This is a genomic window from Streptomyces himalayensis subsp. himalayensis (assembly GCF_013778455.1).
GTDB lineage: Bacteria > Actinomycetota > Actinomycetes > Streptomycetales > Streptomycetaceae > Streptomyces > Streptomyces himalayensis.
In genome coordinates this window covers 1-57,671 of record NZ_JACEHE010000005.1, presented here as the reverse complement: position 1 = coordinate 57,671, position 57,671 = coordinate 1, and the positions used below count along the sequence as shown (strand labels likewise).

Sequence of the window (57,671 nt, the reverse complement as noted above, 5' to 3'; positions counted from 1 at the left end):
ACGTCGTTCCTGGTGCCCGGGGACGCCGAGGGCCTGAGCGCCGCGGCACCCGAGAAGAAGATGGGCATGAAGGGCTCGCCCACCGCTCAGCTGCACTTCGACGGCGTCCGCGTGCCGGACACCCGCCGCATCGGCGAGGAGGGTCAGGGCTTCGCGATCGCCCTGTCCGCACTCGACTCGGGGCGGCTCGGCATCGCGGCCTGCGCGATCGGTGTGGCTCAGGCGGCACTGGACGCAGCGCTGGCCTACGCCACCGAGCGCCGGCAGTTCGGCCGCCCCATCGCCGACTTCCAGGGGCTGCGGTTCATGCTGGCCGACATGGCCACGCACATCGAGGCGGGCCGGGCCCTCTACCTCGCGGCGGCCCGCCTGCGCGATGCGGGCAAGCCCTTCTCCAAGCAGGCCGCCATGGCGAAGCTGCTGTGCACCGACACCGCGATGAAGGTCACCACGGACGCCGTTCAGGTGCTCGGCGGCTACGGCTACACCGCCGACTTCCCCGTCGAGCGCTACATGCGCGAGGCGAAGGTGCTGCAGATCGTCGAGGGCACCAACCAGATCCAGCGCATGGTCATCGCGCGTCACCTCGCGGGACCCGAGTCCCGCTGAACTGTCCGGCCCTGACCAGGGGCGCCGCGAGCCGTACCCACTCCGGGTCGTGGCGCCCCGGCAGCGTCTTGCCCCGGTTGGCCCAGGACGTCAGCAGGGCGCGATAGATGGGCGGGTCCTGCGGCTGGGGCGGCCGGGGAACCGATTCTGCGAGCGCGGGGACCACAAGGCGGCGACGGCGGCCTGTCGCGGAATGGGGAGGGGTCATACCGGGTCAACGCCCGGACGGGCGGACAGGTCACCGGCGGGAGGAATCGACTCTCCGTTCAGGTCCTGCCCGCGTCGGGCCGGCCGAGCTGTGGCACTGGACCCTCATCGTTCGTGATGCTGAGCGTCGCCTACCGCCACATGCAGCCATGGCGAAGTGGCCGTGCCAGGGGATCTCCGGTACGTCGCCACGGCGAGCCCGGCGAAGAGCGCTGGACACACTGATCCTGCACCACGGCAGGTTCACTGCGATGGCGCAGGACAGCTACGGGGGCCGATCGGCTACGGGGCCGATCGGCTACGCGAACTGATCAGGTACTGAAACGGGCCGCTGTTGAGGCCGGATGAGGCGACCACCGTGGGCGCGGGCCGCGGGACCGCGCCTACGCGGCAGGGCGGCGGATCGCCGGCATCCGGATCGGGCGCGAGCCCGGGCCGCCGACGTGCGAGAACGGCTGCGTCCGCCAGTTCAGCCCCTGAGGGAGCGTCAGAAGGAGGCCGGTCTCCTGTTCCTGAGCCTCCATGGACTCGTCGGCGGGCCGCGCGTCGGACGCCCAGCGCCCGGTGCCGGCGCAGACCGTGAGCCCGAACGGGTTCCACGGAGAGGCGCACAGCGCATGCTCGGGCAGGACGTCCTCGTCCGCCAGCAGGGCGATCGGCTGGGCGCAGTCCGGGCAGATCACCCGGTACATCTCCAGAGTGTCGTAGGTGTCGAGCTCGTCCTCGACCGGTTCGACGCCCTCCGGTGCGGGCTCGATGACCGGCTGCTGCCTGCTGCGGGCAGGGCGACCGGGACGCTTCAGACTCTGCATGAACTCCCCCTCGGGTGGGCCGGCAAGGCGCTGCGGCCTGGACCACAGCAAGCACTTCCCGCCTGGTCGTACGGGTAATCGCGCCCAACCCTCAGACACGGTCACAGTGCTGTGGTCTTCGTCACATGCCGGTTGCAGATGCCGAAACCTCGAACGCCGCGAGGGGCCATGGGCGGCCGGGAGCCCGGAAACCGGGGGAAAAACGGGGGGATGGTCCGGTGGTTGGGCCATCCTCCACATAGCCGCGCATGTATCCCCGGGGATCATGCGCACTGTAGCTTTTGCGCCATGGAGGAGCTGGACCGTCAGATTGTGCAGCTGCTCGTCAAGGACGGGCGGATGAGCTACACCGACCTGGGCAAGGCCACTGGTCTTTCCACGTCGGCCGTGCACCAGCGGGTGCGCCGGCTGGAGCAGCGCGGCGTCATCCGCGGCTATGCCGCGGTCGTCGATCCGGAGGCCGTCGGGCTGCCGCTCACGGCCTTCATCTCGGTGAAGCCGTTCGACCCCAGCGCGCCGGACGACATCGCAGACCGGCTCGCGGGCGTCCCGGAGATCGAGGCCTGCCACAGCGTCGCGGGCGACGAGAACTACATCCTCAAGGTGCGCGTGGCCACCCCGCTCGAACTGGAAAACCTCCTCACCCGCATCCGCTCCCTGGCCGGCGTCTCAACCCGCACGACGGTGGTCCTCTCCACCCCGTACGAGGCCAGACCCCCCAGAATCTGACCGGACACCGTCGCACTGTTGTGGGCAGTCGTTCCGCTGGGCTGGGTGCACCTCCCACGCCCTTAGGGCCTGTGTCGGAAGTGGCGCCTGCCTCGCGACGCCTGGCACGCACTCCCCCAGCTAACTCCCCCAGCTAACGCTGGGGGTGCCCCCAGGAGGTGCCCCCACGCCGCGTTGCCGAAATGCCCTAGTAGCTCCTCCCCCATTGCCTTAAGGGCATGGGAGGTGCCCCCATCGAGGACATTCCGGCGCCTTGCGATCGCACGCACCAGACGCCGCGAGGCCCGCCCTTCGGGCGAACGACGCCACTTCCGACACAGGCCCTGGGGCAGTGGGGGAGGGTGGGCGCAACCCCACGTCGTACGGCGCCCCGACGTGGAACCCGACGAAGGCGCCGGGGGCACAGGGGGAGAGACTGTCCCCATGAGCAAGAGCCCCACCAGTCGCAGAGACCATCGCACCGTGCTGCTGCGCCGCGGCGACATCCACACCCCTGCCGACCCCTTCGCCACCGCGATGGTCGTCGAGCGCGGACACGTCGCCTGGGTCGGCTCCGAGGGGGCCGCCGACGCCTTCGCGGACGGCGTCGACGAGGTGATCGACCTCGACGGCGCCCTGGTCACCCCGGCGTTCACCGACGCCCACGTACACACGACAGCGACCGGTCTCACCCTCAACGGCCTCGACCTGACCGGTGCCCGCACTCTCGACGAGGCCCTCGTACTCGTACGGGAGCACGCCGCCGCGCGTCCGCACGACCGGGTCCTGCTCGGCCACGGCTGGGACGCCGCCCGCTGGCTGGGCGGGCGCCCGCCGTCCCGCGCCGAGCTCGACGAGGCGACCGGTGGCCGCCCGCTCTACCTCTCCCGCATCGACGTCCACTCGGCGGTCGTCAGCACGGCGCTGCTCGACCTCGTGCCCGGTATCGCCGAGCGGGCCGGATACGAGCCCGACGCGCCGCTCACGCGCGACGCCCACCACGCCGTGCGCGCCGCCGCCCACGCCGCGGTCACCCCCGAACAGCGCAGAGAGGCCCAGCGCGCGTCCCTGCGGCACGCCGCGTCGCTCGGCATCGGCTCCGTACACGAGTGTGCGGGCCCCGACATCTCCAGTGAGGACGACTTCACCGGACTGCTGCGGCTGGCAGCCGAGGAGCCCGGGCCGCGCGTCGTGGGCTATTGGGCCGAGCGGATCGCGGACGCGCGGGACGCCGGGAAGGTCAGGGAACTGGGCGCGATCGGCGCCGCGGGCGACCTGTTCGTCGACGGCACCCTCGGCTCGCACACCGCGTGCCTGCACGAGCCGTACGCCGACGCCGGCCACACCGGCGCCGCGTACCTGGACGCCGCGGCCGTCGCCGACCACGTCACCGCCTGTACCGAGGCCGGGCTGCAGGCGGGCTTCCACGCCATCGGCGACGCCGCCGTCACCGCGGTCGTCGAGGGGGTGCGCGCCGCTGCCGACAAGCTGGGCATGGCCCGAATCCGCGCCGCCCGGCACCGCGTGGAGCACGCCGAGATGCTCACCCCGGAGACCATCGCGGCCTTCGCCGAACTCGGCCTCACCGCCTCCGTCCAGCCTGCCTTCGACGCGCTGTGGGGCGGCGAGGAGGGGATGTACGCCCAGCGCCTCGGCGCCGCACGCGCGCGTACCCTCAATCCGTTCGCGGCCCTCCTGCGTACGGGTGTCCCGCTGGCCTTCGGCTCCGACAGCCCCGTGACGCCTCTCGACCCGTGGGGCACCGTCCGGGCCGCGGCCTTCCACCGCACGCCCGAACACCGCGTCTCGGTACGCGCCGCCTTCACCGCCCACACGCGCGGCGGCTGGCGGGCCATCGGCAGGGACGACGCGGGAGTTCTGGTGCCCGGCGCGCCCGCGGACTACGCCGTGTGGCGCACCGGCGACCTGCTCGTCCAGGCGCCCGACGACCGCGTCGCCCGCTGGTCCACCGATCCTCGCTCAGGCACCCCTGGTCTGCCAGATCTCTCTCCGGGCGCCGAACTGCCCGTCTGTCTGCGCACGGTGGTGTTCGGTCAGCCGGTCTTCGTACGGCCGGACGAGTGATGTACGGGGAAGGCGCGCGGTCGATCTTGGAGCGCCGTGCCGTTGTGCCACCTGGGTTTCCTCGGCACTGACCTGCCGATTCGGGGAATCGAGGCAGCTCGCACGGCTGTTGACAGAGAGCTGCGGTCGGCCGGTAGGTTCGGCCGGGTCCACCACTGGACGTCCGACGGGGAACCTCCACGCAGTCGTCGAACGCGGCTGGGGCATGGGGTGGTGTGCCGCACCGGCGCACCACCACTGGGAGCCAGTCCCAGCGCCCGCGCCTCGGGGGCGAGGGAACGTTCCTGCCGGATGGGGGTCCCTCCCTGCTCCTCCAGAGCCTGGGGGAAGGTGCGACCCGGGTGGGGCCCGGATGCTCAGTAGACAACGGCTTTCGGTAGATCCGCAGCCAGCGGGTCCCAGGTCGGCCCGAAGGGCGCCGGGCCCCGATCCGCAGCGGGGCCCTACCGGGGCTTCGCCGTTCTCTTTCCTGGTTCTTGTTCTCTTCCCTGGTTCTTGTCGTATCGACACCCCCACAACGGCCCGCTGACCACGACGGCGCAGGCAGTGGCCACTATGGTGGTGCTCTGCGTACAGACGTGAAGGGGCAGCAGTGAACGACGGTGATGAGAGCGCACGCGTGGCGGCGCAGGGCCGGCAGTTCGGTCCCCTCGGCACGGCCTTGGTGATCATCCCGACGTACAACGAGGCGGAGAACATCAAGTCGATCGTCGATCGGGTGCGAGCCGCCGTGCCCGAGGCGCACGTCCTCGTCGCCGACGACAGCAGCCCCGACGGAACCGGTGAGCTCGCCGACGAGATCGCCGCCGGTGACGACCACGTCCAGGTGCTGCACCGCAAGGGCAAGGAAGGTCTCGGCGCGGCCTACCTCGCCGGCTTCCGCTGGGGTCTCGAGCACGGCTATGGCGTACTGATCGAGATGGACGCCGACGGCTCCCACCAGCCCGAGGAGCTGCCCCGGCTGCTCACCGCCCTCAAGGGCGCAGACCTGGTGCTCGGTTCCCGCTGGGTGCCCGGCGGCCGCGTCGTGAACTGGCCTCGCTCCCGTGAGTTCCTCTCCCGTGGCGGCAGTACGTACTCGCGGGTGCTGCTCGACATCCCCATCCGGGACGTCACCGGCGGCTACCGCGCCTTCCGCCGCGAGACCCTCGAGGGCCTCGGCCTTCGCGAGGTCGCCTCGCAGGGGTACTGCTTCCAGGTCGACCTGGCACGCCGTGCGGTCAAGGCCGGTTACCACGTCGTCGAGGTGCCCATCACCTTCGTCGAGCGTGAGCACGGGGACTCCAAGATGAGCCGGGACATCGTCGTCGAGGCGCTGTGGCGGGTCACGGCGTGGGGTGTGGGGGAGCGGGTCGGCCGCCTGCTGAGCCGTAAACACGCCTGAGCCTCTGCACCACCGTGTCCTGGCGGGGCCTCGCCCCCTCGCCGCCTCGTCCGGTCGGCCGGTCGCTCCCGTCGACCGGCCTCTTACGCGGGTCTGAGCCCGGCACCGGCACACTGGGGGGCATGACGACTGGCGCACCGCCTCCCACGAACCCCGCTCAGCCCCGCCGCTCCTCCCGGCCGCGTTCCTATCTGCCGCTCGGCATCGCCGCGTGGCTGGTGCTGGAGATCTGGCTGCTGACCGTCGTGGCGGACGCGGCAAGCGGGTTCACCGTCTTCCTGTTGCTGATCGCCGGGATCGTGCTGGGATCCTTGCTCATCAAGCGCGCCGGACGCCGGGCCTTCCGGCGGCTGAGCGAGGCGCTGCAGCAGCAACAGCAGACGGGTGCCGTCCCTGCGGGTGACCGGCGCGGCAGCGGCAATGCGCTGACGATGCTCGGCGGGCTGCTGCTGATCATGCCCGGCCTGATCTCCGACGCCCTGGGCCTGCTCTGCCTGGTGCCGCCGGTCCAGAAGGCGCTGAGCCGGTACGCGGAGCGGACCTTCGAGCGGCGGCTGCGGGCTGCCTCGCCCGGCAGCCTGGGAGACGCGTTCCAGCAGGCCCGTATGCGCCGGCCGGACGGCAAGGTCGTCCAGGGCGAGGTCATCCGCGACGACGCACCGCCCACGTCTCACCCGGACGCCGGCCCCAGGCCGCCCTTGACGCCCTGACTGGTCCGCGGCGCGGCCCGAACGCCGGCCCACGGCCACCGATGACGCCCTGAAGGCAGCGAGGCACGGACGGCGTCGCGTGCACCGCTGGCGGTCGCCGCTGCGGCTGTGGGCAGTCGTGCCGCAGGGGCGGCATGGGTGGGCACAGCGGCACCCCGATGGTGTGGGTCCCTTGCCCGCGCCACCCGGTGCCGGGGTGGTGCCCTTGTCGTGGCGGCGCACCCGCCGCGGCTGCCGGGCTGATCGCAGCGCGGTCCGGGCGTCGGCCCGCCACCGCCGCCGGCGCCCTTACCGCAGCCGGTAAGGACGCAGGTCCGCTCGGCTGACACCGTGACCGAGGCCGGGCAGACAGAAGCCGCGGCGGCCACACCGAGGTGTAGCCGCCGCGGCTGTGTGCCTTCGGCGGTCGCCTGGCCCTTCGGGTCAGGCGGACTTGCGGCTGTCCCGCGGGTGCACGGCGATGTTCATGGCGCCGGAGCGGAGAACGGCCAGCCGCTCCTCGAGAACCTCTTCCAGCTCCTCGCGAGTGCGCCGCTCCATCAGCATGTCCCAGTGCGTACGCGCAGGCTTCGCCTTCTTCTCCTCAGGGCCGTCGCCGTCCACCAGGAGTGCCGTGGTCCCGCAGACCTTGCACTCCCACTCCGGCGGGATCTCCGCCTCGACCGAGAAGGGCATCTCAAAGCGGTGCCCCTTCTCGCATGCGTACTCCACGGCCTGGCGCGGGGCCAGGTCGATGCCGCGGTCCGTCTCGTAGCTGGTCACCACGAGGCGCGTGCCGCGAAGAGCTCGCTCACTCATGAATCGTGCCTCCCGGGCTTGTCGCCCACAGGACAGGTGTCGCTGTCGTCGTCATCCGGTCAACGTCCGGTCGGCGGTAAAGATTCCCGATCTGGGTCATGCGTCGCCGTCGTAGCCGCCCCTTTTTGTACCCACCGACGCCCGGTTTGTCACATCTGGCAGCAGATGTCACCCAGCGCTCATCAAGCTTTGTCACGCAGTAACGGTCCGCCTGGCAGGCCAAACGCGTACACTACCGCCCTTTGCCGCCCGGTGTTAAATCCGCTCGGGAACGGGGTTGCCGACATCCTGGATCGCCTGCCGCACGGGAACCCGCGCGAGCAGCACGAAACCGAGCACGAAGAAGAGCACCAGCGAGATGATCGCGTCCCGATAACTGCCGGTCAGCTGGTACGTGAGTCCGAACAGCAGGGGGCCGAGCCAGGACATCCCGCGGTCGCTCATCTCGTACGCGGAGAAGTACTCGGCCTCCTTTCCGCGCGGCACGAGATGTGAGAAAAGCGACCGTGACAGCGCCTGGCTGCCGCCGAGGACCAGGCCGATGCCCGCCGCGAGCACGAAGAACCAGGCGGGCGTGCGCGCGGGCAGGAAGTAACCGGCGCCGATGGTGACGGTCCAGGCGACCAGCGAGCCGAGGATCGTCCGCTTGGTGCCGTACCGCTGGGCCAGCCGGCCCATGCCGAGCGCGCCCGCCACGGCCAGCACCTGCACCAGCAGCACCGCGACGATCAGCGTCGACTGGCCGAGCCGCAGCTCCTGGGAGCCGTAGACCGACGCCTGCGAGATCACGGTCTGGATTCCGTCGTTGTAGACGAGATACGCCAGAAGAAAGGCGAGCGTGCGGGGATGCCGGCGCATATGGCGTACGGTCGCGGCCAACTGCCGCCAGCCATGGGTGGACGCCTGGGTGGCCGGCGCCCGGCGGTCGCGCAGCCGCCGCAACGGGATCAGCGTGAAGGCGCCCCACCACACGCCCGCCGAGGCCAGACAGATGCGTACCGCCGTCCCCTCGGACACCCCGAAGCTGTCATGGGCCGAGAAGAGCACCAGATTGGCCACCAGGACGAGTGCGCCGGAGGCGTAACCGAAGGCCCAGCCCCGTGAGGACACGGCGTCGCGCTCCTCGGGCGTGGCGATCTGCGGCAGGTACGAGTTGTAGAGCACCATCGAGACCGCCAGCGAGGCGTTGGCGACGATCAGCAGCGCCCCACCGAGCAGATAGCGGTCGCCGGCCAGGAAGAACATGCCCGCCGTCGCTGCCGCGCCCACGTAGGCGGCGATCGCGAGCAGTGGCTTCTTACGGCCCGTACGGTCGGCGGCGGCGCCCGCCAGCGGCATCAGAAGGATCGACAGGATCACGGACGCGGACACGGAGTACGCGAAGAAGGATCCGGCGCGGACCGGGATGCCCAGCGGATGCACGAAGCCGTCCGCGTCCGCGGCCGACTTGGCGACCTCGGTGAGATAGGGGCCGAGGAACACGGTGAGGACGCTCGTCGAGTAGACCGAGCACGCCCAGTCGTAGACGTACCAGCCGCGCTGTTCGCGCCGCCGTGCGGCTCTCTCGTCGTCGCCGTTCCCCGCCGTCTGCACGGCGTCGGCTCCCGGTCGTGTCCCCACCCGTGCCCTCGCTTCGCCCTCGGTCTCCCCGTACGCGGACGCCGGGCGCGCGGGGAACCGTCAGACCCGGGCCGCTCAGACCCAGATCCCGCGGTCTTTCATCACGTCGCGCAGCGTCTCGATGTGATCGGTCATGATGCCATCCACACCCAGGTCCAGGAGCGCGTGCATCCGCTTCGCCTCGTTGATGGTCCAGACATGGACCTGCAGCCCGCGCGCGTGGGCCTCGCGTACGAAGCGGTGGTCGACGACGCGCACACCGGACTGGCTCTCAGGGACCTGAGCGCACACTGCGGAGCGGCGCACCGCGGCCGGGACGCCGATCGACCGCAGGCGCAGCCCCAGCACACCCCGTGTGCCGTACGACGTCGCAAGACGCGGGCCCGCGATGCGCTGCGCCCGCGCCACCCGCGCCTCCGAGAACGAGCCGACGCAGATGCGGTCCCACGCGCGCGTGCGCTCGATCAGATCCATCAGCGGGAGCAGCGCGGGGTCCGCCTTCATGTCGACGTTCCAGCGCACGTCGGGGAAGATCTCGAGCAGTTCCTCGAAGAGGGGGACGGGTTCGGTGCCCGCCACGCGCGCGTGCTGTACCTCGCTCCACGGGAGGTCGGCGATGCGGCCGCCCGCGTCCGTCACCCGGTCCAGCGTCGCGTCGTGGAAGGCCACGAGCCTGCCGTCCGATGTGGCGTGCACATCCGTCTCCATGTAGCGGTAGCCCAGTTCGGCCGCGTGCCGGAAGGCGGCCACGGTGTTCTCCAGACCGCCGGCTGCTCCGCCGCGGTGGGCGAAGGCTATGGGCCCCGGATGGTCGAGATAGGGGTGGCGTGTGGCTGTGGTCACTGATGGAGTATCGCTCGGTTCGGTGGCGAAGCGGCAACGACTGTGCTGCCCGCCGGTGCCGTGGGGACGGCGAAGACGCGCAGGAACACCTGGGCGAGAGGGCCGATCGACAGCGCGTACAGGACCGTTCCCACGCCCACCGTGCCGCCGAGGACGAAGCCCGTCGCCACGACCGCGACCTCGATGGCGGTGCGGACCAGGCGGATCGAGCGGCCGGTGCGCCGGTGCAGGCCCGTCATCAGGCCGTCCCGTGGGCCGGGGCCGAACTTCGCCGCGATGTAGAGGCCGGTCGCGACTCCACCCGTGAGCTCGGCCAGGCCCTGGTGCAGCACGCCCCACGGCTCCAGGCCGAGACCGGACTCCACGAGGAGCGCCGAGCTCACGCCGTACAGCGTGAGACCGACGTAGAGCTGGAGCAGCCTTCGTAGGAGGTGCCGCCGCTTCGGCGTGAGATCCGTTGCCGCAGCCGGATCGGTGGGGACGGGCCCCTCGGAGCTCTCGGAGCTCTCGGAGCTCCTGGAACTCATGGGGCCCTGAGGGCTCTTAGGCCTCTCAGAACTCCCGCGTGCTGACGTCGTGGACAAAACATGCCCCCCTGCTGGTAGTAGTGGACCGGTCCGTGACACTCTGTGGCTTGGAAACGCAAGCCATCCATGGCCAATTCGGGGAAGGTGGACTGGAATCATGGCGCACTGGACTTCCGCAGTGGGGTCGGTGCAGCTCGCCCGGCTGCTCACCTCCCAGCAGGCCCGTCCCGCGGGCCCCGGCACCCGCAGGCCGCCCGCCTACCGTGCACTCGCCGACGGCATCCGGGTGCTGGTCCTCGAAGGGCGCGTTCCGGTCGCCGCGCGCCTGCCCGCGGAGCGCGAGCTGGCCCTTGCGCTGTCCGTCAGCCGCACCACGGTGGCCGCGGCCTACGAGGAGCTGCGCAACGAAGGGTTCCTGGAGTCCCGCAGGGGCGCGGGCAGCTGGACCGCCGTACCGGCCGGGAACCCGCTGCCCGCGCGCGGGCTCGAACCCCTGCCCCCCGAGGCGCTCGGCTCCATGATCGACCTCGGCTGCGCCGCGCTGCCCGCACCTGAGCCCTGGCTCACCCGGGCCGTCCAGGGGGCGCTGGAGGAGCTGCCGCCGTACGCGCACACGCACGGCGACTACCCGGCGGGGCTGCCCGCGCTGCGTGAGATGCTCGCCGACCGGTACACCGCCCGCGGCATTCCGACCATGCCCGAACAGATCATGGTCACCACTGGCGCGATGGGCGCGATCGACGCTATCTGCCATCTCTTCGCGGGCCGCGGCGAACGTATCGCCGTGGAGTCGCCCAGCTACGCCAACATCCTCCAGCTGATGCGGGAGGCCGGCGCCCGCCTCGTCCCGGTCGCCATGGCGGAAGGGCTCGCCGGCTGGGACATGGACCGCTGGCGCCAGGTGTTCCGCGATGCCGCGCCTCGGCTCGCCTACGTCGTCGCCGACTTCCACAATCCGACGGGCGCCCTGGCCGGCGAGGATCAGCGGCGCCGGCTCGTCGATGCCGCGCGCGCAGCGGGCACCGTGCTCGTCGCCGACGAGACCATGAGCGAGCTCCACCTCGATCCAGGGCTTGAGATGCCGCGTCCCGTCTGCGCGTTCGACCCTGCGGGCTCGACGGTGATCACCGTCGGCTCGGCCAGCAAGGCGTTCTGGGCCGGCCTGCGCATCGGCTGGGTGCGCGCAGCACCCGATGTGATCCGCAGTCTGGTGGCGGCCCGCGCCTACGCGGACCTGGGCACCCCCGTACTGGAGCAGCTGGCCGTGAACTGGCTGCTCAGCACCGGCGGCTGGCAGGAGGCCGTCGACCTCCGGCGCGGTCAGGCCCGGGAGAACCGTGACGCCCTGGTCGCCGCAGTACGCCGCGAACTGCCCGGCTGGGAATTCGAGATCCCGTCCGGCGGACTCACGCTGTGGGTGCGCGCGGGCGGCCTGTCCGGGTCACGCCTCGCCGAGGTGGGCGAGCGGGTGGGGGTACGCGTACCCTCCGGGCCCCGCTTCGGCGTCGACGGCGCTTTCGAGGGCTACGTACGGCTGCCGTTCACCGTCGGCGGCGCCGTGGCCGACGAGGCGGCCACGCGACTGGCGGCCGCGGCGCGCCTGGTCGAGAGCGGCGCGACGACGGGGACGGAGGCACCGCGGACTTTTGTCGCCTGAGGCCGGGCGGGCCGGGCTTGGTGCTCGGGCGTCAGTTGGCCTGTGACGGGGGCTGCTCGGCCCTTGGATCGCTGATCGCGGGATCGCTGGGGGACGACGGGTCGGTGGGCGCGCCCGGTCGATAGCGGCGCGACGACTTGGACGGAGGCGCCGGGATGCTTGGGTCTCAGCGGCTGCTGGCCTGCGACGGGTGCTGCCCGGCCGGCCGCTGATTCGGTGATCGCGGGATCGCTGGGAGACGGGTCGGTGGGACGCGCCCGTTCGAGCGCGGCGCGGCGATCTGGACTGAGGCGATGTGGACGCTTGGGTCGCAGCGTCCTCAACGCTCGGCTCCTGCTGCCTCAGCGACGGATGCCGTGGCGACGGCCGAATTGCCGATCGCGGGATCGTCGACGGCCGATTCGGCGATGGCGGATTCGCTGACCGGGGCGTCGGCGCCCACCGATTCGTTGAACACCGGCTCGGTGGCCGGTGGCCCGGAGACCTGGGATCCGGATACGGGCGAGCCGGACACCGGTGACTCGGTCGGCGATCCGGCGACCGGGGATCGGGCCCCGGCCACCGGATTTCTGGCCGTCGTCTCCCTGACGTTGCTCTGTCCTGCGGCCGCCCTGGCGGGGGCCGGACCCGCCGGGGCGGTATCCGTGGTCCCGGCCTCTGTGATCCGGCTCTCGACTGCGGGTGCGGCTGCGGCGGCGACCGGCCTGGGCTCCTCAGCCCTCGCCCCGTGAATCTGTGTTGCGGAGGCGGCCGACCCGGCCCGGGCCGTATCCCTGGCCGCTGTCCCTGTGACGCGGCTCTGGGCCGCTGCTGCAGCGGCGACCGGCACGGGCTCCTCGGCCGTTCCCTCCCGCACCTGGGTGGCTGTGGCGGTTGCCCCGACGGGCACAGCGTCTCCCGCGCGCTCTCCGGCAGCCGTCTCCACGAGGGCTGACGCGAACGCCCCCTCCGCCACGACTGCCCCCACCCCGACGGGCTCCACCCCTGCAGCGGCTGTTTCGGGCGTGGCCGCCCCCGCCTCGCCCGCCCCCGCCTCGCCCGCCCCCGCCTCGTCCGCCCGCGCGTCGTCCGCCCGCTCCTCGTCCGCCCGCTCCTCGTCCCCTCCGACGCGCTGCGGCAGCAGATCCATCACCGCCCTCCGGTGGGACTCGCTGGTCGCGTCGTCGTACGGGTCGGGTGTGGCAGGGACCTGCAGGCGGTGTACCGGACCTGCGCCCAGCCGGGCGTAGCCGCGGCCCGGGGCCATGTCCGTCGTCGGGGTGGTGTGCGGCGGCACTCCGAGCACGCCCTCGATCTGGTCCGGTGTGGCGGGGCCGAGGACGACCCGCGCGCGCGTGTGCTGGCGTACCGGGTCGCTCAGGCCGTCGAGACTGTCGAACTGGTCCGCGACGACGACCGTCACGTTGGCCGCCCGCCCGTGCCGGAGGGGCACTTGCAGCAGGCTCTGCGGATCCCTGCGGCCGTCGGCGGCCGCAAGGTGGCCGAGGATGCTCGGCCGGTCGAGAAGGATCCACAGCGGGCGCTTCGTGTCGGCCGGGGCCGGCTGACCCGCCTGGCGTGCCCGATTGGCGGCGATCAGGCGCCGCTCCGTCTCGTGTGCCGCCCATTCCAGGCTCGCGGACGCCCCGGCGAGCCCGCACTCGACGGCCAGGACGCCGCGGCGTCCGGTCAGACAGGCGTACTCGCCCGTGCCAGTGCCCTCCACAATCAGCACGTCACCGTGTTGCAGGGCTTGCAGAGCGATGGAGCGCAGCAGGGTCGTCGTGCCACTGCCGGGCTGGCCGACGGCCAGCAGATGCGGCTCGGTGGAGCGGATGCCGGTGCGCCAGACGACCGGCGGCACGTCGCGCTGCTTGTCCCCGTCCGCCACGGGAACCGTCCGTGGTACCCCAGACGGGTCGGTGAAGCCGAGCACCGTCTCACCAGGCGTCGTGACGAAGCGCTGAGCCGCGATGTGCGTCGGCAGCGGCGGCAGCACCGACACGGTCAGCTGGTTGCCCTCCTCGTCCCAGTCGAAGCGGTACTCGCGGCCACGGCCCGACTTCGCGTGCACCAGGTGCTCGATCCGCGCGCGGGACTCGGCCTCGCCGTCCGTGAAGTACGCCGGGTAGCGGATCTCGAGCCGCGAGAGACGGCCTGCCTCGTCGAACTCGTACGAGCCGAAGGCCTTGTTCCACTCGCCGCCGTGCGCGTAGAGCGGGCTCGGGTCCTCGGGGACCGAGAAGTACGGGACGAGCGCGTCGTACAGCGAGGTGAGCCGCTTCAGCTGCGGTGCGCCCGGGCCGTTCGCGGACGTCTGGCCGGCGCGATCCCGGCCCGTCCAGGCCGCCGCTGCCAGCACCACGACACCCGTCAGCAGCGGACCGTAGGGGATCAGCGCGACGACGAGGAGAAGAGAACTCACCAGGAACACGAGCGGCCCGCGACGGTCCTTCGGCGTCGCAGCCCACTTGCGACGCCCTGACGCGGCCAGCCGGCGCAGCCCACGGGTGACCGTGATCAGCGGGTGGAGGACGTCGCCGGCCCCGCGGGCCGCCGACCGTGCCAGCTCCCGGCCTCGGGCGAAGTGGGCGCTGCCGCTGCTCAGCATGCGAGGGAGTACGCGCCGGGACACGTCTGTCTCCTGAGGGTGCGTTCGAGAGGGTGCGTACCGGGCGGGACCGTCAGAACTTGATCCCGCCCAGAAGGCTCGCCAGGCTCGCGCCACCGGCCTTGATGCTGGGGGCGATGGCCGTGCTGGCGAGGTAGAAACCGAAGAGGCCGCAGACGACCGCGTGCGTGCCCTTGAGCCCGTCCTTGCGGCAGAAGAGGACGACGATGATGCCGAGCAGTACGACGCCCGAGATGGAGAGGATCATGAGAGGTCTCCTGGTCAGTGGGGACAGTCAGGACAGTCACCATGAGTACTTCCAGGCTCACAGCATGTATCCATACGATAAAAGGTGCAACTGGGTGAAATTCCGTTGATTTCCATCGATTGGCAGGGTCGGGCTGCGCCACCCGGGCGGGCCTCGGGATGCGAGCGGCCCTTGGATGATCTTTGCCTCGGTCCGGGCCGGGCCTGTGCCCGAAGGGGCAGTACGCTGGCGATTCATCCGTACGAGTGCCCGGCCGTACATCCTCTGTGCACTCGAGGCGCGCACCCTGCAGTGCGCGTTCGCACGGGCATCAGGAACCTTGCACCCCGACAACCTTGCACATCCTGACAACGCACACGCAGCCGAAAGGTGGTCCCGGCCGATGAGCGCTGAATCCTCCCCCGGAGCAACCCCCGGACCGCCTGTCCCCGACCCGGAGGTCGTGGAGCTGGCGACGAAGATCTTCGATCTGGCGCGCCAGGGACGGACCGAGGCGCTCGCCGCATACGTCGACGCGGGCGTCCCAGCCAATCTCACCAACGACAAGGGCGACACCCTCGTGATGCTGGCCGCCTACCACGGCCACGCGGACGCGGTCCGTGCCCTGATCGAGCGAGGCGCCGAACCGAACCAGGCCAACGACCGCGGGCAGACGCCGCTCGCGGGCGCCGTCTTCAAGGGCGAGGAGGCGGTGATCCGGGCGCTGCTGGACGCCGGCGCCGACCCCGCCGCCGGCACGCCCTCGGCTGTCGACACGGCCCGTATGTTCGGCAAGACGGACCTGCTCGAACTGTTCGGGGCGCACTGAGGCGCCTTCTCGGAGTGATCGGGGCGCACTCAGCCGCATGATCGGAGTGATCAGGGCGCACCGAGCCGTCGGAAATGTGGTCGCGGGCGGCATAACCGCTGGGTCATCATGACGTCGTGGTTCACGGACGCGACGACTGGGCAGGTGTTGCCGCACCGCGCGGACCGTGAGCGGCCCGCTCCCGGCGGGCCACCGACGAGAGGCAGAGGAAGATGGTCTACAGCAAGCAGGAAACGGCGGGCGCCCCGACGTGTTGTCGCGCAGCCAGGTAGTGCGGTATCCCCGGTTGCGTCGACGCTTGATGTGAGGCTCTTTCCATGTTCGATCCGGTCATAGCGCCCAGCGGTACGCTGCTCGGCCTGCTCCAGCGGGGCCGCGGCGACGGCACGCTCCACGCACTCACCGCCCCGCGCGCCGAGGCGCTCGCGGCGCTGAACCACTGCGTGCTGAACGACCCCCGCCACGACTGGCAGGTGGAGAACCGCTCCCTGTACTACGCCCGCCTCTTCCTCGACCTACGTGGCGAGCTCGACGAGATCGAGCGGCATCTCTTCGCCGCGGACGACGTCCTCGAGACGGACGAGTCACGCACCGGGCTCTCGCTGGCGGTGCTCGGTCACCTCGCCTCGTACGGCAGGCGTGACGCGTTCGCACTGCTGCGGCGGTACGCGGCCTGCGGCACCAACTGGGCCTGGGCGCTGGACGAACTCGCGCTGCGCGACGACGACGCCGGGCTGAGCGCCCTCGCCCTGCCCGTTCTCGCCCGCTTCCCAGCGACCCCGGAGGGTGATGCCGAACTCGCCACCGCGGTCCGGGACGCCTTCGAACCGCGGCCGTGGCGGCTATGGGCCGACGACCCGCGGGAAGCGATCGCCGCCCGGGTGCGGGCGGCGGGGGAGAAGGGTTCGTTCGACCGCTGGCAGCGGCAGCTGACGCCGACCGGACCGCGCCCCGGCTGGAGTGTGCAGGCGGTCTTCGACTGGGCCCAGCAGGGCATCGAGCGCGGCTCGATGCTGCACGTCCCTGCCGCGCGCTGCCTCACCGCCGTCGCCGGCCCCGACGACCGGCCGGCGATCATCGAGGCCGCGCGCAGCGGCAACGACGGAGCACGCTGCACGGCCCTGCGCTATCTGGCCTCCGCCCAGGATCCCGCGGCGCTCGACCTGATCGAGGCGGCCGTGGACAGCCCGTCGCGGCTCGTGGTGGACGCGGCCGTCGACGCCTTCGAACGAATGCGCAGTGTCGCCGCGGTGGAGCGGGCCAGGCGCTGGGCGGGCCGCCCGGACATCCTGGGAGCGGCCGCCGGGCGGATGCTCGCCTGCCGGGGCGGCATGGAGGACGGCCACCTGGTGATCGGCGCGCTCCGGGAGGCAGTGCGCAGCGACGGCCCGGACGCCGCCACGCTCGGCACTCTCATCGACGGGACCGGACGGCTCGGCATCGCCTGCGCAGCCCCCGTCCTGCGGCACATCTACCGCGAAACCGCCTCGTCCCATCTCCGCGGCCGCGCCGCCCGCGCGCTGGCCGTCACAGACCCGTCCTTCGCCGCTGGCTTCGCCGTCGAGTGCCTCTGGGACTGCGAGGAATCCACCCGCGAACTCGCCGCCCGGCACGCCGCGACCGGCGACGCGCGCGTCGTCGACCAGCTCAGGAGGCTCGCCTCCGACCCGGCCGAGGAGGCGGAGGTACAGACCGCCGTGCGCAGCAGGATCGGGCCGGACACACCGGCTGTGTAGCTCCACCGGCTGTGAGCCGGCGCTCCGGCTGCATGGCACCACCGGCCGTGTAGCCCCATCGGCTGTGGGCCGGTCGCTCGGGCCGCGTAGCGCCGCCGACCGCACCGCCACCGCTCGTGTTGTGCCGCTGGTCGCACGGTCACGGCACCGCCACCGCTCGTGTTGCGCCACCGGCCGCACCGTCACGGCACCGCCATCACTCGTGTTGCGCCACCCGCCGCATGGTCACCGGTCGTGCACCGTCACCGTCCGTGTTGGGCCACCCGTCGCACCGTCACGGCACCGCCACCGCCCGCGATGCGCCACGGCCGCACCGTCGCCGCCCGTGCTGCGTCGCCGCCTGTGCTGCGTCGCCGCCCGTGCTGCGCCACCGCCCGTGTGGCGCGCGGCGCACCAACTGTCCCAAGTGCCCGGCGTTCCCGCAGCTGTGCAGGCGAACGCTCATGGGACGTTCCCCGGCAGGAAAGATCCACGTTGACGTGACCACGCCCCGCGCGTGGAGAACACGGGTATGCGTGTCGTCATCGTCACCGAGTCCTTCCCGCCCGATGTCAACGGCGTGGCCCACTGCGCCCTGCAGACCGCCCGGCACCTCGCCGCACGTGGTCATGATCCGATCGTCGTCGCCCCGGCCACCGGGGCCGGCACCGGGGCCGACGCCTTCGCGCCGTGCCCGGTCATCCGGGTCCCGTCCCTTCCGCTCCCCGGGTATCCGCAGGTCAGGGTGGCGCTGCCGAGCCGTCGGGTGGCCGCGGCACTGATCTCCCACCGGGCCGACGTAGTCCACCTGGCCAGCCCCTTCGTGCTGGGTGTGCGCGGCATGGCCGCCGCCGGGCGCCTGGGGATCCCCGCCGTCGCCGTTTACCAGACCGATCTCGCCGGGTACGCGCGCACCTACATGGGCGCCGGCGAGGCCGCCGCCTGGCGGCGCATACGCAGCGTCCACGCCGCGGCCGACCGCACCCTCGCGCCCTCCACGGCCGCGCTGCGCGACCTCGAGGAGCACGGAATTCCCCGGGTGCGGCTGTGGGCCCGCGGCGTGGACACCGAGCGCTTCCAGCCGTCGCTGCGCGACGAGGCGCTGCGCAGGGAGCTGGCTCCCGGCGGCGAACTGATCGTCGGATACGTGGGGCGGCTCGCCCCCGAGAAGCAGGTGGAGCTGCTCGCCGCGGCCTCGCGGCTGGGCGGTGTGCGGGTCGTCGTCGTGGGCGACGGGCCCAGTGAGACCACACTGCACGAGGCCATGCCGAACGCCGTCTTCCTCGGTCGCCGCACCGGCGACGAACTGGCGCGGATCTTCGCTTCGCTGGACGTGTTCGCGCACACCGGACCGTTCGAAACCTTCTGCCAGACCGTGCAGGAGGCCATGGCGAGTGGTGTCCCCGTCATCGCCCCCGCGGCGGGCGGACCGCTCGACCTCGTCGACCACGGGCGGACCGGGATACTCGTGCCGCCGCGCGACGAGGCCGCCGTGCGCGACGCGGTGTGGTCCCTGGCCGCCGACCCCGAGCGGCGCGCGGCGTACGGGGCCGCGGGCCGCGCCACGGTAGAGGGCCGCACCTGGGCGGCCGTCGGCGATCAGCTCATCGACCACTACACCGAGGTGCTCCAGGCACGGACGGCGGTGGCGGCATGACGGCCTCGGCATCGCCCCTGCGCATGGTGCGCCTGGCGAACTTCGTCGCGCCCTCCTCGGGCGGGCTGCGGACGGCACTGCGGGAGCTGGGCACCGGCTACCGCGCGGCCGGCCACGAGCCCGTACTGATCGTGCCCGGCGACCGGACCGACGACCGCGACACCGACCAGGGACGTGTCATCACCGTGCCGGGGCCCGTGCTGCCCGGCACCGGCGGCTACCGGGTGATCACCGACCGCAGGCGGCTCACCCGGCTCCTCGAGCAGCTCGCTCCCGACCGGCTCGAGGTCTCCGACCGGACGACCCTGCGCTGGACGGGAGAGTGGGCGCGCCGCGCCCGCGTTCCCGCCATGATGGTCTCCCACGAGACGGCGCACGGCGTGCTGCGCACCTGGGGTCTGTCGGAGGGAGCGGCGCGGCGGGCCGCCGACGCCCTCAACCTCCGCACCGCGCGCGCGTACACGCGTGTCGTGTGCACCACGGAATGGGCTGAGCGCGAGTTCGTACGCATCGGCGCGCGCAACGTCGTACGCGCCCCGCTCGGCGTGGACCTGGAGCGCTGCCATCCCGGGCTGCTGGATCCGCAGCTGCGCGAGCGGCACGCGCGCGTGGGTGAGGCACTGATCGTGATGTGCTCGCGGCTGTCCGTGGAGAAGCGGCCGGGCACGGCGCTGGACGCCCTGGAGGTGCTGCTCGGCAGGGGGCGGCGGGCGGTGCTCGTCGTGGCGGGCGAAGGCCCGCTGCGCGCCCGGCTCGAACAGCGGGCGCGTGAGCGCCGGTTGCCGGTGACCTTCCTGGGCCACGTCGGGGACCGCACGGCTCTCGGGGCCCTGCAGGCCTCCGCGGACGTGTGCCTGGCGCCCGGGCCCGCCGAGACGTTCGGGCTCGCGGCACTGGAGGCGATGGCCTGCGGCACCCCGGTCGTGGCCAGCGCGACGTCCGCCCTCCCGGAGATCGTCGGCGCGGCCGGCGCCACGGCGGCGGACACGGGAGCGGCCTTCGCGGACGCCGTGCAGGGCCTCCTGGAGCGCCCGGAGACCGAGCGCCGCGAGGCGGCACGCGCGCGTGCCGAGTGCTTCGGATGGGACATCGCTGTCCGGGCGTTCCTCACGGCGCACGACGCACCGGTCCGGGTACCGAGGGCCGGTGAGCGCGTGGGAGGCATGGCATGAGACCGGTCCGCTTCGCCGCGCTCGGGGACTCGCTCACTGAAGGAGTGGGCGACCGGGTGAAGGACGGGTGGCGGGGCTGGGCCGCGCTGCTCGCCGACGGGCTCGACCCCGACGGAGCCCCGGTGGAATTCCGGAACTTCGCGGTCAGCGGCGCCCAGACTTTGGACGTCCTCGAGCGTCAGACCCCGGCCGCACTCGCTCTGCGGCCGGACATCGTGTCCGTCCTGGTCGGCGTCAACGACACCCTGCGCTGCACCTTCGACATCCACGCGATCGCCACGCGCCTCGACCAGGTCTACGCGGCCTTCGCGGCCCAGAAGGCGGTGGTGCTCACCGCCTGCCTGCCCGACCCCGGCGCGATGCTCGGCCTGCCCGGCGTGCTCGCCCACCCGCTCGCCCGCCGTCAGCGTGCGGTCAACGCGGTCGTGCACGCGCTGTCCGAGCGCTACGGAGCCGTCCATCTGCATGCCGCGGAAGGCGACTGGATCACCGACCGTGCGATGTGGAGCGCGGACCGGCTGCATCCCGGCGAGCGCGGTCACCGGGTGCTTGCCACGCGTTTCCACGCGGCGCTCGCTGCCAACGGAGTCGCCGTCGGTCGTCGGCCCTCGGTCGAGCCTGAATTCCCGCCGCCCACGCGGTCCGCCAGTCTGCTGTGGCTGGCCACCGCGGGGACAGGCTGGGTGGCGCGCCGGTGCACCGATCTGCTGCCGCAGCTCCTCAGGCTGGCCGCCGACGAGGTGCGGCACCGGGCGCGAGGCACGAGTGCCCGGCTGGATCTGCGGACCTCCCATGCGGTGGCGGCCGCGCTGGCGGCGCTGTCGACCGCGGAGGCGGCGGATGCCGCGTGAGCATCCCTGGCGTCAGCCGGGGGAGTCGGCCTTGGATGAGCGATTACCTTCGACGGGACGAGCGCGGCAGGCTCAGCGTCTGCGGACCGCCACGAACCGTACTGGTGTCCCCGGCGTCGCCTGGGCCGCGGCCGCCAGGTCCGGTTCCCTGACCACCGCGATCACCGGGTACCCGCCCGTGGTCGGGTGGTCGGCGAGGAACACCACCGGCCGTCCGTCCGGGGGCACCTGGACCGCGCCAAGCACCATGCCTTCGCTGGGCAGCTCACCGTCCACCGCCCGCTGAAGCGGCGGCCCGTCGGTGCGCAGTCCGATGCGGTTGCTCGCCGAGGACACCAGGTACGCGCGCGTGGTCAGCGTCCGCAGTGCCGCATCGGTGAACCAGTCGTGACGAGGGCCGAGGGTCACCCGCAGCACCAGTTCGCGCGGGGGCCCCGGCTGCGGAGCGACATCGGCACGCGCGCGTGCGGCAACCGGGTCGCCCAAGGGCAGTACGTTTCCATCGGCGAGCGGCGCCGGGCCGAGGCCCGACAGCAGATCCGTCGACCGGCTGCCGAGCACCGGCTCCACGGCCACCCCGCCGGCGAACGCCACATAGCTGCGTACGCCGGAGACCGCCGCCCCGACGTCCAGCACCGCCCCCGCGGGGACGCGGACCGGGGCACTCCATGGCACCGGACGGCCGTCGACGGTCACCGTGCAGGGTGCGCCGCCCACCGCCACATCGACGTCGCAACGCGGCCGTACCGCACAGCCGTTGAGGGTCGTCTCCAGGACCGCCGCGTCCGGTGCGTTGCCCACGAGCCGGTTGACGAGGGCCGCGGCCGGAAGGTCGAGTGCCCCGGAGCGGGGTACGCCCAGGTGTGCGTGGCCATGACGGCCCCGGTCCTGGACAGTGGTCAGCGCGCCGGCCCGGACGACGGCCACTGCACGGTCGGTCACCGCGTCCCCTCCGGTACGAACCGCACCCGTGCGCCGGGCGCGAGCAGCGCGGCAGGCACGCGCGCGTGGTCCCACAGTACGGCGTCCGTCGTGCCGATCAGCTGCCAGCCGCCGGGCGACGAGCGGTGATACACGCCGGTATACGGACCCGCGAGAGCGACGGCACCGGCAGGAACGGCCGTACGGGGCGTGGCCCTGCGCGGCACCTCGTAGCGCTCGGGCAGTCCCGTCAGATAGCCGAAGCCGGGTGCGAACCCGCAGAAGGCGACGCGGAATTCGGCCGCCGCGTGAATCCGTCCGACCTCCTGTTCCTCGACGCCCCACAGCTCCGCGACATCCGCGAGGTCAGGGCCGTCGTAGCGCACGGGCAACTCGATCACGTCCTCCGCGCGCGCGGAGAGGGGCGCGACGTCCCAGGCCGGGAGCTGTGCGGCCAGCCGGGCCGGATCGTCGAGCCCGTCGAGCAGCACCGTGCGGGCCGCGGGCACGATCTCCCGTACGGACAACGAGCCCGCCGCGCGGCGCCGCAGAAGCTCCGCGTGGAGCGCCTGTGCCTCGGCGCCGCTCTCCAGCTCGACGAGCAGAGCCTGCTCGCCGACCGGCAGCGCCCTCATGCGAACGCCTCCAGCCGGACGCCGGCCGACTCCAACTGCGCGCGCACGCGCCGGGCGAGGCCCACCGCACCGGGCGTGTCCCCGTGCAGGCAGAGCGATCGGGCACGCACCGCGATCTCCTCGCCCGTGTGGGACGTGACGATCCCGGACCGTGCCAGCCGCACCGAGCGCTCGACGACGGCCTCCGGATCCGTGACCACGGCACCGTCCTGACGGCGCGGCACCAGCGTGCCCTGGGCGGTGTAGGCGCGGTCCGCGAACGCCTCGGTGACGACCGGCAGTCCGGCCTTCTCCGCCGCCTCCAGCAGGCGCGATCCCGGCAGTCCGAGCACGGGGAGCGTGCCGTCGGCGAGCAGCACACCGTCGACCACCGCCCGCGCCTGGTCCTCGTCGTGCACGACCCGGTTGTAGAGCGCGCCGTGCGGCTTCACATACGACACGCGCGTGCCCGCCGCGCGCGCGAAGACCTCCAACGCCCCCATCTGGTATGCCACTTCGGCCGCCAGCTCGTCGGGCGGCACGTCCATCGCGCGCCGCCCGAAGCCCGCCAGGTCGCGGTAGGAGACCTGGGCGCCGATCCGTACGTCGCGTTCGGCCGCCATCGCGCACACGCGCCGCATGGTGGCCGCGTCCCCCGCATGGAAGCCGCAGGCGACGTTGGCGCTGGTGACGACGGACAGCAGCTGTTCGTCGTCGGTCAGCTGCCAGCGCCCGAAGCCCTCTCCGAGGTCGGCGTTCAGATCGATCGAGACGGAGGCCATGTGTCTCTTCTTCTCCTTATCCTGCTGTTTCTGCTGTTCAGCGCCGACCCTGAGCCCGGTGATCTCCGGGGTCAGGCCACCCGGTACTGCTCGTCCCGGGCGTCGGTGATGAACATCTGACCAGGTGCATGCGTGATGGCGAACGGCGGGCGCGAGGCCATCACCGCCGCCTGGGGTGTCACCCCGCACGCCCAGAACACCGGGATGTCGCCCGGCTCGGCGTCCACCGGATCGCCGAAGTCCGGCCGTGCCAGGTCCTGGATGCCCAGCACGTCCGCCTCGCCGCAGTGCACCGGACTGCCGTGCACCGCGGGCATCAGCGAACTCTCCCGGATCGCCGCCGCCAGGTGCTCCGGCGGGACGGGGCGCATCGACACCACCATGGGACCGTGCAACCGCCCGGCGGGGCGGCAGTGGCGGCCCGTGACGTACATGGGGACGTTGCGGCCCTGTTCGACATGGCGCATCGGCACGCCCGCCTCGGAGAGCGCCCACTCGAAGGTGAAGCTGCAGCCGATCAGGAACGACACCAGGTCGCCGCGCCAGTGCCCGACGACTTCGGTGGGTTCGTCGACGAGTTCGCCGTGCTCCCACACGCGGTAGCGCGGCAGATCGGTGCGCAAGTCGGCGCCCGGGGCGAGCGGTGTGCTCCAGGAGCCGGCGTCGGTGACGTCCAGCACTGGACAGGGCTTGGGGTTGCGCTGACAGAACAGCAGCATGTCGTACGCCCAGTCTGCGGGAACCGAGATCAGATTGGCCTGGGTGTGCCCGGCGGACCAGCCGGCGGTCGGCCCTGCGGCGCCCGAACGGAAGTGCGCCCGGGCCTTTTCGGGGCTCCACGCGCGCGTGCGCGCAGTCACATGCTTCACGGGGCGGTCCGGCGTACGGCCTTCGGCGTGGACCTCGGTACGACTTGCGGGGCGGTCCTTCGTACGGTTCACAGCAGCTCCCGTCCACGGGTCTCGGGCAGACCGAACAGTGCCAGGACGGCGAGGCCGTACCCCACCGCTCCGAAGATCAGCGCGCCGCCCACGCCCCAGCTGTCGGCCAGGAACCCGACGAGCGTCGGGAAGACGGCTCCCACAGCGCGGCCGGTGTTGTACGTGAAGCCCTGTCCCGTGCCGCGCACCGCCGCCGGATAGAGCTCGCTGAGGAACGAGCCGAAGCCGCTGAAGATGGCCGACATGCAGAACCCGAGCGGGAAACCGAGGACGAGCACCAGGGTGTTCGCGCCGCTGGGGATGTTGGTGTAGGCGAGGATCGCGGCCGCCGACAGGAAGGCGAAGAGCGCGATGTTCCGTTTGCGGCCCAGTTTGTCGGTGAGATATCCACCGGTGAGGTAGCCGAGGAAGGCGCCGGAGATGAGGAAGGTCAGATAGCCGCCGGTGCCGACGACGGAGAGGTTGCGCTCCGTCTTGAGGTAGGTGGGCACCCAGGTGGCCAGCGTGTAGTAGCCGCCCTGGACGCCGGTGGAGAGCAGCACGGCGAAGACCGTGGTGCGCAGCAGGCCCGGCCGGTCCGCCGTGCCGGGCTTGAAGATCGCGGCGAACGAGCCCTTCTCGGCGCTCTTCTGCCGGCGCTCGGCGGCCTCGGGGGCGTCGTGCACACTGCGCCGTACGTATACGACGAGCAGTGCGGGCAGCGCCCCGGTCCAGAACATCACGCGCCACGCCACGTCGTCGTCGAGGAACTGGAACACCAGCGTGTAGACGACGACGGCGAGTCCCCAGCCGACGGCCCACGAGCTCTGGATGGCTCCGAGGGTGCGGCCGCGGTGCTTGGCGCTCGCGTACTCGGCGACCAGGATCGCACCGACCGCCCACTCGCCGCCGAAGCCGAGGCCCTGAAGGGCGCGGAAGACCAGAAGCGTCTCGTAGTTGGGCGCGAAGCCGCAGGCCACGGTGAACACGGCGTAGGTGATCACCGTGATCATCAGGGCCTTGACCCGGCCGATCCGGTCCGCGAGCACACCGGCGAGGGCGCCGCCGACCGCCGAGACGACCAGCGTGACGGTCGTGAACAGCCCCGTCTGACCGCTGTTGAGTCCGAAGTACGCCGCGAGCGCCACCATGCTCAGCGGCAGCGTGAAGTAGTCGTAGGAGTCGAGCGCGTAGCCGCCGAAGGCGCCCGCGAAGGCGCGTCGGCCACGCGGCCCGAGGGCGCGCAGCCAGGCGAACGCGCCGCTGTCCTCGGAGTGTTCAGCCGCGCCGGGTTGCGCGTCGGTCGGCAGGGCCTGTGTCGGAGGGGTCGTACTCATGAGCACCTCGCATAAGGGGACAAATGGTGCATGCGAACTGGGCGGCGCCGTGCGGGAGCTGAGTCGAGCCGGGTGTCGTGCCGTGCGAGAGGTGAGTCGAGCCGGGGTGTTGTGCCGTGCCGGGGAGTGCGGAAAAGCGGTGGGCGTCGGTGCGGTTCTCTCGGCGCCCTGTCCGTAAGGTAGAGGATCGTTGAACGATCCCTCAATACCCGTGTTGTTTCGTTCTTGTATCTGGGGTTGAATTCCGGCATGGGTGCTGTGTCTTCCCGGGGCGGGACCCCCGGACCTTCGGCCGGAGAGCCGGCAGGGCTGGCCGACGATCGTGCGCTGCTGGGTCGTACGAGCACGGCGGAGCGAGTGGCGGACATCCTCAGGAGCCGTATCGCCGAAGGCTATTTCCGTCCCGGCACACGGCTGTCCGAGGACAGCATCGGCGGGGCGCTCGGCGTTTCGCGCAACACGCTGCGCGAGGCCTTCCGGCTGCTCACCCATGAGCGGCTGCTCGTCCACCAGCTCAACCGCGGCGTCTTCGTACGAGTCCTCACCGTCGAGGACGTCGAGGACATCTACCGCACGCGGCGCCTTGTGGAGTGCGCGGTCGTGCGCGGCCTGGGCAAGCCCCCATACGAGCTGGAGGCGGTCGCCGCAGCCGTCGCCGAGGGGCGGCGGTCGGCGCGGGAGCGCGACTGGAAGGGCGTGGGGACGGCCAACATCCACTTCCACCGGGAACTCGTCGCCCTGGCAGGCAGCGAACGCACCGACGAGGTGATGCGCAGCGTCTTCGCCGAACTGCGCCTCGCCTTCCATGTGGTGGACGACCCTCGTCGGCTGCACGAGCCGTACCTGGCACGCAACCGCCAGATCCTGGAGACACTCCAGGCGGGCAACCGTGACAAGGCGGAGGCCCTGCTCGCCGAGTACCTCGACGACTCGCGCCGGGGGCTGGTCGAGGTGTACGGGCAGCGGGTGGGTGCGGGGGAGGACGAGGGCGCGCGAACGGACGAGTGACCGGCGCGTGCCGGCCCCCGTCGGCTGCGGCCGGCCGAGAGGTGCCACGAGGCACGGCGGTGTGAGCGGCCGGTGCGGCGGCCGCATGTGGTGGCGTGCCGTGGGCCGCGGCGCGCCGGCCATGACGAGCCGGTGCCGTCGGCGTTCGCAGTGGCATGCCATGGGGCGCGGGCGCGGCTGCCGTGGCGGGCCGGCGCCGTGACCGTACCCGGTGGCGTGCCGACGGGACGTTCGGGACGGCGGCGACCTGGGTCGTATCTGCGCCGTTTGGGCCGTTGTCAGACCGAGGACCTAGTCTGTGCACCGTGACTTTGCCAGCATCGACGTACACCGTTCCGCCGCAGCTCAGCGCGGCGTCGCGGCCCGCCCCGGGCCCGGCCGCCGACGAGGGCCTGGCGCGGCGGCTGCGCGCGCTCGCCTGCACCGCGCCGCTGCACGACCTCGACGCGCGCAAGGCCAACCTGGCCGGTGAGTACTCGGTGTACGGGATGGCGGAGGTCGCCCTCGCCGCCATCGACCTCGTCACACTGAACATGGACTTCGACACGGGCGCCGACCACGAGCAGATAGTGGCCAGGCTGATCCCGCGCATCGCCGCCCAGGCCCCGCAGCGCCCCACCGCCGAGCACGAGCGCGTCGCCCGCTGGGTCCTGGAGAACCTGATCAACGTCGGCAGTGTCGACCGCGGCTTCCGCGCCGTGTACGGCACGTTCGCGCCCGACGGCAGCTATGTGCGCCGGGACTACGACTTCAAGCTGATCGAGGAGGTCCCGGGGCACGGGGGCGCCGTGTATCTCCGTACGACGGACGAGGCCGTCAACGTCCTCGTCGGCGCCCTCGACACCGATGTCACCAGCGCCCAGATCGCCGCCGAGGTCAAGCTGGAGGTGCTGATCAACCGCGGCCGGCTCGCCGACGCCCAGCTCGCCGCCGAACAGGCCCGCTACCGCACCGTGCAGTACTCGGAAACGCTCCGCAGGGCCCTCGAGGCCACCCGGCGCAACGTACGCGCGGTGGACTGGCTGAGCGCCGTCCCCGACATGATCGCCGAGGCCCTCGACCACGTCGCCGACCGCTACCGCCACGAGAACGCGATCCTCACGAACATCCGCAGGGCACGCGACGAGTCCGAGGACCCGGAGCACAAGCGCCGTGCCGCGGAGCTCGTCGACATCGTCAAGGACTGCATCCGCCGCCACACCCAGCTCCAGTCCCGGCTCCTGGAGGCGGGGCCGCTGTTCCGCGCCGAACAGGACCGGCAGGCCTTCGCCGCACCCTCCGCGCGCGCGGGGCTGGATCTCTACGGTCAGCTCGTCGCACCGGTCCTGCCGCTCCCTCTCGAGCAGGCGCACCGCGTGACGGACGCCTACTTCGCCCGCGGAACCGGCCTGCGTACGCCCGTGTCCGTACGGGTCGCCGACCTCGTCGGCATACTGCTCACGCCGCCGATGGAGCGAGAGCACCTCGGTGCGGAGATGCCCGAGCCCGATCTGATCGCGACGCCGGACGACAGCCGGTTCAGCGAGGAACAGCTCGCGAGCGCCATGGAGCTGCTCGACCTGCCATCCGACGCACCGCGCCGGCTCTCCGGCCTGCTCGCCGAGGCCCGCCGACGCGAACCCGAACTGCCCTATCTTGTCGCCCTGCTGGCCGTGCACGCGGCCAGCCCCCCGGTCGGCACCGCCTACCGCCAGGGCGAGGAAAAGCTGCTGTTCGCCGTGGACGACGGCACCGAACTCGACGACCCCGAGTTCGGCGGCGCCGACCTCATAGTGGGCACGGCCCTGCTCGACGCCGCGGGCATGGCGGCCGACCGGACGGAGGCGGCGTGACCGCGACCGACAAGCACATGCATCACCCCAGCAAGGAGCACCAGCCGTGACCGACGACCACGCAGACGGGACCGCGTGGGGCGAGCCGGATTCCGGGGCGGCCCCGGCGGGGGCGAAGGCCGCTGTGACGCCTGCCGACGCCGCCGACGCGGCGCGCCTCGTCGCCTTCGGGCTGCAGCCCAAGCTGCAGCCCGCGCGCGACCAGGAGTACACGGAGCTGCTGCGCCGTTACCGCGATGACCCCCCGTTCGCGCGGCTCGCCGACGCCGTCGCCGCCGGTCTTGGGCTGATCGTCCTCGAGGTGTCCCCGCGCGCGGGGATGGCCGTGACAGCAGCCGAGGACTCCGTCTTCGCCGTCCGCATGGGCGACTACGCGCGCCGCGCCTCGGCCGACGCCGGTGACCGCTTCCTGCACGGCCTCGCCCACCTGGCCGTCGCCGCCATGGCGTTCCCGCGCCCGGAGGACCTCGCCGACGACGGCTACATCGGCCGTGTGACGGTCAACGGCGTCGACGCGTTCGTACGCCAGGCCTGCCGCCGCCTGGAGGAACGGGCCGCCGAGCAGGGCGAGAACACCGACCCGGCCAGCGACGCGCCCGGGCTCGAGGCCGCCTGGCGGATCTGGGCGCGGCGCAGTGCGACCGGGGCCACCAAGGACGCCCGCCGGCTCGCCGGCTCGACCACCGGCATCGTGGCCAAGGCCGTCGCGTTCCTCACCGATTCGGGGTTCCTGCAGCGCACGGGGGACGACTCAGGAGGGACGTACCGCACGACCGCCCGCTACCAGCTGCAGGTGAGAGACATGGCCGGCGGCGCCGCCATGGCCGAGCTGCTGGAGCTGGGCATCGTGCCGGTGACCGACGGGACGGCGAGCCTGCTGCCGCCCGAGGACACCGACGACCTGGAGCTGGTGGCCGACGCGGGGCTGCCGTTCCACTCCTGACCGCCTGAACGTCTTCCTGACCGCCTGAACCTCTTTCACGACCTCCCTTTCACGACCTCTTTCACGACTACGAGAGTCCGCCGCAATGTACGAGTTGTCCCGGGTCCGCCTCTACTCCATCGGGCCTGCCGGTGCGCGCTACGCCGACACCGTGCTGGACCTGCGGGGTGTCGGTGAGCCGGTGCCGCACCCCGCGCCCACCCAGGCGGAGTTCTTCGAGGAGGAGCCCGTCGGACCGCCGCGACGGCCCGCGCCGGCGGGGGTGCTCTTCCTGGAGAACGGCGGCGGCAAGTCCGTACTGCTGAAGCTGATCTTCTCGGTGATGCTGCCGGGCCACCGGAACACCCTCGGCGGCGCCAGCTCCGGCGTCCTGCGAAAGTTCCTGCTCGCGGACGACTGCGGACATGTCGCGCTGGAGTGGCAGCACACGCTGACCGGTGAGTGCGTCGTCGTCGGCAAGGTCAGCGAGTGGCGCGGGCGGCAGGTCTCCAACGACCCGCGGAAGTTCGCCGAGGCCTGGTACTCGTTCCGGCCCGGCCCCGGACTGAGCCTGGACAACCTGCCGGTCGCCGAGTCCACCGCGGTGCGTCCGCCCGTCGAGGGAGCATCCGGCGCGCAGGGGCGGCGCCGCACCATGAAGGGCTTCCGGGACGCGCTGACGGAGGCGGGCAAGGCGTACCCGCATCTGGAGGTGCACTGGGAGGAGATCCACGAGCGCTGGACCGAGCACCTCGGCGAGCTGGGCCTCGACCCCGAACTCTTCCGCTACCAGCGGGAGATGAACGCCGACGAGGGCGAGGCGGCAGGCCTGTTCGCGGTGAAGAAGGACTCCGACTTCACCGATCTGCTGCTGCGCGCCGTCACCGACACCCGTGACACCGACGGGCTCGCCGACCTGGTCAGCGGCTTCGGCAACAAACTGGGACGGCGCGGCGAACTCATCGCCGAGCGGGACTTCACCGCGGGCTCCGTCGACCTCCTCGGCAGGATCGTCGAAGCCGCCGACGCGCGGGCACGCGCGCGTGACATCCACGCGGGCGCGGAGCGGCGCACCCGCACTCTCGCCCGCCGCCTCTCGGCGCGCGCAGCCCAGGAGCGCGGCCGCTCCGCCGACCTCGCCCAGCAGGTCACCGCCGCAGCGCACACCGTCACCGAGGCCGAGCGGGCGCGCGGCCGGAGCGCGCTGAGCGCCGCCGAACTGGCCTACCGGCACGCCTCCTTGGCGCTCGCCGGCGCCGAGAAGGCCGCCGCCGCACAGAAGCGCGAGCTGGCCGACGCACGTACCCTGCACTCCGCCTGGCAAGCCGCGGAAGCCGTGCTTCGCCACCGGGCGGCCGCCGACCGCTCCGCGCGCGTGGCCGCCGCCATCCGCGAGGCCGAACGGGACGCCGCCCCTGCCCTGGCCGCGCGCGCCAAGGCAGCGGCCGATCTCGTACGAGCCCTGCACGGCGCCGCCGAGGACGCAGAGCGGCTTGCGAACGAGGGGGAGGAGCGGTCCGCGGCCCTTCAGGAGGCCGGGGAGGCCGCGCATCGTGACGCGACGGCCGCCGCGACCGAGGCGCAGCGCGCCCGCAGCGAGGCCGGCCATCTGCGCCAGCGACTGGCGGAGGTCGAGCAGGAGACCGCCGAGGCCGTACGGGCCGGGTGGCTGGACGACACCGCGCCGGACGCGGACCCGGCGCGTGCGGCGCTCGCCGCCAGCGACGCCGAGAAGACCGCCGTGGCCGCCTGGGACACCGCGCGCGAGGCGTCCCGCCGCGCCGCCGACCAGGCCCGGGAGGCCGCGTCCGCGGAGTCGCGCGCCGAACTCACGGCGGCCCGCGCCGCGGACGCTGCGACGGCGGCCGAGCGCGCGTACGAGGCGGAGCGGCGCACCGCCGAGTCCCTCGCGGGCGAGGAACGGCTGGCGGAACTGCTGAGCCTGCCCGGCGGATCCGCCGCCTCGGCCGGAGCGGGGGTGCCGCGGCAGCGTGGGGGTGCGGGCATGGCCGGGGTGCCGGGCGGCTCCGGGCAGCCGGAGGGGGGGAACGCGGTCGCGGACGCGGTGGCGGGGGAGTCCGGCTCCGACGTGGTGGGGCGCGGGGACGCGTCAGGCAGGCAGGGAACGGGTGCCTCGGACTCCGGCGCCTCGGGCGAGCCGGGCGCGGGAGCATTTGCCACTGGGGGTCCCCGCACTGGGGGTCCGGTCACTGGGGGTCCCGGCACTGGAGGTCCCGGCTCCGGAGGTCCCGGCACCGGAGCTGCCGGTGGTGGGGCGGCCGCTGTCCAGCCAGGTGGCGCCGGCGATGTGCCGGGCGTTGACGCCGCCGGGCCTGGCGGTTCCGGACGTGTGGCGGATGCGGCAGCCGTCGGACAGCGGTCGGGCGCGCCTGGTGACGGCGTGGAAATGGCCGAGACGGCCGAACACCCCCTGACCGCCGAAGAGCTGGATCGCTACGCAGACGAGCTGCGAGGGCTGCTCGACGACGCGGTCGCCTCCGCCGAGCGGCAGCTCTTCGAGCTGAGGACCGCCGCCGCCGACGACGCGCGGATCCTCGGGGCGCTCGGTGACGGCGGGCTGCTGCCGCCGGGCCCGGACGTACTCGCCACGGTCGAGTACCTCGGCGAGCACGGCATCCCGGCGCTGCCGGGCTGGCGCTACCTCGCCCAGGCCGTCGACCCCGCCGACCACGCGCGTGTGCTGGCCGCCCGGCCCGAACTCGTCGACGGCGTCGTCATCACCGACCCCGACACCCACACCCGGGCCCGCGAGACCCTGAGCAACGCCGCGCTGCTTCCCCGCTCCACCGTCGCCGTGGGCACCGCCGCCGCCCTGCTCGCCCCCACACCGGCCCCCGGCGCGGGCGACAGCGACGTGTTCCTCGTACCGCCGAACCCGGCCATGCACGACGAGCAGGCCGCCGACGAGGAGCGCGAGGCCCTGCGCACCCGTGCCACCCGGCGGGACGAGGACATCCGGGAGCTGGCCGCCCGCCTCGCCAAGGACCGCGAGCTCGCCGCGCGGCTCGCCTCCTGGCGGGCCGGCTGTCCCACGGGCCGGCTCGCCGAACTCGCCGCCGCCGCACGCGACGCCCACGCGTTCGCCGAGGAGGCCGAAGCCGAGCTCGCCGAGGCGCGCACCGCCCGGGCCGAGGCCGACGAGGCCGCGGCCGAGGCAGCACGCGTACGCGACGAGCGGCAGGACGCCGCGCAGCGCGCCCGCCGCGCCGCCGATGCGCTCGCCGGGCTGGCGTTCCGGCTGCGCGAGCGCCCGGGATGGCAGGTCAAACTGCGTGAACTCGCCGACGAGGCCGTCGAGTCGGAGGCGCGCGCCCAGGTCTGTCTCGAGCGTGCCCGCGCCGCCGACGAGGACCGCCGCGCGGCCCAGCGCGGCGCCGACGACGCCCGCCGTACCGCCCGCGCTCTCCGCGCAGAGCGCGCCGACATCGCCGGCGCCCCCGACGACGTACCGGAAGACGACACCTCGGGTGGCGACACCGCGGGCGACAAGTCCGCGGGCGGCCAGAGCCGGGACGGCAAGGCGCCCAAGGCGTCGCTGCCCGCGTTGCGCGAGGCATACCGCGCTGCCTCCCAGGTGTACGAGAAGGTCGGCGTCGGCGCCGATCTGCGCGCCGAGCAGGCCCGCGCCGAGAGCGACGAGAGCGCGGCCCTCGCCGAACTCGACCGGCTCAGCAACAAGGTGCGCACGCGCGCCGCCCAGCTCCTTGAGTCGCCGGACGGCGCCGACGGCCCGTCCCGGCAGGCTGCCGCCGCCCGTGCCGAGGAGCTCGTCCAGCTTCTCGAGACCCGCGCCTCATCGGCCAGCGAGCAGCTCGGCAGGCTCCGGGCCGAGGCCGAGCGGCACGCGCCCGAGGACGGCGAGGCACACACCGTGCTGCCCGACGACCTGGTGCCCGCCGACGCCGAGCAGGCTCAGGCGCTGCTGCGCACGGCCACCGCCGAACTCGCCGCTCACACCGAGGCGTTGAGCGAGGCCAGGGACACGCATGCCGAACTGCTCGCCGCCCATCGCGCCGCCGAGGACGCGGCCGGAGGATTCGACGAGACGGCCGCCCAGCTGCGCGACCTGCTCCGCGAGCACTACGGCGACGACTCGGAGGAGCCGAAGCCGTACCCCGGCAGCCTGCAGGAGGCCCGGAACGCCGCGGCGGAGGCACGCCGCTCCCTGCGCGGCTGCGCCGCTGATCTGTCCACCGCCGAAGCGGCCGTACGCGAGGCCGGCGACGTCCTCGTGCGCCACGCCAACTCCACGCGCTACGAACAGGTCCGCACCCCCGCCCGCCAGCAGATCCGCGAACTGCCCGCCTCCGCCCTGCCGGAGCACGCGCAGAAATGGGCCGACGCCTTCGCGCCCCGCCTCCGCGTCCTCACCGACGAGCTGGAGCAGCTGGAGCGCAACCGGGACTCGATCGTGGACCGGCTCCGGGGACTCGTGGAATCCGCCCTCGCGACCCTCCGCTCCGCCCAGCGCCTCTCCCGCCTTCCCGAGGGCCTCGGCGAATGGTCCGGCCAGGAGTTCCTGCGCATCCGCTTCGACGAGCCCGACCAGGCTACGCTCACCGAGCGGCTGGGCGAGGTAATCGACGAGGCCACCCGCGCCGCCGTGAAGAAGAACTCCGACATGCGCCGAGACGGCATGTCCCTGCTGCTCCGCGGCGTCGGGGCGGCACTCCAGCCGAAGGGCGTCGCCGTCGAGATCCTCAAGCCGGACGCCGTGCTGCGCGCCGAGCGCGTCCCCGTCGGACAGATGGGCGACGTGTTCTCCGGCGGCCAGCTGCTCACCGCCGCCATCGCCCTGTACTGCACGATGGCCGCGCTGCGCTCGAACGACCGGGGCCGCGACAAGCACCGGCACGCGGGCACGCTGTTCCTCGACAACCCGATCGGCCGCGCCAACGCGACGTATCTCCTGGAACTCCAGCGGGCCGTGTCGGACGCGCTCGGTGTGCAACTGCTCTACACCACGGGCCTGTTCGACACGACGGCGCTCGCCGAGTTCCCCCTGGTGATCCGGCTGCGCAACGACGCGGACCTGCGGGCCGGACTCAAGTACATCAGCGTGGAGGAACACCTGAGGCCGGGACTGCCCCAGCAGGCCCCGGCGGGGGAGACGGTGCACGGCGAGATCACAGCGACGCGGATGTTCAAGCGGCCCGCACCTGCCCAGGGGTGACCTGCTCCCGCGCCCGCGGCACCCGCCCAGGGTGACCGGCTCCGCGCCCGCGGCACTCACGCGGTGGTGACCGGCTCAGCGTCGGCAGCACTCACGCGGTGGTGACCGGCCCGCGCACCTGCCGGCCGTCCTCAGAACATGCTGCGTGCCGCCGGACTACGTGCGCGACAGCGGAACTACGTGCGCGACAGCAGAACTACGTGTCCGACAGCCGGGACTAGGTGTGTGACAACTGCCCCCGGCCGCCGCGCCTCCGTATCCGCTCCTGCTCCCGGGCCACCGCCCGGGCCTGCCTTCGCGCGCGGCGGCGCTCACGGCGCAGCCGGCGGGCCGTGCTGCTCGGCGTCGACATGACGCCGTGCCGCTGGTTCCACACCTGACGGGTGACCCACACGTCCAGCACGCCCCAGGTCGCCACGACCGTGCTGGCCACGCTGGAGAGCACCATGGGGAAGGCCAGCCAGGAGCCGGCGAGCGTGCACAGGAAGGCGACAATCGCCTGGATGAGCGTCAGGGCCACTATCAGCACGGCTCGGACGGCCGACGTACGCACAGGATCGGGCATGCGCGGGCGCCGAGCCGGCTCCTCCACCCAGAGCGGTTTCCCGCTTGCGGCGGCATGCGCGTCCGGCGCGGCACGCTCCGCGTTCGCGGCCCCGACGTTCTCCCGATGCCTAAAATCGGCCTTCTCCGGAGACGCCGGGCCGGACTTCCGCTGATGCGCCACGGAGGACTCGGCCCCCTTCTGCCTTCCGAGCGCTGCCGCCATGTCCCCGGATCCGTGCGTGGATCCGGGCGCGGCGCCGTCTTCGGACGCCGTGCGCCGCTCGCGCCGCTCTGCCGTGCCCATCGACTCGTCACTCCCCTCGGCCCGCATGTCCATCGGCCCCGCATGCCTCTCGACGCTGCGCCGGTCCGATCCGGCTCCTCATTGGCTGCCCGGTTTGCACTGCCTTACGCCGCCGGATGCGCCCGGCACCCATGCGGCCCATTCCGCCCGCAATTCCCATACGTAAGGACGAGCGGGGAGTGAAGAAGATTCCCAACTGACATGAGAATCCAGCCAACTGACCGCCCGCCATGCCGCCCGCCATGGTCCGATGAGGCCGCGCGTCGTCCCGTGTGCGGACATTGCGCGTTATGCCCTGCACTACGGGATGCGGTCTCCTCACATTGCGGACTCCCGGACTCCTCTCATGCGACTCTCGGACTCCGCTCATACCGGACTCCCGGAGCCACCGACCTGCAGGAGTCATGTGAAAGTATCCGGACAGGTCTTCGAGTTGTTCACGTGACGGTAGTAGGCTCGCGCCGTTTGTTGACGCACATGTGCACCCCCGGCGCAGGGGGTTGATCTGGGGGAGGCCATGCGCTTTCGCGGGAAGTCCATCCGCCGGAAGATCGTGGCGTTGCTCCTCGTACCGCTGGTTTCCCTCACGGCCATCTGGGGCTTCGCGACGGTACTCACGGGGCGCGAGGCCAGTGATCTGCTCAGGGTCGGCACGGTCGTCGAGAAGATCGGCTATCCGGTCGAGGACGCCGTGCGGGTCGTCCAGCAGGAGCGCCGGCAGACCCTGGTCCACCTGGCCGACCCCCGCGATTCCGACGCACTCACCGCCTTGCGCCGCACCCGCGCACAGACGGACAAGGTCCTGGCGAAGGTCCGCAAGAACGGAACAGACGCCGGGCTGCGCGACGAACTCACGTCCGACAACAGGAGACAGCTCACCTCCGTCCTGGACGCGCTCGCAGGGATCGAATCCCTGCGCCGGGGCATCGCGACGGGCACCGTCACCCGCTCCGAGGCGCTCGAGGACTACAACCACCTGATCGATCCCTGCTACACGTTCCTGGCGAACCTGCACGGCATCGACAACGTGGAGCTGGACAAGCAGGCCCGCGCACTCGTCAATCTGGCACGCGCGCGTGAGCTGCTGTCCCGCGAGGACGCCCTACTCGGCTCCGCCCTGGTCGCACAGCGCATCACTCGCGCAGAGGTCCGGGACATCTCCGACCTGGTGGCACAGCGCACCCTGCTGTACGACGTCACTCTGCCGCTGTTGCCCGCGGAGGACCGCGACCGCTTCCAGCGCTTCTGGAGCAGCGCCGCATCGGCCCCGCTCCGGGTGGCCGAGCAGTCCGTCATCACCTCCACGCCCGGCATGCCCCGTGGTGTCACCTTCACCACCTGGAACAGCGCGGCCGGCCACACGCTCGCCGATCTCGCCGCGCACAACACCGCGGCCGACGAGCGCTACCAGGACCGCGTCAAGCCCGCCGCCATCGGCGTCCTCCTGAAGGCCGGTATCGCGGGCGTACTGGGCCTGCTCGCCCTGCTCGTCTCGCTGGTCCTCTCCGTACGCATCGGCCGGAGCCTCCACCGCGATCTGCGCCGGCTGAGCCAGGAGGCCCACGAGTCGTCCGGTGTCCGGCTGCCCAGCGTGATGCGCCGCCTCGCCGCAGGCGAAGAGGTCGACGTGGAGACCGAGGCGCCCCGACTCGAGTACGACAAGAACGAGATCGGCCAGGTCGGACAGGCTCTCAACACCCTTCAGCGGGCAGCCGTCGAAGCGGCCGTGAAACAGGCCGAACTGCGCCGTGGCGTCTCCGAGGTGTTCGTCAATCTCGCCCGCCGCAGCCAGGTGCTGCTGCACAAGCAGCTCACGCTGCTCGACGCCATGGAGCGCCGCACCGAGGACGCCGAGGAACTCGCCGACCTCTTCCGCCTCGACCACCTGACCACCCGCATGCGGCGGCACGCCGAGGGCCTGGTGATCCTCTCCGGCGCCGCCGCCTCCCGCCAGTGGCGCAAACCCGTCCAGCTCATGGACGTGGTACGCGCGGCCGTCGCCGAGGTCGAGGACTACGAACGCATCGAGGTACGCCGCCTGCCGCGCGTCGCCGTCACCGGCCCCGCCGTGGCCGACCTCACCCATCTGACGGCCGAACTCATCGAGAACGCCACGGTGTTCTCACCGCCGCACACCGCCGTGCAGGTCCTGGGGCAGCGTGTCGCCAACGGGTTCACGCTGGAGATCCACGACCGGGGCCTGGGCATGCCCGCCGATGCGTTCCTCGACGCCAATCTGCGGCTCGCCGAGAGCCAGGAGTTCGAGCTGTCCGACACCGACCGGCTCGGCCTCTTCGTGGTCAGCAGGCTCGCGCAGCGGCAGAACGTGCGCGTCTCGCTGCAGCCGTCCCCCTACGGCGGAACCACCGCGATCGTCTTCATCCCGGACGCTCTGCTCACCGACGACGTGCCCGACACCAACGGCGTCGGCTTCCGCCTCGACCGTCCGCAGGCCAAGGAGATCGCCCACCGTGACGCACCCGGCGACCGCACGGCGGGGCTCACCGCCCTGCCCATACCGATGCCGGAGATGTCACCCGCCGTCCTGGACGGTCCGGTGGAACTGGAGGCGCCGGTCGGGGAGGGCCTCGACGACTTCCCGGGCGCGCTCGGCGACGAGGACAGCGAGCGGGGCGGCATCTTCCGGCCCCGTCGCTCCATCGCCGCGCCCCAGGGCGAACAGCACCAGCAGGCACTCGACGAGCATGAGGACCCGTTCGGCCCCGCACGCCCGGGCGACGAGGACCGCCCCGGTGCCCCCGTGCCGCTGCCGCGGCGCAGGACGCCCAAGCTGGTGAGCTCGCACGGCCGCCCTGTCAGGGACCTGCGGCAGCGCGACACGGAGCCCCAGGCGGACCGCCCTCCGCGACCACCGCTGCCCGGGCCCGCAAAGGCACCGCTGGCCGGAGGCGCCGACGCCGCGCCTGAGCTTCCCCGGCGCCGCCAGTGGGCCGAGGCGGCAGCCCGCCCCGAGACGCGCTCGAGCGGGAACGGCGACAAATCGACAGGGAACGCCGACGGGCCGACGGAGAACGGCGCCGGACCGAAGGGCAGCGGCGGCGCTGGACCGGGGGCAAGCGGTGGCGGTGGACCGGGGTCAAGCGGCGGCGGTGGGCTGCCCCGCCGCGTCCGCCAGGCCAGCCTGGCCCCGCAGCTCAAGAAAGAGCCGGAGCGCCGTGCCGAGCGGGCAGCCGCTCGCGACGCGCCCGGACCCGAGACACGCGACGCCGAAGAGGTACGCAGCCGTATGGCCTCGCTCCAGCGGGGCTGGCAGCGCGGCCGTGAGGAAAACGCCGTGGGCGACGATGCCCCCGACGGCACAGCACAGGGAACGACATCTGAGGGGGACGGTCGATGACCGCACCGAAGGCCACCAGCCACGCCGCGACGCCCGGGGTCTCGGGTGAGCTGAACTGGCTGCTCGACGAACTGGTCCAGCGCGTCGCCAGCATCCGCAAGGCGATCGTGCTGTCCGGCGACGGTCTCGCCACGGGCGTCTCGGCAGACCTGACCAGGGAGGACGCCGAGCACCTGGCCGCCGTCGCCTCCGGGTTCCACAGCCTCGCCAAGGGCGTCGGCCGCCACTTCGAGGCGGGCAGCGTCCGGCAGACGGTGGTCGAGCTCGACGAGGCCTTCCTCTTCGTCACCGCCGCCGGTGACGGCAGCTGCCTCGCCGTGCTCTCCGACAGCGACTCCGACATTGGCCAGGTCGCGTATGAGATGACGCTGCTGGTCAAGAGGGTTGGTGTGCATCTGGGCACGGCACCGCGTACCGATCTCCACCCCGGTGGGTAGTGGGATGACATGAGCACAGACGATGAGGGGACGCAGGGGACGGCCCACTGGTTCGACGACGACGCCGGACCGGTGGTGCGTCCGTACGCCATGACGCGGGGTCGTACCAAGAGCGCCGCGCAGCACCGCCTCGACCTCATCGCCCTCGTCGTCGCCGAGGACCCGACACTCGAGCCGGAGACGGACCACGCGCTGTCTCCGGAGCACGTCGACATCGTCGCCCTGTGCCGTGAAGCTCCCCAGTCGGTCGCCGAGCTCGCGGCCGGGCTCAACCTGCCCATCGGCGTCGTACGGGTCCTCATCGGCGATCTCGCCGATGAGGGCCTGGTGCACGTGTCGCGTCCCGTGCCCCCCGCAGAGCTGCCGGACGAGAGTATTCTGCGCGATGTGATCAACGGGCTCCGGGCGCTCTGAGCAGGGCGATGGGGTACCTCCCATGCCCTTGAGGCAATGGGGGAGGGTGAGACAAGTGACAGGCTGGCAGTTCTGGGTCGACCGGGGCGGCACGTTCACCGATGTCGTCGCCAGGGCCCCGGACGGCCGCCTGCTCACCCACAAGCTCCTGTCGGACACCCCGCGCTACGCCGACGCCGCCGTCGCGGGCATCCGCGAACTCCTCCGCGGCGCCGACGGCCGGGACGGTCTCCGCACCACCGACCGCCAGGGCGGCGACCGCGTCGCGGATGGCCGGGGCGGCGACACGGAGCAGGGTGACAACACCGCGCAGCACGGTGACGCCCAAGACGGCACCACGCAGCAGCGTGAGCCCGACGACGCGACGATCGACGCCGTCCGCATGGGCACCACCGTCGCCACCAACGCCCTCCTGGAACGCAAGGGCGAGCGCACCCTCCTCGTCATCACCCGCGGCTTCCGCGACGCCCTGCGCATCGCCTACCAGAACCGCCCCCGCATCTTCGCCCGCGAGATCGTGCTCCCCGAGATGCTGTACGAGCGTGTCGTCGAGGCCGACGAGCGCATCAGCGCCGACGGGGAGGTCCTGCGCGCCCCCGACCTGGACAGCCTCGCAGGCCCGCTGCAAGAGGCCTACGACGACGGCATCCGCGCCGTCGCCGTGGTCTGCATGCACAGCCATCTCCACCCCGCGCACGAGCGCGCGATCGGCGAACTCGCCGCCCGCATCGGCTTCCCGCAGATCTCACTCTCCAGTGAGGTCAGCCCGCTGATGAAGCTGGTGCCGCGCGGGGACACGGCCGTCGTCGACGCGTATCTGTCGCCGGTGCTGCGCCGGTATGTGCGGCACGTCGCCGACCAGCTCGAAGGCGTACGGCTGATGTTCATGCAGTCCAACGGCGGGCTCACCGAGGCCGGCCAGTTCCGCGGCAAGGACGCCATCCTCTCCGGGCCCGCGGGCGGCATCGTCGGCATGGCCCGTATGTCGCAGCTCGCCGGGTTCCACCGCGTCATCGGCTTCGACATGGGCGGCACGTCCACGGACGTCTCCCACTTCGCCGGCGAGTACGAACGGGTCTTCACCACGCAGATCGCCGGGGTGCGGCTGCGCGCGCCCATGCTGGACATCCACACCGTCGCCGCAGGCGGGGGCTCCGTGCTTCACTTCGACGGCAGCCGCTATCGCGTGGGCCCCGACTCGGCGGGCGCCGACCCCGGACCCGCGTGCTACCGGGGCGGCGGCCCGCTCACCGTCACCGACGCCAACGTCGCCCTCGGACGCATCCAAGCCGCCCACTTCCCCCGCGTGTTCGGCCCCGACGGCGACCAGCCGCTCGACGCCGAGCTCGTCCGTGAACGCTTCACCGCCCTGGCACACGACATCAGGGAGCAGACCGGCGACGACCGCACCCCCGAGCAGGTCGCCGAGGGCTATCTGCAGATCGCCGTGGCCAACATCGCCAACGCCGTGAAGCGGATCTCGGTCCAGAAGGGCCATGACATCACCCGCTACGCCCTCACCACCTTCGGCGGCGCGGGCGGCCAGCACGCTTGCAAGGTCGCCGACTCGCTCGGCATCCGCACCGTCCTGGTCCCGCCCATGGCCGGCGTACTCTCCGCGCTGGGCATCGGCCTCGCCGACACGACGGCCATGCGTGAGCAGTCCGTCGAGGCCCGCCTCGAGGCCTCCGCGATGCCCGCCATCCGCAAGACCGCCGACGACCTGGAGAGCGCGGCGCGCGACGAACTGCGCGCCGAGGACGTCTCCGAGGACCGCATCCGCGTCACCCGCCGCGCCCAGCTGCGCTATGACGGCACGGACACCACGCTCACCGTGGAACTCTCCGACCCCGACACCATGACGCGCGCCTTCGAGGACCGTCATCGCGCCACCTACTCCTTCACCCTCGACCGTCCGGTCGTCGTTGAAGCCCTCTCCGTGGAAGCCACCGGCCTCACCGAACCCCCCGATCTGTCCGCACTCGCCGAGCGGACCCCCTCCGCCGGCACCCCGGAGACCGTCAGGCTGCACACGGGCGGCGCCTGGCGCGACGTACCCCTGCACCGGCGCGAGGAACTGCCTCCCGGCCACCCCGTCACCGGGCCGGCGATCATCGCCGAGTCCGGCGCCACGACGGTCGTGGACGACGGCTGGCAGGCGGCGATGAACCCCGACGGTCACCTGGTGATGGAACGGGCGGCGGTTACGGAGAGTTCCCGCGTCGGCACAGAAGCCGATCCAGTCCTCCTCGAGGTCTTCAACAACCTCTTCATGTCGATCGCGGAACAGATGGGCGCCCGCCTGGAGTCGACCGCCCAGTCCGTCAACATCAAGGAACGACTCGACTTCTCCTGCGCCCTCTTCGACCCCGACGGCAACCTCGTCGCCAACGCCCCGCACATCCCCGTACACCTCGGATCGATGGGCACCAGCGTCAAGGAGGTCATCCGGCGGCGCCGCGACACCATGCGCCCCGGCGACGCCTACGCGATCAACGATCCGTACCACGGCGGCACCCACCTCCCCGATGTCACCGTGATCACCCCGGTGTTCGAGTCGGCGGGGGAGCGGATCCTCTTCTACGTCGCCTCGCGCGGCCACCACGCCGAGATCGGCGGCATCGCACCCGGCTCCATGCCCGCGAACAGCCGCACCATCGAGGAAGAGGGCGTCCTCTTCGACAACTGGCTGCTCGTCGAAAGAGGCCGCTTCCGCGAGGAGGAGACGCGCCGGCTGCTCACCGAGGCGCCCTACCCGTCCCGCAACCCAGCGACCAACCTCGCCGACCTGCGCGCCCAGATCGCCGCCAACCAGAAGGGCGTCGACGAAGTCGCCCGCATGATCGAGAACTTCGGCCTCGACGTCGTCCAGGCATACATGAAGCACGTCCAGGACAACGCCGAGGAAGCGGTACGCCGCGTCATCGACGCCCTGGAGGACGGTGAGTACGCCTACGAGACCGACTCCGGTGCCGTCATCCGCGTCCGCATCCGCGTCGACCGCGACAACCGGTCCGCCACCCTCGACTTCACCGGTACGTCGCCCCAGCTCGACACCAACTTCAACGCCCCGTTCTCCGTCGTCAACGCCGCCGTCCTGTACGTCTTCCGCACACTGGTGGCCGCCGACATCCCGCTCAACGACGGCTGCCTGCGCCCCCTGCGCATCATCGTGCCGCCCGACTCCATGCTGGCACCGGGCCCCCCGGCCGCCGTCGTCGCCGGAAACGTGGAGACCTCGCAGGCCATCACCGGTGCCCTCTACGCGGCCCTGGGCGCCCAGGCCGAGGGCTCCGGCACCATGAACAACGTCACCTTCGGCAACGAGCGGTACCAGTACTACGAGACCGTGGCCTCGGGCTCAGGCGCGGGCGACGGCTTCCCCGGCGCACCCGTCGTCCAGACCCATATGACCAACTCACGCCTCACCGACCCCGAGGTCCTGGAGTGGCGCCTGCCCGTCCTGCTCGACGAGTTCGCGGTACGGCGCGGCAGCGGCGGGGGCGGCCGGTGGCGCGGTGGCGACGGGGCAGTACGCCGCATCCGCTTCCGCGAACCCATGACGGTGTCCACACTCTCCCAGCACCGCAGGGTGCCGCCGTACGGCATGGCGGGCGGGGAGCCCGGAGCCCTCGGCGCCAACCGCGTCGAGCGCGCCGACGGCACGGTCACCCGGCTGCGCGGCAGCGACTCGGCGGAGGTGCGCCCCGGTGACGTACTCGTGATCGAAACCCCGGGCGGCGGCGGATACGGTCCACCGGCGCACGAACCCAGCGACCGCAGTGAACAGTGAGTCAGGAGAAGAGACCGATGATCCTCGGGCACTCCGCGCGCGGCAAGACCCCCGTCGAGCCCGTCACGCTCAAGATCCTCGTGGCCGGCGGCTTCGGCGTGGGCAAGACGACCCTCGTCGGCGCGGTCAGCGAGATCAGACCGCTGCGCACCGAGGAGATGCTCACCGAGGCCGGCCGGCCGCTCGACGACACCAACGGCGTGGAGGGCAAGCACACCACCACCGTGGCCATGGACTTCGGGCGCATCACGCTCCGCGAGGACCTGGTGCTCTATCTCTTCGGCACACCCGGGCAGGACCGTTTCTGGTTCCTGTGGGACGAACTCGCCACGGGCGCCCTCGGCGCCGTCGTGCTGGCCGACACCCGGCGACTGGAGGACTGCTTCGCTGCCGTCGACTACTTCGAGCGGCGCTCCATCCCGTTCATCGTCGCCGTCAACTGCTTCGAAGGGGCTGAACGTCACCCGGCGGACCAGGTCCAACAGGCTCTCGACCTCGACCCCGGGGTGCCCGTCGTCCTGTGCGACGCGCGCGACCGGCAGTCCGTCAAGGAAGTGCTGATCCAGGTCGTCGAGCACGCCATGACGGTCGCCGTGGACCGGCGCCAGGCCGTCACCACGTGAGGCGGCGTCACCACGTGAGGCGGCCCGTACCCCCACCGACCGGGGTACGGGCCGCGGTCCACGCGCGCGTGCGGCGCGATTCAGCGGGAGGCGGTCACCCCGCACTCTCCTCGTGCCAGCCGAAGCTCTTCTCCACTGCCTTGCGCCAGTTGTCGTACTCGCGGTCCCGTACCTGCGTCTCCATGGCCGGTGTCCACTCGGCGTCCCTCTGCCAGTGCGCCTTGAGCTCGTCCAGGTCGTTCCACACCCCCGTCGCCAGACCCGCGGCGTAGGCCGCTCCCAGGCAGGTGGTCTCCGAGACCCGGGGCCGGATCACCGGCACGCCCAGCACATCCGCCTGATGCTGCATCAGCAGATTGTTCTTGGTCATGCCGCCGTCCACCTTGAGGGTGGTGATCTGCACACCCGAGTCCTGGTACATGGCGTCGACGACTTCTCGCGTCTGCCAGCTCGTCGCCTCCAGCACGGCACGCGCCAGATGCGCCTTGGTGACATACCGGGTGAGCCCGGTGATGACACCGCGCGCGTCCGAGCGCCAGTACGGCGCGAACAGGCCCGAGAACGCAGGTACGACATACGCACCGCCGTTGTCGTCCACGCTCGACGCGAGGGACTCGATCTCGTCGGCCGTGCGGATGATCCCGAGCTGGTCGCGGAACCACTGCACCAGGGCACCGGTGATCGCGATGGCCCCTTCGAGGCAGTAGACGGGGGCCTCGCTGCCGATCTTGTAGCCCATCGTCGTCAGCAGCCCGTTCTTGGAGGGCACCGGACGGTTCCCGGTGTTGAGCAGCAGGAAGCTGCCCGTGCCGTAGGTGTTCTTCGCCGTCCCCGTGTCGTAGCAGGCCTGGCCGAACACGGCGGCCTGCTGGTCGCCGAGCGCCGAAGCGACCGGAACGCCCTCGAGCTGGCCCACGGCCGTGCCGTACACCTCGGCCGAAGACCTGATCTCCGGCAGGACCACCTCCGGCACGTTCATCGCCGACAGGATCGACTGGTCCCACTGCAGCGTCTGGAGATTCATCAGCATCGTGCGGCCGGCGTTGGTCACATCCGTGACGTGCACCCCGCCCTCCGTGCCGCCCGTGAGGTTCCAGATCAGCCAGGAATCAATCGTTCCGAAGGCGATCTCGCCTCGCTCGGCACGCGCCCGCAGGCCCGGCACGTTGTCAAGGAGCCAGGCCGCCTTGGGCCCGGAGAAATAGCTGGCCAGTGGCAGCCCGGTCTGCTCACGGAAACGGTCCTGCCCGTCCGAGCCGCCAAGCTCGGTGCAGAGCGCTGACGTACGCATGTCCTGCCACACGATGGCGTTGTGCACGGGCTTCCCCGTGGCGCGGTCCCAGAGCACCGTCGTCTCACGCTGGTTGGTGATTCCGAGCGCGCTGATCTGGTCGGCGCGCAGCCCGGCCTTGGCGATCGCCCCCGCGACCACGGCCTGCACCTTGGACCAGATCTCGGTGGCGTCGTGCTCCACCCAGCCGGGCTTGGGGAAGATCTGGCGGTGCTCGCGCTGGTCGACGGCGACGATCGCGCCGTCCTGGTTGAAGATGATGCAGCGGCTGGAGGTCGTTCCCTGGTCGATTGCGGCGACGAACTTGTCCGTCATGACGTCCCCTTCGTCAGAAGGCTGCGTTGTAGATCAGTCCCGACAGGGCTCCGCCGATGAGCGGCCCGACCACCGGAATCCAGGCGTAACTCCAGTCGGACGTGCCCTTGTTCGGTATCGGCAGGAACGAGTGCACGATGCGCGGGCCCAGATCACGGGCCGGGTTGATGGCGTAACCCGTGGGTCCCCCGAGGGAGAGGCCGATGCCGACGACCAGCAGGGAGACGATCAGCACGAGTGTGCCGGACTCGCCGAGCCCCTTTGTCAGCCCGAAGGCGAGGATCGGCAGCACCAGGCCGATCGTCGCGATGATCTCGGTGATGAGGTTGGCGACCGGGTTCCGGATCTCCGGGATGGTGGAGAAGATACCCAGCGTCGGTGTCGGTTCGTCCGCTGTTCCCTTCGTCGTCCCCGACGTGCGGACGTTGGCCTGGAACTGCGCCAGGTACACGAGGTAGGCGAGTACGGCTCCCAGCATGGCGCCGACCATCTGGCCGAGCAGATAGACCCAGACCTTGTCCCACTTGCCGGTGTCGACGGCGATGCCGATCGTGACGGCCGGGTTGAGCTGGCCGCCGGAGAGCGGGGCGGCGGTGTACGCGCCCGCCAGTACGCCGAAGCCCCATCCGAAGGCGATGACGGTCCACCCCGACGCCTTCGCCTTGGAGTGGTTGAGGGTGACGGCGGCGCACACGCCGGCGCCGAAGAGGATCAGGATCGCGGTGCCGATCAGTTCACCTAAGAAGATGTCTCCATTGCTCATGGCGGCTCCTCGGACTGGCCCGCGGCGGGTTCTCCGCCCCGGTGCTCTGTGCAGGGTGCGTTTCCCGTGCCTGTGTGAGCCCAGTGCAGGGAGCCCCGTGCCCCGCCCGGCCTCTGTGATGAGCGTGCCCTCGCAGCCGAATCGCCCGTGGCGCCAGTGGAGATGGCCCGGACCTGCGGCAATGGGGTAGCCGAGCGTGGCAGGGCCGTGGGCGGCCGGGCAGCCGATGTGCGGCGATGCCGACTGACACCCGGAAGTGTTCACCTGCGGTGAGGGGGCGTCAAGGTTGTGGACGCGAACCATTGGCCGGTGGCGCGAACGGCACGCAGACGGTGGTGGAGCCTTCGTACGGCCGTGCGTCGGCCGCTCGACCGGTGTGGGCGTCTCCCGTACGGCCGTGCGTGCGCCGCTCGACCGGTGTGGGCGTCTTCCTTACGGCCGTGTGTCAGCGCGGCCCCTGGAGCGCGGCATCTCCCGTACGGCAGGGCGCCCGCCTCACCGCACGGCTATCACCGAGGACCCGTGCCCGAACAGCCCCTGGTTCGCGGTGATGCCCACGCGCGCCTCCGCCACCTGCCGCTCACCTGCCGTGCCGCGCAACTGCCAGGTCAGCTCGCAGACCTGGGCAATGGCCTGCGCGGGCACGGCTTCCCCGAACGACGCAAGGCCTCCACTCGGATTGACGGGTATGCGGCCTCCGGGAGCGGTGGCACCCTCGCGCAGCAGCTTCGCCGCCTCACCCTCCTCGCACAGTCCCAGATCCTCGTACCACTGCAGCTCCAGGGCCGTGGACAGGTCGTACACCTCGGCGAGCGACAGGTCCTCCGGGCCTGTGCCCGCCTCCTCATACGCCGCTCGCGCGATGGACGGCCGGAAGGGCTCGGCGGGCGGGGCCACCGCCGCCGCGGAGTCCGTCGCGATATCGGGAAGATCGAGCACCGTGTTCGGAAAGCGCGGCGTGACAGTGGACACCGCGCGTATACGCACAGGATCCGGTGCGCCGTGCCGCCGGGCGAACTCCATGCTGGACAGCACAAGCGCCGCACCTCCGTCCGAGGTCGCACAGATGTCGAGCAGCCGCAGGGGATCGGCGACGACCGCGGACGCGGCGACCTCCTCGGCGGACACCCGCTTGCGGTAGCGGGCCAGTGGATTGAGCGCCCCCGCCGCCGCGTTCTTCACCTTGACCTGGGCGAAGTCCTCCAGTGTGTCGCCGTGCACGGCCATTCGGCGGCGCGCGTACAGGCCGAAGTACGCCGGATTGGTGGCGCCCAGCAGCCTGAACCGCAGCCAGTCCGGATCGTCGGGCCGATCGCCGCCGGCCGGGCGGAAGAAGCCCTTCGGCGCAGCGTCGGCGCCGACGACCAGGACGACGTCCGCGAGACCGGAGAGAATCTGCGCGCGCGCCGTGGCGATCGCCTGAGCGCCCGAGGCGCACGCCGCGTAGACGCTCGCCACGCGCGCCCCCTGCCAGCCCAGCGCCTTCGCGAACGTCGCCCCCGCCACATATCCCGGATAGCCGCCGCGCACCGTGTCCGCGCCGACGATCGAACCTATGTCGCGCCACTCGACACCGGCGTCCGCAAGTGCCGCGCGCGCGGCCGCCGTCCCGTACTCGACGAAGCTGCGGCCCCACTTGCCCCACGGGTGCATGCCCGCGCCGAGCACCGCCACGTCCGCCGTCATGCCTTCACCCCCGTCGCCCCCGTGGCGTCCGCCGTCTCTTCTGCCGGCCCCCTTGTCCCTGTGGGACGCCAATGCCACGTCGTCCAGGTCGTGTCCGCGTCCTCGTTGAGGACACCGGGGACGGCCTCCACCTCCATCCCGATGGCCAGATCGGCGAGGGAGACGCCCGGAGCCCCCTGCCCGAGCACCACCATGCGCTCGGCTTCCAGCTCCACAGCGATCAACGTGCGCGGCTGCCACTCGAGTTCCGGGTCAGAGACATACGGCGCGGGCGGTCGGTACCGGCTGTCCGTGTACGACCAGATCCGGCCCCGCGGGGAGAGAGGCACCTCGGTCAGCTCACGGCCGGGGCAGCCGGGGTTGCGGCAGAAGACGTCCTCGCGGGGGAAGAAGACCGAGGCACACGCGGAACACCGCGTACCCAGCAGCCGGAAGCCTCCCTCTCGGTCTCCGTCGGCACTCTCCTCCGTGAACCAACCCACCACCACGGGTGCGCGTTTGCGCGACAAGGCGCCTCCTCGGCCCGGTAGATCTGACGCTCCGTCAGGAGTCTGCCATGCCTGACGGGATTCCGGCAGGGCCCGCGAAGTCACCGCCCGCTGCGCGGCTGCTTCGAGCAGTGAGGGACGTGAACCGGACAGAATGCTGCGCCAGGCGATCGGATACAGTCCGCGGCGTGTCCGAATCCCAGCACTCTTCCTCCAACACCACGCCGGACTCGCACTGTTCAAGCTGCGGCACTCCGTACGGGGAGGCCGTGTCGGGCTGGCCTCGCGCCTGTCCTGGATGCGGTGCCGTTGCCTACCGCAGCCCGCTGCCGGTGGCCGTCGCTCTTCAGCCCGCGTACGACGCGTCCGGCACCGGCCTGGTCGTCATCACGCGCACCATCGCCCCCGCGCGCGGGGGCGTGGCGTTGCCCGGCGGTTTCCTCGACCACCGGGAGGACTGGCGGCATGCCGTCGTCCGCGAGCTCAAGGAGGAGACGGGCATCGACGCGGCGAGCCGCGACGTGCGTCTGGCCGACGCGATGAGCTCACCCGACGGACACCTGCTGCTGTTCGGTCTGCTGCCCGAGCGCCCGGCCCAGGAGCTGCCCCCGTCCGCTCCGACGGCCGAAACGGAGGGCTGGCACCTGCTGCGCAGGCCTGTCGAACTCGCTTTCCCTCTGCACACCCTGGCCGTCCGGGCATGGTTCGAGGGACGCTACGTCTGACGAACCGCCGGTCCCACGACTCAGGCCGGTCCTAGCCCTCGTACTCGCACCGGGCACGAGGGCTCACTCCTGCCGACGTCCCCCTCACGCTCGACCACGACACGGCCGCGCTTCCAGCGAGCCGTGTACCGCTCGGACTCCGGCTCCTCCCAGCCGTCACCCGCATCGGCCACCACGAGACCGCGTCCCTTACGGCCCGGGGCCGGGGCCCAGACCTCCAGTTCCTGCCCGCCGTCGTCACCGCGGACCGGCAGCACCGCACCCGCCCGCGCCAGCACCGGAATACGCGACAACGGAGCTTCGAGCAGGACCTGCCCGGGACCCTCGTACGCCTCCTCGGTGACCGTGTCGTACCACCGGCCGTGCGGCAGCCGCACCGCCACCTGCTCCACACCCCGCTCCAGCACCGGCGCCACCAGAAGACAGTCGCCGAGCAGGAACGCGTCCTCGCAGTTGCGCAGCGCCCTGTCCTCGGGCGCACCCCACCACAGGGGCCGCACATAGGGCGCACCGGTGCGCCGCGCCAGATGCGCCAGCGTCACGAAGTACGGCAGCAGCCGCCGGCGCTCCGCGAGCGCCACGCGCGCGTGCTCCAGCACCTCGGCACCGAACTCCCAGGGTTCCCTGCGCCCGGCCCGCAGAGCCGCATGCGTACGGAACAGCGGCAGATATGCGGCCAGCTGGAACCACCGCAGATACAGCTCGGGTGAGGGGCTGCCGTCGAACCCGCCCACGTCGGGCCCCGAATACGGCAACCCGCACAGCCCGAGCCCCAGCACGAGCGACAGCGAGGCCCGCAGCCCCGGCCAGCCCGTGGCCACGTCCCCCGACCAGGTGCCTCCATAGCGCTGCATCCCCGCCCACCCCGAGCGCGAGAAGAGGAACGGCCGCTCCTGGGGCCGCAGCGCGCGCAGCCCCTCGTATCCCGCGCGGGCCATGCACAGGCCGTACACGTTGTGCGCCTCGCGATGGTCCCCGCCGCGGCCGTCCAGCGCATGCCGTGCCGAGCGCGGCAGAGTCGCCTCCCCGAAGGCGGCGAACGACACCGGTTCGTTCATGTCGTGCCAGAAGCCGGCGAACCCCAGTCGCAGCCGCTCCTCGTACAGCCCGCCCCACCACTCGCGCACCCGCGGATCCGTGAAGTCCGGATACACCGCATCGCCGGGCCATACGACGCCCAGCACGGGCCGCTCCGAGGCGTCCCGCACGAACGCGTCCGCATCCGTCCCGGCGTCGTACAGGGCGTTGCCGGGCTCGGCCTTTACCGCCGGGTCGACGATGGACACGAGCCGGATGCCGTCCCTGCGCAACTCCTCGGCGAGCGCCGGAAGCGTCGGGAACCGCTCCTGGTCGACGGTGAACACCTGGTGGCCGTCGTAGTGGTCGATGTCCAGATGGACGGCGTCAAGCGGAAGCCCTCGCTCCTTGTATCCGGCGACGATCCGCCGCACCTCCTGCTCGCTTCCGAAGCCCCAGCGCGCATGGTGGTGCCCGAGTGCCCACGCGGGCGGCACCGAGGGCGCACCCGTGAGCAGCGTCCAGACGTGCAGTACGCGCGCGGGAGAGCCCACGACAACCCAGCACCGCAGCGGACCACCGGCCATCCGCAGCTCACACGAACCGGCCCGGTCGTGCCCGGACCCCGCACCGTCCTCGCCTTCGTGCAGCACCACGGTTCCGTCCCACGTGGAGTCGTGGAAGGCCAGGTGCGTGCCGGCGTCTGCCACCACCATCTGCACCGGCATGGTGATGTACAGCGGGTCCTCAGCAGGCCCGAACGCCTGGCCGGGATCGGTGTTCCACAGCCGGTACGTCCCGTCCCGCAGCCGCGGCCCCGAAGCGCGCCCGCCGAGCCCGAAGAACCTCGCGTCAGCCGCCACTTCGGACCGCTGCACCCAGCGTGCGCCGCCTCCCTCGAGGGGGGCCCACCAGCGGGGCGGCAGGTCCCGGCGCAGCACCACGCCGCCGGGGGTGCGCACCTCGACGGCACCGTGCCGCGAGACGGCCACCGTGACACGCTCCGCGACCACCCGCCAGCCGCCGTCCTTGTCCGGCTCCAGGACGGCCCGTGCGTCCGGCTCCGGACAGCGGCCCGCCAGCGCGTACGACGGCTCGGGACCTGCCCCGTCCCAGCCCCAGAACACCGCACCGGCCGCTGTGACCATCACCTGCAGCTCGGAGCGCTCGAAGTGGATCACCCCTCCGCCCGGCCCCGGATCTGCACCCGTCACAGGCCCGGGAACACGCGCCCGCTCGGCCCCGCGTGCCGGCAGGCCTGCCGCGTCGGTACGCCGCCTTCGCCACGCCGCCCGCACCGCGCGCACCCCCTGCGCCGCCCCCACCACACCGACCGCCTTCACCGAACGCACGAGGCCACGACCGTCCATGGTGATCACCCTGCCACCGCGGCGCACGCGCGCGTGAGGCGTTCAACTCCCGTTCACCCGTGGTGACAGCACTTCTTCACGATCAGGACCAAGCGGGACGAGCCCTGGTGCGGAAGGACTCCCGTTCACCCGTGGTGACAGCACATCTTCACCATCACGACTATGTGGGACGAGCCCTGGTGCGGAAGTCGATCACATGGCATCGTCCGTATCAGCCGCGTGACGCGCACACACCGCCCGTGCGCGACAGACGCACACGACGCGCACAGCTTGGGAGCCGCCCCATGTCCTCAGCGAACCCCACACCACTCTGGCAGCCCGACCAGGAGTTCATCGCCTCGGCGCAGATCACCCGGTTCCAGGCCTGGGCGGCCGAGCACCACGGAGCACCCGCCGAGGGCGGCTACGCCGCGCTGCACCGCTGGTCCGTCGACGACCTGGAGACATTCTGGAAGGCCGTCGCCGAGTGGTTCGACATCCGCTTCTCGACCCCCTACGCGCGCGTGCTGAGCGACCGCTCCATGCCCGGAGCCCAATGGTTCCCCGAAGCCACCCTCAACTACGCCGAGCACGCCCTCCGGGCCGCCGACACGCGCCCGGACGAGCCGGCCATCCTCGCCGTGGACGAGACCCACGATGCGCGTCCGGTCAGCTGGGCAGAGCTGCGCCGCCAGGTCGGTTCGCTGGCCGCCGAACTCCGCGATCTGGGCGTACGCCCGGGCGACCGCGTCAGCGGCTACCTGCCCAACATTCCGCAGGCCGCCGTCGCCCTGCTCGCCACCGCGGCCGTCGGCGCCGTCTGGACCTCCTGCGCCCCCGACTTCGGCGCCCGCAGCGTCCTCGACCGCTTCCAGCAGGTCGAGCCCGTCGTCCTCTTCACGGTCGACGGCTACCGCTACGGGGGCAAGGAGCACGACCGCCGCGACACGGTCGCCGAGCTGCGACGCGAGCTGCCCACCCTGCGCGCCGTCGTCCACATCCCGCTGCTGGGCACCGAGGCCCCCGAGGGCGCCCTCGAATGGTCGGCGCTCACCAGCGCCGACACGGCACCCGAGTATGAGCAGGTCCCCTTCGACCACCCCCTGTGGGTGCTCTACTCGTCCGGCACCACGGGGCTTCCCAAGGCCATCGTCCAGTCCCAGGGCGGCATCCTCCTTGAGCACTACAAGCAGCTCGGCCTGCACTGCGACCTGGGCCCCGGCGACCGGTTCTTCTGGTACACGTCCACCGGCTGGATGATGTGGAACTTCCTCGTCTCCGGCCTGCTCACGGGCACCACGATCGTCCTGTACGACGGCAGCCCCGGCCATCCCGACACCGCCGCCCAGTGGCGCGTCGCCGAACGCACCGGAGCCACGCTCTTCGGCACCTCCGCCGCGTACGTCATGGCCTGCCGCAAGGCCGGGGTCCACCCATCCCGCGACTTCGACCTCTCCGGCATCACCTGCGTCGCCACCACCGGCTCCCCGCTGCCGCCCGACGGCTTCCGGTGGCTGCACGACGAGGTGCGCGACGACCTGTGGATCGCCTCCGTCAGCGGCGGCACGGACGTCTGCTCCTGCTTCGCCGGAGCAGTCCCCACGCTGCCTGTCTACATCGGCGAACTCCAGGCACCCTGCCTCGGCACCGATCTGCAGGCCTGGGACCCGGACGGCAAACCGCTCACCGACGAAGTCGGTGAGCTCGTGGTCACCAACCCCATGCCGTCCATGCCGATCCACTTCTGGAACGACCCCGACGGCAGCCGCTACCACGACAGTTACTTCGACACCTACCCAGGCGTCTGGCGCCACGGCGACTGGACCACCGTCACCTCCCGAGGCTCGGTGATCATCCACGGACGGTCCGACTCCACCCTCAACCGCCAGGGGGTACGCATGGGGTCGGCCGACATCTACGAAGCCGTCGAACGTCTCCCGGAGATCCGCGAGTCCCTGGTCATCGGAATCGAACAGCCCGACGGGGGCTACTGGATGCCCCTCTTCGTACACCTGGCGCCCGGCGCCACCCTCGACGACGACCTGCGGACGCGCATCAAGCAGACCATCCGCGAGCAGCTCTCCCCGCGCCACGTCCCCGACGAGATCATGGAGGTCCCCGGCGTCCCGCACACCCTCACCGGCAAGCGCATCGAGGTCCCCGTCAAGCGCCTTCTCCAGGGCACGCCCCTGGAGAAGGCCGTCAACCCCGGCTCCGTGGACAGCCTCGACCTGCTCCGCTTCTACGAGGACCTGGCCCGCAGGCGCGGCTGATCACCGGCACGAGGCCGGCCTCCGACTCACCCGGCGCGGAGCCGCGAGCCGGAGGCCGACCCTCCTTACCGCCCTTACCGCCCTTACCGCCCGGGCGACCGGTATCCCCGACCGGCATTGTCAGTGCCGCCGGTTACGTTGAGTGAGCATTGATTCACCGCACACAGGGGGAACCATGGGGCGCACCCAGCACACCGGCAAGCGGCATGGTCTGCACCGCGAAATCGCCGGCACCATCGGCCTGTTGACCGATGAGCACGACTTCACCGTGATGCGGCGCTATCGCACCTTCACCTTCGACGACCATGAGACCTACCTCCAGCAGGTCGAGGCCCTCCTCAGAACACTCGCAGACGAGGGCCGGCACACCACCGTCGCCCTCTTCGATCCCGAGGAGTACGCGAGCTTCTGCGCCGAGACCGGCCTGGAACCCGACACACCCGCAAGCCGCTCCCGCTTCACCGCAGAACTCGCGTCCACCGGCGCGACCGTCCCGTACGACGGTCAGCCCCTCGCCGACCTGGTTCCGGACCTCGTCGACGAGGCCGTGCGACAGACCACATGGGAGTACGCGACGACGCTGCTCGCCGGGATCGGCGCCTGTGCCTCCTGCGGAGAGGACATCGGGCGGGCGGCTTTCGTACGCGCCTCTGAGCTGCTCGTTCGGGTGCTCGACACAGCGGCGCCCGGCGACCGGCACCTCGTATGCAGCGTCGCCACCGACACGGAACCCCTCCTCGCCGTACTGAGCACGGAAGGAGACACCGACGGCACCACACGGCTGGACGAGACCGAAGCCCTGGAGTTCACCACGGTCCTCGCGGCCGGCATCGCCACGGACAACCCCGGGGGACTGGTGATGCGCACCAGTGGAAACGGCACCACCGACAAGGTCTACGGCTGGCGCCTGCAAGGAGGCGGCCTGCAGCCGCTCACAGAGGCCGAGGTCTTCGACGCCTACTGCACCGACATCGAATCCGGAGGGCTGATCGGCCCTGAATCGGGCGTCGACTACTGCGCACCTCCGGATCTCGGAGAGCAGGACCCCGGAACCGTCCACCGGCACTGAACGACTGGGGCGCCCCACCCGGGCCAGCAGGTGGAGCGCCCCTCACAACGGCCGTCCGGCGGCTCTGATTCGACTACTCGCCGGACAGCACCGCCTGAGCCGCATTCCGGGCCTCGTCCGCGCTTTCCGCAGCACGCGCGGCCGCCGCGGCCCGCTCGCACTGCGCCAGCGTGTACTTGGCCAGCGTCGCGCGCACATAGGGAATGGACGCCGCACCCATCGAGAGCGAGGTGACCCCCAGACCGGTCAGCACACAAGCGAGCAACGGGTCCGACGCCGCCTCACCGCAGACACCACAGCTCTTGCCCTCGGCCTTCGCCGCCTCGGCCGCCAGCGCCACCAGGTCGAGCAGCGCGGGCTGCCACGGGTCCTGCAGACGCGACACCGCACCCACCTGACGGTCCGCGGCGAAGGTGTACTGCGCGAGGTCGTTGGTGCCCAGCGACAGGAACTCCACCTCCTGGAGAATCGACCGCGCCCGCAGGGCGGCCGAGGGAATCTCCACCATCGCGCCGAACTTCGCCTGCAGCCCCGCCTCCCGGCACGCGTCCGCGAACGCCTTGGCATCGGTGCGATCCGCGACCATCGGCGCCATGACCTCCAGGTACACCGGCAGGCCCTCCGCGGCCTTGGCCAGCGCGGTCAGCTGCGTACGCAGCACCTCGGGGTGGTCGAGCAGCGTGCGCAGACCGCGCACGCCCAGCGCCGGGTTCGGCTCGTCGGCCGGAGTGAGGAAGTCCAGCGGCTTGTCGGCGCCGGCATCCAGCACGCGTACCACGACACGGCCCTCGGGAAACGCCTCGAGCACCTGGCGGTATGCCTCGATCTGCTTCTGCTCTGACGGCGCATTCTTGCTGTCGTCGAGGAAGAGGAACTCGGTACGGAAAAGACCGACACCCTCCGCACCGGCCTCTACGGCAGCCGGTACATCCGCCGGGCCGCCCACGTTGGCCAGCAGCGGCACCTTGTGTCCGTCGGAGGTCGCACCCGGGCCGCTCGACGCGGCGAGCGCCGCCTTCCGCTCGGCGGCCGCTGCCTCCAGCGCCGCCCGCTTCTCCGCGCTCGGCTCGACGAATATCTCTCCGGTGCTGCCATCCACGGCGATCAGAGTGCCCTCAGCCAGCTCACCGGCCCCCGGAAGAGCAACGACAGCCGGAACGCCGAGCGCCCGCGCAAGAATCGCACTGTGGCTGGTCGGCCCGCCCTCCTCGGTCACAAAACCGAGCACCAGCGTCGGGTCGAGCAGCGCCGTGTCAGCCGGGGCGAGGTCCCGCGCTATCAGCACATACGGCTCGTCGCTGTCCGGCACACCCGGCATCGGAACACCGAGGAGCCGCGCGACGATACGGTTCCGCACATCGTCCAGGTCCGCCACACGCCCGGCGAGGTACTCGCCGGCCCCGGCCAGCAACGCCCGATAAGCGGCGAACGCGTCGTACACCGCGCGCTCGGCCGTACTGCCGACCGCGATGCGCCGCTCCACGTCGGCCATGAGCTCCGGGTCCTGGGCCATCATGGCCTGCGCCTCGAGTACGGCCTGCGCCTCGCCGCCGGCCAGATTGCCGCGAGCGATGAGGTCGGCTGCCACAGCGTCCACGGCCTGACGGGCGCGCCCCTGCTCGCGCGCCGCCTCCTCCGCGGGAATCTGCTTGGCGGGCGGTTCCAGCACCGCCGTCCCCATGTGTCGAACTTCGCCGACAGCTACACCGTGGCTGACGCCGACGCCTCGCAGCGTTGTCTCCATGTCACCGTCTCCGATAGAGCGGCGGTGCTCTGCCCCGCCGCGGTGGTTGTTCTGTCTGGCGCCTACGAGGGCGCAGACGCCGCTCCCAGCCGGAGCAGACGTCACTTCCAGCTGAAGAGGGGCTGGCCGGCCTTTACGTCGCCGTCCTCTACTACGTCGGAGAGAGACTCTGCCGTGGCCTCGAGCGCCACGACCGGGGACACCGGGGACTTGCCGGCGGCCTCGACGGCGGCCGGATCCCATCGCACCACGGCCTGACCGCGCTGCACAGTGTCACCTTTGCTGACGAGGAGCTCGAAGCCCTCGCCATTGAGCTGAACGGTGTCGATACCGAGGTGGGTCAGCACACCATGGCCCTGGTCGTCGACAACGACGAAGGCATGCGGGTGCAGCGAGACGACGATGCCGTCGACAGGCGCCACAGCCTCGGAGGGCTCACGTACGGGATCGATGGCGGTACCCGGGCCCACCATCGCGCCTGAGAACACAGGATCCGGCACAGCGGAGAGTCCTATGACGCGTCCGGCAAGAGGGGACGTCACGCTGGTCATGGGCAAGCCTCCCAGGGGTGGAGAGTCAACCGCGCCGCCACCGGTCTGTCCCGGGCGGCACACTGTTCAGCAGGGTAGGTCATAAGAAGTGCCGGTTCCGCACGAGAGGCCTTGGTTGCCGGGCCTGGGCAAGGCCCCCAATCGGTTTGCATGTGCTCCGCACACGGAGGTACAGTCGTAGACCGCCGGGGCGAGAGGACGTGGCGAACGTCCGGGGCCCGGCAACCTCTACAGCGTCAGATCCAGTTAATTGGATCCGGTTCTGCATGTCCACGAGTGACAGTGGTCAGCGAGTCGAAAAAGGCCTGATAGAGTCAAAAGGCCGAAAGGGAAACGCGAAAGCGAGAACCTGGAAAGCGCCGAGGAAATCGGAC

42 protein-coding genes and 1 pseudogene (1 of these 43 running past the window's edge) are annotated in these 57,671 nt (G+C 71.8%); 23 read left to right on the top strand and 20 right to left on the bottom strand.

The window, feature by feature from the left end:
* Positions 1-609, top strand: the 3' portion of a protein-coding gene (locus tag H1D24_RS10305) for an acyl-CoA dehydrogenase family protein (RefSeq protein ID WP_181657146.1). Its footprint begins 564 nt before the window's first position; the window shows 609 of its 1,173 coding nt (coding positions 565-1,173); the start codon falls outside the window, past its left edge; the stop codon is at positions 607-609.
* Between the two features lie 590 nt (positions 610-1,199).
* On the opposite strand, the gene H1D24_RS10300 is transcribed toward H1D24_RS10305, so the two are convergent.
* Positions 1,200-1,628 carry a hypothetical protein gene (locus H1D24_RS10300; RefSeq protein ID WP_181657145.1) on the bottom strand — a complete coding sequence of 143 codons (429 nt, stop codon included), beginning with the start codon at positions 1,626-1,628 and terminating at the stop codon, positions 1,200-1,202.
* 288 nt (positions 1,629-1,916) lie between these two features.
* Between H1D24_RS10300 and H1D24_RS10295 the strand changes: the two genes are divergently transcribed.
* From H1D24_RS10295 to fxsA, 4 genes are all read left to right on the top strand, one after another.
* The gene (locus tag H1D24_RS10295; protein WP_181657144.1) at positions 1,917-2,357 is read left to right on the top strand and encodes an Lrp/AsnC family transcriptional regulator; all 441 of its coding nucleotides are present in this window, start codon (positions 1,917-1,919) and stop codon (positions 2,355-2,357) included.
* Positions 2,358-2,780: 423 nt separating this feature from the next.
* Complete coding sequence (locus tag H1D24_RS10290; RefSeq protein ID WP_181657143.1) at positions 2,781-4,421, top strand: amidohydrolase; 1,641 nt, start codon at positions 2,781-2,783, stop codon at positions 4,419-4,421.
* A 592-nt stretch (positions 4,422-5,013) separates the two neighbouring features.
* The gene (locus tag H1D24_RS10285) at positions 5,014-5,805 is read left to right on the top strand and encodes a polyprenol monophosphomannose synthase (protein ID WP_181657142.1); all 792 of its coding nucleotides are present in this window, start codon (positions 5,014-5,016) and stop codon (positions 5,803-5,805) included.
* A 122-nt stretch (positions 5,806-5,927) separates the two neighbouring features.
* On the top strand, positions 5,928-6,515 hold the full coding sequence (gene fxsA / locus H1D24_RS10280) for an FxsA family membrane protein (protein WP_181657141.1): 588 nt from the start codon (positions 5,928-5,930) through the stop codon (positions 6,513-6,515).
* Positions 6,516-6,938: 423 nt separating this feature from the next.
* On the opposite strand, the gene H1D24_RS10275 is transcribed toward fxsA, so the two are convergent.
* The 4 genes from H1D24_RS10275 to H1D24_RS10260 all read right to left on the bottom strand — a co-directional run bounded on the left by H1D24_RS10275 (position 6,939) and on the right by H1D24_RS10260 (position 10,303).
* The gene (locus H1D24_RS10275; protein WP_067283835.1) at positions 6,939-7,313 is read right to left on the bottom strand and encodes an RNA polymerase-binding protein RbpA; all 375 of its coding nucleotides are present in this window, start codon (positions 7,311-7,313) and stop codon (positions 6,939-6,941) included.
* A gap of 255 nt (positions 7,314-7,568) precedes the next feature.
* Positions 7,569-8,906 (bottom strand): MFS transporter, encoded by a 1,338-nt coding sequence (locus H1D24_RS10270; RefSeq protein WP_181657140.1) that lies wholly within the window; start codon positions 8,904-8,906, stop codon positions 7,569-7,571.
* Between the two features lie 102 nt (positions 8,907-9,008).
* Positions 9,009-9,776: a glycerophosphodiester phosphodiesterase family protein gene (locus H1D24_RS10265; RefSeq protein WP_181657139.1), complete on the bottom strand. Its 768-nt coding sequence runs from the start codon at positions 9,774-9,776 to the stop codon at positions 9,009-9,011.
* Positions 9,773-10,303 carry a YczE/YyaS/YitT family protein gene (locus H1D24_RS10260; RefSeq protein WP_258563984.1) on the bottom strand — a complete coding sequence of 177 codons (531 nt, stop codon included), beginning with the start codon at positions 10,301-10,303 and terminating at the stop codon, positions 9,773-9,775. Before H1D24_RS10260 ends, H1D24_RS10265 begins: the two co-directional genes overlap by 4 nt.
* Before the next feature lie 157 nt (positions 10,304-10,460).
* On the opposite strand from H1D24_RS10260, the gene H1D24_RS10255 reads away from it, so the two are divergent.
* Positions 10,461-11,960 (top strand): SCO1417 family PLP biosynthesis transcription factor, encoded by a 1,500-nt coding sequence (locus H1D24_RS10255; RefSeq protein WP_181657138.1) that lies wholly within the window; start codon positions 10,461-10,463, stop codon positions 11,958-11,960.
* Positions 11,961-13,068: 1,108 nt separating this feature from the next.
* Here the strand turns inward: H1D24_RS10255 and H1D24_RS10250 are convergent.
* Together H1D24_RS10250 and H1D24_RS10245 are read right to left on the bottom strand one after the other, a co-directional pair.
* A pseudogene (locus H1D24_RS10250) lies at positions 13,069-14,574 on the bottom strand (hypothetical protein); the annotation flags it as partial.
* Positions 14,575-14,623: 49 nt separating this feature from the next.
* A complete protein-coding gene (locus H1D24_RS10245; protein WP_067283828.1) occupies positions 14,624-14,818 on the bottom strand; it encodes a hypothetical protein in 195 nt (64 codons plus the stop codon).
* A 382-nt stretch (positions 14,819-15,200) separates the two neighbouring features.
* On the opposite strand from H1D24_RS10245, the gene H1D24_RS10240 reads away from it, so the two are divergent.
* The 5 genes from H1D24_RS10240 to H1D24_RS10220 all read left to right on the top strand — a co-directional run bounded on the left by H1D24_RS10240 (position 15,201) and on the right by H1D24_RS10220 (position 21,021).
* Complete coding sequence (locus tag H1D24_RS10240) at positions 15,201-15,626, top strand: ankyrin repeat domain-containing protein (RefSeq protein ID WP_181657137.1); 426 nt, start codon at positions 15,201-15,203, stop codon at positions 15,624-15,626.
* 317 nt (positions 15,627-15,943) lie between these two features.
* Positions 15,944-17,362, top strand: coding sequence for a HEAT repeat domain-containing protein (locus tag H1D24_RS10235; RefSeq protein WP_181657136.1), 1,419 nt, complete (start codon positions 15,944-15,946; stop codon positions 17,360-17,362).
* A gap of 511 nt (positions 17,363-17,873) precedes the next feature.
* Positions 17,874-18,998: a glycosyltransferase family 4 protein gene (locus tag H1D24_RS10230; RefSeq protein ID WP_181657135.1), complete on the top strand. Its 1,125-nt coding sequence runs from the start codon at positions 17,874-17,876 to the stop codon at positions 18,996-18,998.
* A complete protein-coding gene (locus tag H1D24_RS10225) occupies positions 18,995-20,170 on the top strand; it encodes a glycosyltransferase (protein ID WP_181657134.1) in 1,176 nt (391 codons plus the stop codon). Before H1D24_RS10230 ends, H1D24_RS10225 begins: the two co-directional genes overlap by 4 nt.
* Positions 20,167-21,021, top strand: coding sequence for an SGNH/GDSL hydrolase family protein (locus tag H1D24_RS10220; RefSeq protein ID WP_181657133.1), 855 nt, complete (start codon positions 20,167-20,169; stop codon positions 21,019-21,021). Before H1D24_RS10225 ends, H1D24_RS10220 begins: the two co-directional genes overlap by 4 nt.
* Positions 21,022-21,093: 72 nt before the next feature.
* Here the strand turns inward: H1D24_RS10220 and H1D24_RS10215 are convergent, their stop codons facing one another.
* The 5 genes from H1D24_RS10215 to H1D24_RS10195 all read right to left on the bottom strand — a co-directional run bounded on the left by H1D24_RS10215 (position 21,094) and on the right by H1D24_RS10195 (position 25,595).
* Positions 21,094-21,963 carry a 5-oxoprolinase subunit C family protein gene (locus H1D24_RS10215; protein ID WP_181657132.1) on the bottom strand — a complete coding sequence of 290 codons (870 nt, stop codon included), beginning with the start codon at positions 21,961-21,963 and terminating at the stop codon, positions 21,094-21,096.
* The gene (locus H1D24_RS10210) at positions 21,960-22,577 is read right to left on the bottom strand and encodes a 5-oxoprolinase subunit B family protein (protein ID WP_181657131.1); all 618 of its coding nucleotides are present in this window, start codon (positions 22,575-22,577) and stop codon (positions 21,960-21,962) included. The genes H1D24_RS10215 and H1D24_RS10210 overlap by 4 nt, the downstream gene beginning before the upstream one ends.
* The gene (locus H1D24_RS10205; protein ID WP_181657130.1) at positions 22,574-23,338 is read right to left on the bottom strand and encodes a LamB/YcsF family protein; all 765 of its coding nucleotides are present in this window, start codon (positions 23,336-23,338) and stop codon (positions 22,574-22,576) included. The genes H1D24_RS10210 and H1D24_RS10205 overlap by 4 nt, the downstream gene beginning before the upstream one ends.
* 71 nt (positions 23,339-23,409) lie before the next feature.
* Positions 23,410-24,279 (bottom strand): putative hydro-lyase, encoded by an 870-nt coding sequence (locus tag H1D24_RS10200; protein ID WP_374064201.1) that lies wholly within the window; start codon positions 24,277-24,279, stop codon positions 23,410-23,412.
* On the bottom strand, positions 24,276-25,595 hold the full coding sequence (locus H1D24_RS10195; RefSeq protein WP_181657129.1) for an MFS transporter: 1,320 nt from the start codon (positions 25,593-25,595) through the stop codon (positions 24,276-24,278). Before H1D24_RS10195 ends, H1D24_RS10200 begins: the two co-directional genes overlap by 4 nt.
* Before the next feature lie 249 nt (positions 25,596-25,844).
* Here H1D24_RS10195 and H1D24_RS10190 point away from each other — a divergent pair, with 249 nt between their 5' ends.
* The 4 genes from H1D24_RS10190 to H1D24_RS10175 all read left to right on the top strand — a co-directional run bounded on the left by H1D24_RS10190 (position 25,845) and on the right by H1D24_RS10175 (position 34,551).
* Entirely contained in the window at positions 25,845-26,603 is a 759-nt protein-coding gene (locus tag H1D24_RS10190; RefSeq protein ID WP_181657128.1) for a GntR family transcriptional regulator, read from the top strand.
* 305 nt (positions 26,604-26,908) lie between these two features.
* On the top strand, positions 26,909-28,435 hold the full coding sequence (locus H1D24_RS10185) for a hypothetical protein (protein WP_181657127.1): 1,527 nt from the start codon (positions 26,909-26,911) through the stop codon (positions 28,433-28,435).
* Between the two features lie 46 nt (positions 28,436-28,481).
* Positions 28,482-29,378, top strand: coding sequence for a hypothetical protein (locus H1D24_RS10180; RefSeq protein ID WP_181657126.1), 897 nt, complete (start codon positions 28,482-28,484; stop codon positions 29,376-29,378).
* Positions 29,379-29,463: 85 nt separating this feature from the next.
* Positions 29,464-34,551, top strand: coding sequence for a coiled-coil domain-containing protein (locus H1D24_RS10175; RefSeq protein ID WP_181657125.1), 5,088 nt, complete (start codon positions 29,464-29,466; stop codon positions 34,549-34,551).
* 217 nt (positions 34,552-34,768) lie between these two features.
* Here the strand turns inward: H1D24_RS10175 and H1D24_RS10170 are convergent, their stop codons facing one another.
* The gene (locus tag H1D24_RS10170) at positions 34,769-35,401 is read right to left on the bottom strand and encodes a hypothetical protein (protein WP_181657124.1); all 633 of its coding nucleotides are present in this window, start codon (positions 35,399-35,401) and stop codon (positions 34,769-34,771) included.
* A 517-nt stretch (positions 35,402-35,918) separates the two neighbouring features.
* Between H1D24_RS10170 and H1D24_RS10165 the strand changes: the two genes are divergently transcribed.
* Genes H1D24_RS10165 through H1D24_RS10145 form a run of 5 tightly spaced genes read left to right on the top strand, consistent with a single transcriptional unit; the run spans position 35,919 to position 44,026 of the window.
* Positions 35,919-38,759, top strand: a complete 2,841-nt coding sequence (locus H1D24_RS10165; RefSeq protein WP_181657123.1) for a nitrate- and nitrite sensing domain-containing protein — start codon at positions 35,919-35,921, stop codon at positions 38,757-38,759.
* Positions 38,756-39,196 carry a roadblock/LC7 domain-containing protein gene (locus tag H1D24_RS10160; protein WP_181657122.1) on the top strand — a complete coding sequence of 147 codons (441 nt, stop codon included), beginning with the start codon at positions 38,756-38,758 and terminating at the stop codon, positions 39,194-39,196. The genes H1D24_RS10165 and H1D24_RS10160 overlap by 4 nt, the downstream gene beginning before the upstream one ends.
* Positions 39,197-39,205: 9 nt before the next feature.
* Entirely contained in the window at positions 39,206-39,610 is a 405-nt protein-coding gene (locus H1D24_RS10155) for a DUF742 domain-containing protein (protein WP_181657121.1), read from the top strand.
* Positions 39,611-39,665: 55 nt separating this feature from the next.
* Positions 39,666-43,403: a hydantoinase B/oxoprolinase family protein gene (locus H1D24_RS10150; RefSeq protein ID WP_181657120.1), complete on the top strand. Its 3,738-nt coding sequence runs from the start codon at positions 39,666-39,668 to the stop codon at positions 43,401-43,403.
* 17 nt (positions 43,404-43,420) lie between these two features.
* On the top strand, positions 43,421-44,026 hold the full coding sequence (locus H1D24_RS10145; RefSeq protein ID WP_181657119.1) for a GTP-binding protein: 606 nt from the start codon (positions 43,421-43,423) through the stop codon (positions 44,024-44,026).
* 94 nt (positions 44,027-44,120) lie between these two features.
* On the opposite strand, the gene glpK is transcribed toward H1D24_RS10145, so the two are convergent.
* The 4 genes from glpK to H1D24_RS10125 form a co-directional block, all read right to left on the bottom strand.
* Entirely contained in the window at positions 44,121-45,632 is a 1,512-nt protein-coding gene (glpK, locus tag H1D24_RS10140) for a glycerol kinase GlpK (protein WP_181657118.1), read from the bottom strand.
* A 13-nt stretch (positions 45,633-45,645) separates the two neighbouring features.
* Positions 45,646-46,395 carry an MIP/aquaporin family protein gene (locus H1D24_RS10135; RefSeq protein WP_181657117.1) on the bottom strand — a complete coding sequence of 250 codons (750 nt, stop codon included), beginning with the start codon at positions 46,393-46,395 and terminating at the stop codon, positions 45,646-45,648.
* A 495-nt stretch (positions 46,396-46,890) separates the two neighbouring features.
* The gene (locus H1D24_RS10130) at positions 46,891-48,081 is read right to left on the bottom strand and encodes a lipid-transfer protein (RefSeq protein ID WP_181657116.1); all 1,191 of its coding nucleotides are present in this window, start codon (positions 48,079-48,081) and stop codon (positions 46,891-46,893) included.
* Positions 48,078-48,569, bottom strand: coding sequence for a Zn-ribbon domain-containing OB-fold protein (locus tag H1D24_RS10125; RefSeq protein ID WP_181657384.1), 492 nt, complete (start codon positions 48,567-48,569; stop codon positions 48,078-48,080). Before H1D24_RS10125 ends, H1D24_RS10130 begins: the two co-directional genes overlap by 4 nt.
* Positions 48,570-48,757: 188 nt before the next feature.
* Here H1D24_RS10125 and H1D24_RS10120 point away from each other — a divergent pair, with 188 nt between their 5' ends.
* Positions 48,758-49,294: an NUDIX domain-containing protein gene (locus H1D24_RS10120; RefSeq protein WP_181657115.1), complete on the top strand. Its 537-nt coding sequence runs from the start codon at positions 48,758-48,760 to the stop codon at positions 49,292-49,294.
* Positions 49,295-49,314: 20 nt separating this feature from the next.
* Here the strand turns inward: H1D24_RS10120 and H1D24_RS10115 are convergent, their stop codons facing one another.
* Positions 49,315-51,681 carry a glycoside hydrolase family 31 protein gene (locus tag H1D24_RS10115; protein ID WP_181657114.1) on the bottom strand — a complete coding sequence of 789 codons (2,367 nt, stop codon included), beginning with the start codon at positions 51,679-51,681 and terminating at the stop codon, positions 49,315-49,317.
* 284 nt (positions 51,682-51,965) lie between these two features.
* Here H1D24_RS10115 and H1D24_RS10110 point away from each other — a divergent pair, with 284 nt between their 5' ends.
* A complete protein-coding gene (locus H1D24_RS10110) occupies positions 51,966-53,933 on the top strand; it encodes an acetoacetate--CoA ligase (protein ID WP_181657113.1) in 1,968 nt (655 codons plus the stop codon).
* Positions 53,934-54,108: 175 nt separating this feature from the next.
* Positions 54,109-55,002, top strand: coding sequence for a DUF8829 domain-containing protein (locus H1D24_RS10105; protein ID WP_181657112.1), 894 nt, complete (start codon positions 54,109-54,111; stop codon positions 55,000-55,002).
* A gap of 73 nt (positions 55,003-55,075) precedes the next feature.
* Here the strand turns inward: H1D24_RS10105 and ptsP are convergent, their stop codons facing one another.
* Together ptsP and H1D24_RS10095 are read right to left on the bottom strand one after the other, a co-directional pair.
* Complete coding sequence (ptsP, locus tag H1D24_RS10100) at positions 55,076-56,746, bottom strand: phosphoenolpyruvate--protein phosphotransferase (protein WP_181657111.1); 1,671 nt, start codon at positions 56,744-56,746, stop codon at positions 55,076-55,078.
* A gap of 101 nt (positions 56,747-56,847) precedes the next feature.
* Positions 56,848-57,297 (bottom strand): PTS sugar transporter subunit IIA, encoded by a 450-nt coding sequence (locus tag H1D24_RS10095; RefSeq protein ID WP_181657110.1) that lies wholly within the window; start codon positions 57,295-57,297, stop codon positions 56,848-56,850.
* Between the last annotated feature and the right edge of the window lie 374 nt (positions 57,298-57,671).

Excerpts from the sequence above, each read along its gene's own strand:
- H1D24_RS10255 (WP_181657138.1), top strand. The coding sequence starts at position 10,461 with ATGGCGCACTGGACTTCCGCAGTGGGGTCGGTGCAGCTCGCCCGGCTG.
- H1D24_RS10175 (WP_181657125.1), top strand. The coding sequence starts at position 29,464 with ATGTACGAGTTGTCCCGGGTCCGCCTCTACTCCATCGGGCCTGCCGGT.
- H1D24_RS10245 (WP_067283828.1), bottom strand. The coding sequence starts at position 14,818 with ATGATCCTCTCCATCTCGGGCGTCGTACTGCTCGGCATCATCGTCGTC.
- H1D24_RS10135 (WP_181657117.1), bottom strand. The coding sequence starts at position 46,395 with ATGAGCAATGGAGACATCTTCTTAGGTGAACTGATCGGCACCGCGATC.
- H1D24_RS10110 (WP_181657113.1), top strand. The coding sequence starts at position 51,966 with ATGTCCTCAGCGAACCCCACACCACTCTGGCAGCCCGACCAGGAGTTC.
- H1D24_RS10295 (WP_181657144.1), top strand. The coding sequence starts at position 1,917 with ATGGAGGAGCTGGACCGTCAGATTGTGCAGCTGCTCGTCAAGGACGGG.
- ptsP (WP_181657111.1), bottom strand. The coding sequence starts at position 56,746 with ATGGAGACAACGCTGCGAGGCGTCGGCGTCAGCCACGGTGTAGCTGTC.
- H1D24_RS10095 (WP_181657110.1), bottom strand. The coding sequence starts at position 57,297 with ATGACCAGCGTGACGTCCCCTCTTGCCGGACGCGTCATAGGACTCTCC.
- H1D24_RS10260 (WP_258563984.1), bottom strand. The coding sequence starts at position 10,303 with ATGAGTTCCAGGAGCTCCGAGAGCTCCGAGAGCTCCGAGGGGCCCGTC.
- H1D24_RS10195 (WP_181657129.1), bottom strand. The coding sequence starts at position 25,595 with ATGAGTACGACCCCTCCGACACAGGCCCTGCCGACCGACGCGCAACCC.
- H1D24_RS10220 (WP_181657133.1), top strand. The coding sequence starts at position 20,167 with ATGAGACCGGTCCGCTTCGCCGCGCTCGGGGACTCGCTCACTGAAGGA.
- H1D24_RS10225 (WP_181657134.1), top strand. The coding sequence starts at position 18,995 with ATGACGGCCTCGGCATCGCCCCTGCGCATGGTGCGCCTGGCGAACTTC.
- H1D24_RS10230 (WP_181657135.1), top strand. The coding sequence starts at position 17,874 with ATGCGTGTCGTCATCGTCACCGAGTCCTTCCCGCCCGATGTCAACGGC.
- H1D24_RS10105 (WP_181657112.1), top strand. The coding sequence starts at position 54,109 with ATGGGGCGCACCCAGCACACCGGCAAGCGGCATGGTCTGCACCGCGAA.
- H1D24_RS10160 (WP_181657122.1), top strand. The coding sequence starts at position 38,756 with ATGACCGCACCGAAGGCCACCAGCCACGCCGCGACGCCCGGGGTCTCG.
- H1D24_RS10115 (WP_181657114.1), bottom strand. The coding sequence starts at position 51,681 with ATGGACGGTCGTGGCCTCGTGCGTTCGGTGAAGGCGGTCGGTGTGGTG.
- H1D24_RS10190 (WP_181657128.1), top strand. The coding sequence starts at position 25,845 with ATGGGTGCTGTGTCTTCCCGGGGCGGGACCCCCGGACCTTCGGCCGGA.
- H1D24_RS10205 (WP_181657130.1), bottom strand. The coding sequence starts at position 23,338 with ATGGCCTCCGTCTCGATCGATCTGAACGCCGACCTCGGAGAGGGCTTC.
- glpK (WP_181657118.1), bottom strand. The coding sequence starts at position 45,632 with ATGACGGACAAGTTCGTCGCCGCAATCGACCAGGGAACGACCTCCAGC.
- H1D24_RS10235 (WP_181657136.1), top strand. The coding sequence starts at position 15,944 with ATGTTCGATCCGGTCATAGCGCCCAGCGGTACGCTGCTCGGCCTGCTC.
- H1D24_RS10165 (WP_181657123.1), top strand. The coding sequence starts at position 35,919 with ATGCGCTTTCGCGGGAAGTCCATCCGCCGGAAGATCGTGGCGTTGCTC.
- H1D24_RS10170 (WP_181657124.1), bottom strand. The coding sequence starts at position 35,401 with ATGGGCACGGCAGAGCGGCGCGAGCGGCGCACGGCGTCCGAAGACGGC.
- fxsA (WP_181657141.1), top strand. The coding sequence starts at position 5,928 with ATGACGACTGGCGCACCGCCTCCCACGAACCCCGCTCAGCCCCGCCGC.
- H1D24_RS10300 (WP_181657145.1), bottom strand. The coding sequence starts at position 1,628 with ATGCAGAGTCTGAAGCGTCCCGGTCGCCCTGCCCGCAGCAGGCAGCAG.
- H1D24_RS10130 (WP_181657116.1), bottom strand. The coding sequence starts at position 48,081 with ATGACGGCGGACGTGGCGGTGCTCGGCGCGGGCATGCACCCGTGGGGC.
- H1D24_RS10155 (WP_181657121.1), top strand. The coding sequence starts at position 39,206 with ATGAGCACAGACGATGAGGGGACGCAGGGGACGGCCCACTGGTTCGAC.
- H1D24_RS10240 (WP_181657137.1), top strand. The coding sequence starts at position 15,201 with ATGAGCGCTGAATCCTCCCCCGGAGCAACCCCCGGACCGCCTGTCCCC.
- H1D24_RS10275 (WP_067283835.1), bottom strand. The coding sequence starts at position 7,313 with ATGAGTGAGCGAGCTCTTCGCGGCACGCGCCTCGTGGTGACCAGCTAC.
- H1D24_RS10210 (WP_181657131.1), bottom strand. The coding sequence starts at position 22,577 with ATGAGGGCGCTGCCGGTCGGCGAGCAGGCTCTGCTCGTCGAGCTGGAG.
- H1D24_RS10290 (WP_181657143.1), top strand. The coding sequence starts at position 2,781 with ATGAGCAAGAGCCCCACCAGTCGCAGAGACCATCGCACCGTGCTGCTG.
- H1D24_RS10145 (WP_181657119.1), top strand. The coding sequence starts at position 43,421 with ATGATCCTCGGGCACTCCGCGCGCGGCAAGACCCCCGTCGAGCCCGTC.